The organism is Achromobacter sp. MFA1 R4 (assembly GCF_900156745.1).
Taxonomy (GTDB): Bacteria; Pseudomonadota; Gammaproteobacteria; order Burkholderiales; family Burkholderiaceae_B; genus Achromobacter.
In genome coordinates this window covers 1-53,560 of the sequence record NZ_LT707065.1, presented here as the reverse complement: position 1 = coordinate 53,560, position 53,560 = coordinate 1, and the positions used below count along the sequence as shown (strand labels likewise).

Below are 53,560 nucleotides of genomic sequence, written 5' to 3'. Positions count from 1 at the left end.
CTGGAGTTCGCGTTCGATCTGTTTGCGGGCGGTGATGTCGGAGAAGGTGACGACAGCGCCGACGACGTCCTGGTCGTTGCGGATGGGGTAGGAGGCGTATTGGGCGTCGAAGCAGCTCCCGTCGCGGCGCCAGAGCACTTCGTCGTCGGCGCGCTCGCCGCGGCCGTCGCGAAAGGCCTTGAAGATGCGGCAGTCATGCACGGGCATGAGGCGGCGGTCGGCGTGGGAGTGGTGGATGAGGTAGTGCATGTTGCGGCCGACGAGTTCGTCGGGGGTGTAGCCGAGCATGTCGGCGCCGGCGCTGTTGATGAAGATGCAGCGGCCGCGCAGGTCGATGCCGTAGATGCCTTCGCCAGCGGCTTCCAGCAGCATTTCGAGCTGGCGGCGCCAGGCGGCGTGGTGCGAGAGGTGCTTCAGGTCGGCGAACATGACTGGCTTGGTTGGTGCTTCTTCATCCCCGGGTTGATTGACCGGGTTCCCTTGTTGCGCGGATTGTGGCGACGCTTTGGCGCGGAGTTTACGGGAGCCGGGGGCGGTGTGGATGGGATTGCGGGAAATCCCTTCGTTGGTTTTTTGGCTTGGTTTTGGGGGCGTTGTGGGTTCTTTAGACGCCCGGCGCGGCGGCGGCCTGGGCGCGCGGGGCTACGATTGCGGTCCGGAGCCTTCGCTCCGGACTACCCTAGGCGGGCCCCCCCGTCGTCATCGTCGTTGGCGCCCTTCGGCGCCTGCCTTCCGATTCCCTCGGGCGCATCTACACGCCCCGCGCACCCAGGCCGCCGCCGCACCGGGCTGCGTCGTTTGAGAGCGGGCGGTTGCTGGGGAGGGCGGCTTGCTTGGCCTTCTTTTGTGGGGGCTGTTGAGGGTTGGAAGATCTTGCGGGGCTGCCAGATGTCGGCCGCGCGGGCGGCCTTATCTGGCGTTCGAGTGTCTTTAGTCCAAGGGGGCTGACATCGGCTCGCACACCGTCTCGCGGGTTTCACGCAAAGCAAATCGCCGGCGTTTGGCGCCGGCGATTTTCATTTGACGTTTGAGTGCCGTGTTGGGCGCTTACGGGATCAGCGACAGGCCGACGCGGAACTGGCTTTCATTGCGCTGGTTGTAGCCCAGCAGTGTCTCGCCATAGCCGTTGAAGTACTGCAGGTGCAGGTAGCCGTTCCAGTTCAGGAACGTGCGGCGCAGGGGCCACGCGAAGTCCAGCTGCGTGGTGCGGCGCTTCTGGTCGCCCTGGCGGTACATGGCGGAAATGACCGCGCCGTCGTCCTGGGCCCAGCGCAGTTGCCAGTCGACGTGGCCGGCGTATTGGGAGTAGTCGCTGTTCTCGGTGGCGACGGCGAAGTAGGCCTTGACCTTGGGGGCGAAGGTGAGGGTGCTGCCGCTGTCGAAGCGGTAGTGGAAGCGCGGTTCGATGTAGCCGTCGTTGAGCGAACGGGAGTCTTCGCCGTCCTTGCCGTTGGACGCGTGCTCGACGCCGGTGTTCATGCCGAAGCGCCAGTTCTGGTTCTCGGATTTCCAGATGTCGTCCGACAGCCAGAAGACGCTGGGGTTGAAGGTGGTGTCGATGAAGGGCTTGGAGTCGCTTTCCAGGTCCCACAGCGAAGTCTGGGTGTAGCCCAGGTAGAAGTCGTCGTGCCACGAGTCGCCGGTGCCGCGGGGGCTGATGAGGCGGTACTTGGCGCTGATCTGGAAGCGGGCCGTGGTGAGGCCGCGGGTGCCCACGGCAAAGTAGACGGGTTTGTAGGCCGAGAAGGCGCTGCGGAATTTCTCGAAGGCGGCCTGTTCGACGGTCTGCTCGACGTTGGCGGCGGGGGCGGGGCCGGCGTCGGGTGAGGCCCCGGCCGCGGCGACGGCGGCGGGCGGGAGGGGCTGGCCGCTGCGGGCGTCGACGACGGGCGTCTGGGCGGGCGTGGTGGCCAGGGTGCCGCTGTCGCGGCCGGTGGCGTCCAGCGCCATCAGCGAGGGCTGGCCTTCGATGGAGACGGCTTGCAGGCCGCGTGCGGTGCTGGGCACTTCGGCGGTCCAGGACATGCGCGCGAAGTTGTTGACGGGCACGCTGTAGTTGTCGCGGCCGCTCTTGAGTTTTGCCAGGCTGCGTACGATCTGGCCGTCCGGGCTGCGCCATTGCAGGACCAGTTCGGGCGGGGCCTGCCAGTCGACGCGGGCGCTGCCTTCATTGAAATACACGGCCTCGATGGTGATGGTTTCGCCGGGCGCCGCGGAGGGACGGTCCAGCCGGTACGACACGCCTGCCGCGGCGGAGCCGGCGGCGCCCAGCGCCAGGGCGGCGGCGATGAGGCGGGAAGTGGGAGTGCGGTGAAAAGGACGGCTGGAGGTCATTGGGGACGTGTATGGTTTTTGTGATGAAGAAATGTAGCACCGTCCCCGGCAACAGTTTGTAAGTCAGGCTAATCGTATGTATGGGCTGTAAAAATGATGACGCCCCGCGCATTGTCGACAATGCGCGGGGCGTCGTGCGTGGCGGAGCGCCAGGCCGCATGCGGGACGGCGGGCAATGCCCGCCTTGTGTTGATCCGGCGGTTATTCGCCGAACTTGATGCCCTGGGCCAGCGGCAGGTTGCGCGAGTAGTTGATGGTGTTGGTGGCGCGGCGCATGTAGTTGCGCCAGGCGTCCGATCCGGATTCGCGGCCGCCGCCGGTTTCCTTTTCGCCGCCGAAGGCGCCGCCGATTTCAGCGCCGGACGTGCCGATGTTGACGTTGGCGATGCCGCAGTCCGAGCCCGCGGCCGACAGGAAGGTCTCGGCTTCGCGCAGGTCGTTGGTGAAGATGGCCGACGACAGGCCTTGCGGCACGCCGTTCTGCATGGCGATCGCGTCGCCGAATTCCTTGTAGCGCATGACGTACAGGATGGGCGCGAAGGTTTCGTGGCAGACCACGTCGGTCTGGCCGGGCATTTCGGCGATGGCCGGGCGCACGTACCAGGCGTCGGGGAATTGATCGGCCAGCACCCGTTCGCCGCCCGTGACCTTGCCGCCCTGTTCGCGGGCGGCCGTGAGTGCGGCCTGCATGGCGTCGAAGGAGGCGCGGTCGATCAGGGGACCGACGAGGTTGCCGCTGTCGAGCGGGTTGCCGATGGGGGCGCTGGCGTAGGCCTTGTGCAGGCGCTGGACCAGTTCGTCGGCGACGCTTTCGTGGACGATCAGGCGGCGGGTGGTGGTGCAGCGCTGGCCGGCGGTGCCGATGGCGCCGAAGACGATGCCGCGCGCGGCCATGTCGAGGTCCGCGGTGGGGCCGACGATGATGGCGTTGTTGCCGCCCAGTTCGAGCAGGACGCGGCCAAAACGTTGCGCGACGCGCGGGCCGACCTGGCGGCCCATGCGGGTGGAGCCGGTGGCCGACACCAGCGCCACGGTGTGCGAGTCGACCAGGGCCTCGCCGATGTCGCGGCCGCCGATCAGGACTTCGGACAGGCCGGCGGGGGCGTCGCCAAAACGTTGCACGGCCTGCGCGAACAGGGCCTGGCAGGCAAGGGCGGTGAGCGGCGTCTTTTCGGACGGTTTCCAGGCGACGGCATTGCCGCAAACGAGCGCCAGCGCGGCGTTCCAGGACCATACGGCGACCGGGAAGTTGAAGGCGCTGATGACGCCGACGACGCCCAGCGGATGCCAGGTTTCCATCATGCGGTGGCCGGGGCGCTCGGAGGCGATGGTCAGGCCGTAAAGCTGGCGCGACAGGCCCACGGCGAAATCGCAGATGTCGATCATTTCCTGCACTTCGCCTTCGCCTTCCGCGATGATCTTGCCGGCTTCCAGGCTGACCAGGCGGCCGAGTTCCTGCTTGTGCTGGCGCAGGGTTTCGCCGAACAGGCGGATCAGTTCGCCGCGGCGCGGGGCCGGCACGTCGCGCCAGGCCAGGCTGGCCTGGCGGGCGCGGGTGATGGCGGCGTGGGCCTGGGCCACCGTGTGTTCGTGCACCTGCGCCAGTTCGGCGCCGTCGATGGGGCTGCGGGCAATCAGCGTGCCGCCGGTCAGCGCGCTGGGATTCAGTCCGAGATTGCGCAGGATGTCTTGGGGAGTGTCCATGCCGGTTCCTTGGAAAGCCTTGCGAAGTGAGCGCCTTCGCGTGGGGCTTAAGGGTTATGCCTAAGTGGCGATTCTGGAAAAAAATTTACTATACGAAACTATGACGTGAAATGCGAAATATTTTTGAGGCGTCCGGTGGCGGCGCCTTGTGAAACGCCAGTGTTGGCGGCAGCGCACCCCGCGGGGTGCGGACCTGCCGCGCACTGCACCTTCAAGGTGAATACGTGGCGGAACCCTTGCTCGTTGTCCAGGCAGTCAAGAAGACCTATCGGCGCGACGGGCACCCCCCGCATCTGGCGCTCGACGGCATCGATTGCCAGCTCGAGCGCGGCGAGGTGATGGTCGTGGTCGGTCCGTCCGGGTCGGGCAAGAGCACCTTGCTGCGCACCCTGAACGGCCTGGAAAGCATCGACAGCGGCACGATCCGGGTGAACGGCGTGTCCCTCACGGATCCGGCCACCGACGTCAACCGCTGGCGCACCGATGTGGGCATGGTGTTCCAGCACTTCAACCTGTTCCAGCACCGTACCGCGCTCGACAACGTGGCGCTACCCCAGCGCGTGGTGCGCGGGCGCAGCCGCGGCGACGCCGAGCGCTACGCCCGCGAACTGCTGGGCCGCGTGGGCATGGCCGAATTCGGCGACCGCTATCCCAGCCAGCTGTCCGGCGGCCAGCAGCAGCGCGTGGCGATCGCGCGCGCGTTGGCAATGGACCCCCAGCTCATGCTCTTTGACGAGGCCACTTCGGCCCTCGATCCCGAGACCGTGGGCGGCATTCTCGAATTGATGCGCGCCCTGGCGCGCGATGGCATGACGATGGCGGTCGTGACCCACGAAATGGGCTTTGCCCGCGACGTGGGCGACCGGGCGATCTTCATGGACGCGGGCCGCATCGTCGAAATGGGCACGCCCGATGAAGTCTTCGGCCACCCCAAAGAGGCGCGCACCCGCGCCTTCCTGGAAAAGATTCTGTAGTCCCGCCGGTCCGGCTAATCCGGGCGCTGCCGGCGCGATGTGCCTTGCCCGGAACGATATGGGTCCAATCACCAAAGGGGTTAGCAATGCTGAAAATCAAACAATGGCTGGGCGTGGCCAGCGTCGCCCTGGCGGCCGCCACGGTGGCCCTGCCGGCACAGGCGGACGAACTTTCCGACATCATCAAGCGCGGAGAACTGCGCGTCGCGGTGCAGACGTCCGGGCCGCTGATGAGCTTCATGGACAAATCGGGCAAGCGCACCGGGCTGGCGGTCGAAGTGGCCAAGCGCATGGCCGACGACCTGGGCGTGAAGCTGGTGCTGCAGGACTATGAATGGAAGGGCCTGCTGCCGGCGCTCTTGTCGGGCAAGGCCGACATGGTGGCCGCCGACATGACGCCCACGCCGCAGCGCGCCGCGCAAGTGCTGTTCTCGCTGCCCATGTTCTACGCCGACACCGTCGCCGTCGTGCCCAAGGATTCGCCGTACAAGACCTACCAGGAACTCAACAAGGACGGCGTGACCGTCGGCGCGCTGGGCGCCAGCACCTACGCCGAGGTCGGCAAGAAGATGCTGCCCAAGGCCACGCTGAAGGAGTTCTCGGGCGGCAGCGCCCCGGTCGGGCAGGCGCTGTCCAGCGGGCGACTGGACGCGGGCATCATGTCGCTGTCCACCGCCAACCAGTTCCTGGTCGACTTCGGCAACCTGCGGGTGCTGGAGGGCGTGATGGTGCGCGAACCGCTGGCGTTCGCCGTCGGCCCCAACGCGTTCCGCCTGAAGTTCTGGCTGGACAACTGGCAGACCCTGAAGACCGCCGACAACACGCTGCCGGAGCAGGTGAAATACTGGTACTCCACCGATTGGAAGAAAGACCACTGATCGGAGACGGAACCGCCCATGGACTGGCTGATCGATTTCTATAACTGGCGCATCGTCAGCCAGTACACGGGCCAATTCGCCGAGGGCCTGGCCAACACCCTGATCGCGGCGGGCGCAAGCCTGGTGCTGTCGGTGCTGGCCGGCGTGCCGCTGGCGCTTGCCCATATGTCGTCGCGCGCCGTGGTGTGGCGCCCGGTGGCGGGCTATGTGCAGTTCGTCCGCTCCACGCCGCTGCTGGTGCAGATCTATCTGGTCTATTACGCGGTGCCGTTCCTCGTGCCCGGCGCCAAGGGCTGGAGCGAGATGGCGCTGGGCATCATCGCCATGACTCTGCACCACGCGGCCTACATGAGCGAGATCATCCGCGTGGGCATCGAATCCGTGCCGCGCGGCCAGATCGAAGGGGCCAAGGCCTGCGGCATGAACTATCAGCAGCGCCTGCGCTACGTGGTGCTGCCGCAGGCCTTCGCCAACACGCTGCCGCCGCTGTTGGGCCAGACGGCGGTGCTGATCAAGGACACCTCGCTGCTGTCGCTGATCACGGTCTTCGAACTGGTTGCGGCCGGGGTGCAGATGAACAGCGAGCGCATCGTTCCCAACGAAGCCTTCCTGACCATCGCGGCGGGCTACCTGCTGATCTACTGCGTCATGCTGCTGCTGTCCAAGGGCGTGAGCCTGTGGCTGGCCGGTCCGGCCTGGAACGCGAGGTAACCATGCTGGAATCCTATCTTTCCACCGCCGGCGTCGTGCTGCCTTTCCTGCTCAAGGGCTTTTGGGAAACGCTGAAGATCTCGTTCGTGGCCATCATCGCCGGGTCGCTGCTGGGCTTTGTCATCGGCGTGATCCGCAGCTACCGCATCCGCGGCGTGCACCAACTGCTGGGCCTGTACATCCACATCCTGCGCGGCACGCCGTTCCTGGTCCAGCTCTATATCTTCTACTTCGTGCTGCCCAGCTCCGGCATTGAACTGCTGCACTGGGATTCCGGCACGGCGGCGTTCGTAGCGCTGTCGGTCTACACGTCCTGCTACGTGGCCGAAATCGTCATGGGCGCCATCCAGGCCGTGCCGCGCGGCCAGACCGAAGGCGCGATGACGCTGGGCCTGCGCCCCTTGCAGATCCTGTGGCTGGTCATCCTGCCGCAAGCGATGCGGCTGATCGTGCAACCGATGAGCGGCGTCTACGTCATGCTGATCAAGAGCACCGCCATCCTGTCGGTGGTCGGCATCACGGAACTGACCCGGCAGGGCGAAGTGTTCATCATCACCTTCCCGGCCAAATCGCTGTTCATCTACGGCATGATCGCCGCCATCTACTTCATCTACTGCTACCCGCTCCTGCGCCTGGCCAACTGGTTGGAAAAGCGCCTGACCGGGGGCCTGCAAGGCGCGGGCCTGCACTGAGCCGACACCATGGTCTCCGAGTACATCGACACCTACTACAAGCGCACGCTCGCCGACAGCCAGACCTACTATCCGCCGCTGGCGGGCGCGGCCAGCGCGGACGTCTGCGTGATCGGCGCGGGCCTGGCCGGCCTGTCCACCGCGCTGGAGCTGGCCCGTCGGGGCCGCAACGTCATCCTGCTGGAAGCCCGGCGCATCGCCTGGGGCGCGTCGGGCCGCAATGGCGGTTCCGTGTCGCCGGCGTTTTCCGCGGGCGCCGACGCCATTCGCAAGCACGTCGACGAAGACCACTACCGCCAGCTCTACCGGCTGTCCATGGAAGGCGTCGAGATCATCCGCGACAACATCCGCGACCTGCGCATCGCCGATGCGCACAAGGTGGACGGGCGCCTGCGCGTCGTGCGCTACGAGGCCACCGACGCCCTGCGCCAGTGGTGCGACAGCCAGCAGCGCGACTTCGGGCGCGACGTGCGGTTGCTATCCCGCAGCGAGGTCCGGGAGCGGCTCGTCTCGGACGTGTACTTCCAGGGCGTCGAAGACCCGGCATCGTTTCATTTCCATCCGCTCAACTACGCCCGCGCGCTGGCCCGCGAGTGCGTCCGGCTTGGCGTGCGCATCCATGAGAATTCGCCGGTCGTGCAGGCCACGCTTGAAGGTGCGGTCAAGCACCTGAAGACCGAACAGGGGCAGATCGACGCCGCCACCGTGGTGCTGGCCACCGGCGGCTACACCGGCGACGTCGTGCCCGCCCTGCGCCGCGCGATGCTGCCCATCGCCACCTACATCATGCTGACCGAGCCCCTGGGCGACCGCGTGCGCGACGCCATCCGCAGCACCGCCGCCATCGGCGACGACCGGCGCGCCGGCAACTATTACCGCGTCCTCGATGGCGGCCGCATCGGCTGGGGCAGTAGAATCACCACCCGTGTCGATGACCCGCCCGATCTGGCCGAGTCCCTGCGCCGCGAACTGCTCAGCGTCTATCCCCAATTGCAGGGGGTGCGCGTGGAAGCGGCGTGGTCGGGACGCATGGCCTACGCGCGGCACCTGATGCCGCAGATCGGCCTGCTGGGCCCCGGCGTCTGGTATTGCACGGCGTTCGGCGGCCACGGCATGAACACCACCTCCATAGGCGGGCGCGTCGTGGCCGAGGCGATCACCGGCGACACGCAGCGCTACAGGCTTTTCGAACCGTTCGGGCTGGCCTGGAACGGAGGCAGCCTGGGCACGGCGGCGGTTCAATTGACTTATTGGTCTTACCAGGCGCGCGACTGGTGGCGGGAGCGTCGATCGCGGGCATGACAGTGCAGGCATGACAGGGCATACAGATGCAAGGCAACAAACAGAGCGCATTGGCACAACGGCTGCGAGCCTTGCGCCAGGCGCGCGCATGGACCCTCAAGCAGGCGGCCGAAGCCACCGGCGTGTCCGCATCGACGCTGTCAAAAATCGAGAACAGCCTGCTGTCTCCCACCTATGACAACCTGATCAAGATCGCCGCGGGCCTGGACCTGGACGTGGCCGAACTCTTCACCGCGTCCGACGCCCACATGGGCACCGGCCGCCGCAGCCTGAGCCGCCAGGGGGAAGGGCGCCAGTACGAAACCCCGTACTACGACCACCGCCTGCTGTGCACCGCGCTGTCGCACAAGCGCATGATGCCGTTCCACACCCGCGTCAAGGCCCGCTCCTTCGACGAGTTCCACGACTGGAGCCGCCATGGCGGCGAGGAATTCGTCTACGTCCTGGAAGGCGAGGTCCTGCTCTATACCGAGTTCTACGAGCCCGCCAGGTTGAAGGCCGGGGAGAGCTTCTATATAGATAGCCGCATGGGGCACCGGGTGATCAGCTTGAGCCCGGAAGATGCGATTGTTTTGTGGGTGTCGACGCACACAGACATTGGCGAGGAATAGGGTTCGCCCGCGGGGGCCCCGGGCGCGAACCACTTTTTCCGTAACGAGGTAAAATGCGGCGCCCGGACAGCTTCCGGGCATCACCACACCGCGCGGCAGTAGCTCAGCTGGATAGAGCACGGGCCTTCTAAGCCTGAGGTCGGGGGTTCGAGCCCCTCCTGCCGCGCCAGAATAACCATAAAAATCAACTCATCGACCCGAATCGGATCCATCCGGACGCTGAGTGCGACGCGAGGCGAGAGGACCGACCTGGCGGAGGCCCTCGACAGAGCGCGCCGCTTGATCAATGTGCCGCTGAGCGACCGGCAGTGTGCGGTGTTGATCGATTTCACCTACACCTGGGTGTCCGACAATCTGGCGTCGTCGGACCTGCAGCGAAAGTTCACGCACGCGACTATGTTTGCGGGTGCGCCGAGCTAAACCGCTGGGTCAGGGGACGACTCAATCTACGCGACAGTAAGCTGCAATCGCCGACCAAGCGCATGAAGCGCAAGAGCGAGCGTGTCGATTTTGGTGGAATGATGCAGGTTCACGATGCGAGTGACTTCCTGCTTTGTTGTCCCCATCTTGCGCGCCAGCTCGGTTTGGGTGACGTCCTGAGAAACCATTTCATTTAGCACGAGGATCTTCGCCTCGACGCTGGCCGGCAGGCTGACCAAAACCTCTTCACCTTCCGGTGCGGACGCTTCAGGTACGGCACGGCCATCTTCAAAATAAAAATCCATGGCCGTTAGAAGCGCATCGGCGGCCATTTTCTCGGCTTCTTCCCGGGTATCGGCGCCTGTAAGCGCTTCGGGGATGTCTCGGAAGGAAACCATAAAGCCATCCCCATCAGCTTCGATCTTTGCGGGGTATTGCAACATAGTGGTAATGCTCCAGTGTCAGTGCGGTGAGTAGTCGGTCTTATAGAAGCCCCGCTCGGGGCTCCCGGTTACTTCAAACCTAACTGCTTCAATATTGATTGCCTGAGACCTTCACCTAATTCCTTGTTGTGTCTCGGCAGGGTGGATTGCTTGCCATTCATGTACACCTTCGTGTGGCTGGAGCCTTCTTTGAAAACTGCTCCTTGTTCTGCAAGCCACCGTTTGAACTCATTTATTCTCACCGCACCTCCTTTGTATAGTTGATGACGCAAGAATAGTAAGCAAAAATGCTTACTTCGTCAAGGGCTGACGCGGCTCTAGCCGCTGTCGGTCAGCCAGTGCATTTACCAACCTTGGTAATAGCGGCGCCCGTCGAATTCTCGAAGCCTCAGACCATCATCACCCTGCCGGAGCAGAAGGTCAGCAGCTTCGGCTCGATCAGGCCGGAAATCGGACCTATCCCGTTCACGCCGCGCCTGCCGGTCCGCGTCAGCATGGCCTATCCCGCGCAGACCGCGCCGTCGTTGGTGACGGAGGCGTTCGTGGACATTCTTGAGCGCGAATTCCAGGCGCTGCCCAGCACCGGCAGCGCGTGAGTATCCGCTGCGGCGTCCGGGCTCGCGCACAAGTTCGCTGGCGCGCGCCCGTCACCCTCGCGCCGGCTTGCTCACCCGCAACGCGCTCACCACCAGCGAAAACGCCGGCGACGGCTGCCTGCGGCTGGGGTAGTAGAGGTGATAGCCCTCGAAACTGGGACACCAATCCTCCAGCACCCGAACCAGCCGGCCATCGGCCAGGTACGGCATCAATTCATCGTCCGGCAGCAGCGCCAGCCCCAACCCGGCCAGCGCCGCATCGATCTGTGGCTGGGTCGTATTGAAGATCAACGGTCCGTCCACGCGGACGTTGACCTGCTTGCCGCGGCGTTCAAAGTCCCAGACGTACAGCCCGCCCGAACTTTGCATCCGCTGGTTGATGCAGGCGTGCTGCATGAGGTCCTGCGGCGCCTTCGGGATGGGCCGCGACGTGAAATAGTCCGGCGACCCGACCACCGCCAGGCGCATGGGCGGCCCGATGGGCACGGCGATCATGTCCTTGTCGATGGTCTTGCCCATGCGCACGCCCGCGTCGAAGCGGTCCGCGACGATGTCCCGGAATCCGTAGTTCACGTCGAATTCGAGCTTGATGTCCGGGTACTCGCGCATCAGCGGCGTCAGTTTGGGCAGCAGGATGCTGTGCAGGACATAGTCGCCGCAGGTGATGCGCACGGTGCCCGCTGGCTTGTCGCGCAGTTCGGTCAGCTCATCCAGTTCCGCCTCGATTTCATCGAAGCGGTTGCCGATGGCATTGAGCAGCCGTTCGCCCGCGTCGGTGGGCGATACGCTGCGCGTGGTGCGGGTGAGCAGCCGGATTCGCAGGCGCGCTTCCAGGCCGCTGACGGACTGGCTCAGCGCCGATTGGGTGACGCCCAGCAGGGACGCGGCACGGGTGAAGCTGCCTTCGCGCGCCACCGTGACGAAGTAGAGGAGGTCGTTGAGGTTGCGTCGGGCCATGGGCGGGGTCGGGGAATTGATTAGGCAATCTTATAGAGGTTTTAAGCATTGATCAGCTAGTCGGCGTCCAGGCGATTTGCCAAGATAGCCGGCATGACTCCCCCGATTTCCGGACCTGATCGCATGCGGCGGCGCATGGCGCAGACGTTTGTTGCCGTCGCGCTAGGCACCGTGGCCATGTGCCCGCCTGTAGCCGCGGCCGCGGAGCCGGCCCGGCCTTTGCCTGAGGAAATATCCATGAAGATCCGTCTTGTCGTCGACGGCCAGACCGCCACCGCGACGCTCTACGACAATGCCACCGCGCGGGATTTTGCCAAGCTGTTGCCGTTGGCCCTGACCATGCAGGACTACGACGTCATCGAGCGGGTTTCCAGCCTGCCGCGCAAGCTTGCCACCGAAGGTGCGCCCGATGGGATGGCGCCGGAGGCCGGCGAACTGACGCACTACGCGCCCTGGGGCAATCTGGCCATTTTCCTGGAACCGCGATCCTACGCGCGCGAGCTGCTGCCGCTGGGCAAGGTGGATAAGGGCCTGTCCATCCTGGCCCGGCCCGGGCCGTACCGGTTGCGTATCGAAGCCCTCCGGGATTGATCCGCCCCGTCTGCCGTTACCCCGTATTCACTCCGTTCTTCACGGCCAGCAGTTGCGCCATCACGCTGACGGCGATCTCGGCGGGCGTCTTGCTGCCGATGTACAGGCCGACCGGCGAATGCAGGCGCGACAGGGATGCTTCCGTTTCGTCGAAGTGTTCGATGAAGCGCTGCCGTCGGCTGGCGGCGTTGCGGCGTGAGCCGATGGCGCCGACGTAGAAGGCGGGGCTGTGCAGCGCTTCCAGCAGCGCCATGTCGTCGAGCTTGGGGTCGTGGCTGAGCGCCACGATGCAGGTCCGCGAGTCGGGCCGCAGGGCGCGTACCGCGTCGTCGGGCATCTCGGTGGTGAAGGCCACGCCGTCCACGGACCAGGCGCCCCGGTGTTCGATGCGGGGGTCGCATACCGTCACGGCAAAATCGTTGAATAGCGCCATCGTGGCGACATATTCGGCCAGCGATCCGGCGCCGATCAGCAGCAGCCGGTACTGCGGGCCCAGCGTGCTGGAGAGGGTGGCGCCGTCGAAATGCAGGCTTTCAGGCGCCGACGCCGCGCTCAGGGTCACGGCGCCGGTGGCGCAGTCGACCGTGCGCTGCACGAGCTGGCCGGATTCCAGCCGGTGGACCAGCGCATCGAGCGCCTCGAGTTCAGGGGCGAATTCCAGCAGCAGTTCCAGCGTTCCGCCGCAAGGCAGCCCGAATCGGTGCGCCTCATCGGCCGTCACGCCGTAGCGGACCAGTTCGGGCGCCGATTCCGGGATGGCGCCGTCGCCGTAGGCGCGCGTGTAGCGGTGGACCAGGTCGTCTTCGATGCAGCCGCCCGACACGGAGCCGACGCAACGGCCGTCCTCGCGCAGCGCCATCATGGAGCCAAGGGGGCGGGGCGACGAGCCCCAGGTCTTGACCACAGTGGCCAGCATCAGGCGATGCCCGGCAACCAGCCAGTCTCGCGCGGCGCGCAGCACGCGCACGTCAACGCTTTCCACGGGCGTGCTCCTGGCGGGGGCGGCGGGGGGGCGGTTCATGATGAGGCATACGCGCGGGCTCCGGGCTAGGCGACCTTGCGCACCGGCAGGCTGCGCACGCGCTTGCCCGTGGCGGCGAAGATGGCGTTGCACAGCGCGGGCGCGACGGGCGGGACCGGCGGCTCGCCGACGCCGCCCGGCGGTAGCGCGTGGTCGTCGTTGACCAGGTGCGTGCGGATCACGCGCGGCGAGGCGTTGTGGCGCAGGACTTCGTAGTCGTGGAAGTTGCTCTGTGTCACGCGGCCTTTGTCGAAGGTGATTTCGCTGGTCAGCGCCAGGCTCAGGCCCATGATGGCGCCGCCTTCCATCTGCGCGCGGATGCGCTCCGGGTTGATCTGCGGACCGCAATCCATGGCCATGTCGACGGCCACGACGCGCACCTCGCCCTTGTCGTCGACCGCCACTTCGACGACGGTGGCCGTGTAGCTCATGAAGCTGTAGCAGAAGGCCAGCCCCAGTCCGTGTCCCTTGGGCAGCGGGCGGCCCCATCCGGCGCCTTTGCACGCGGCTTCGATCACGCCGCGCAGGCGGCCGGTGTCGTAGGGGTAGCGTTCGGGCGATTCGGTGTAGTTCCAGGTGTCGGCCAGCGCGCCCGGATCGATCTGGCGGGCCGGGCCGATGAGGTCGAGCGCGAACGCCTGGGGATCCTTGCCCGCGCGGTGCGCCAGTTCGTCAATGAAGCACTGGGCCGCGAAAGCGTGCGGGATATTGGCGACCGACCGGAACCAGCCGATGCGGGCATGGGCCTCGACTTCGGCGGTTTCCACGCGCACGTTCGGGATGCGGTAGGGCATGTTGATCGCCGACATGGCGGATTCGAACATCTGCTGGCCCTTGGCGCCTTCGGCGAAGAGCGAGGCAATGGTGGGCGCGGCGCTGCGATGCAGCCAGGACTGCACCTGCCCCTGCGCGTCGATGACGGCTTCCAGGCGTTCGACCGACACGGTGTGCAGGTAGTCGTGACGGATGTCGTCCTCGCGCGTCCAGACCAGCTTGACCGGCGTGCCTTCGGGCATGGCGCGGGCGACGATGGCGGCCTCGTCCACGAAGTCGGGCTTGGACTTGCGGCCAAAGCCGCCTCCCAGCAGCAGCACGTTGACCTTGACGTTGGCGGGTTCGAGCTTGAGTCGGGCCGCCACGGCGTCGCGGGCCGCGACCGGGTTCTGGATGGACGTCCAGACCTCCGCGCCATTACCCTTGATCTGCACGGTGGCGACCGGGGGCTCCATCGAGGCGTGGGCCAGGTGCGGCACGTAGTATTCGGCGGCCAGGCGCTGGGCGTCGGGCGCCTTGGCCCAGGCCTGCACGGCGTCGCCCTGGTTGCGCATTGTCTTGCCCGGCGCGCGCGCCGCCGCCTGCAGCGTCTGGCGGTAGGCGGCCGAGTCGTACGGGGCGTTCGGGCCGTCGTCCCATTCGATCTGCAGCGCATCGCGGCCCTGGCGGGCGGCCCAGGTATTGCGCGCGACGACGGCCACGCCGCCCAGCGGCTGGAAGGCCGGCGCGCCTTGCATGGCGGGGATCTCCACGACCTTCAGCACGCCGGGCACCGCGAGCGCCTTGGCGCTGTCCACGCGGCGCACCCGTCCGCCCACTACGGGCGGACGCGCGACCACCGCATACACCATGCCGGGCAGCCGCATGTCCATGCCGTAGGTGGCCTGGCCTTTGCCGATGGCTTCCAGGTCGACGAGGCGGACCTGTTCCTTGCCGATGTACCGGAACTCGGACCGGGCCTTCAGCTTGAGGGCGTCGCCGGTCGGCACGGGCTGTTTGGCGGCGTCGGCGGCCAGGTCGCCATAAGACAGGCGGCGCCCCGTGGGTGGGTGCAACACCTCATGCTGCTCGGCCTTGACCTCGCCGACGGGCACGGACCAGCGCGCGGCCGCGGCCGCTTCCAGCATCTGCCGGGCCGCCGCGCCCACGCGCCGCATCGGCATCAGGAAGTGGCGCACGCTGCGCGAGCCGTCCACGTTCTGGTTGCCGTAGCGCGCCTCGTCGGCGGGCGCCTGGATGACCTGCACCCGCTCCCAGCGCGCCTCCATTTCGTCGGCCACCACCATGGGCAGGCTGGTGCGCACGCCCGTGCCCATCTCGGCGCGGTGCGCCACGATGGTGACGGCGCCATCGGCGGCGATGCTGACGAAGACGAGCGGATCGTTCACGGTGCCGCCGGGCATGCTGTCGGCGCCGTACTTGCGGGCCTCGGCCTGCGCGGCCTCGGCTGTCGTGATCCATCCCTTTGCCGTCACGGCCAGGGTGAGCGCGCCCAGGCTGACCTGCAGGAAGGCGCGTCGTGAAAAGTGAGCGGCGGCGGTCATTGCTTGGCTCCCTGGGCGAGTTGGCGGGCGGCTTGCTGGATGGCCGCGAGGATGCGCGGATACGTGCCGCAGCGGCAGATATTGCCGCTCATGGCGTCCGCGATCTCCTGCTCGGTCGGCTGCGGCGTGGCCTTCAAGAGACTTACCGCCGTCATGATCTGCCCCGCCTGGCAATAGCCGCATTGCGCGACATTCTGGGTGATCCAGGCTTGCTGCACGGCCCGGCCGACCGGGTCCGCCTCCATGCCCTCGATGGTCGAGATCTGGCGGCCCGTGGCGACCGACACGGGCGTCAGGCAGGACCGCACCGGCGCGCCGTCCATGTGCACCGTACAGGCGCCGCACATCGCCATCCCGCAGCCGAACTTGGTGCCGGTCATGCCGAGCTCGTCGCGCAGCACCCACAGGAGCGGCATCTCGTCGGGGACGTTGACGTCCTGGGTCGAGCCATTGATTTGCAATTGCGTCATGGAGGAGTCCTGGGGGAGGGCATGACAGGCGCTGCCTTGCCGCGGGTGGTGGGATCGAAACGTCTTGAGTCCGGAATTTTGCCCAAAAAATCCCGGATGGATTAATTAGCCGAGCTTATAAGCCCATTAAGGGGCGGTTATCCCGGGTGCAAGCGGCCCCGCATGATCGCGTCGGCCGGGCGTGCGCACAACGCCCGATGCCTTGCCGCCCCGCGCCCGCGCTACGCCGCGTCCGGACGGTACAGCACGGTCCGCATCTCGGCCGAGGCGCCCAGCCGCTGGGACAGTTCATCGGCGCGTTCGAGAATCATCGCCTCGAATGCCGGCGCATCCACCGTCTTCAGGCGCGCCGATGGCCCGGCTATCGTCAGTGCGCCGACGAAGCGGTCTTCCTGGCCGATGACCGGCACCGACCACGACGAGGTGTAGGGGTCGCGCGCGCCGCAGGAAAAGATCGGCAGGCGCGTCTGGTCGCGCCGGGCGCCTTGCGCCCAGATCGCGAAGACCTGGCCGGTCGAGGACTTGTCCGGCGGCATCACGCTGCCGGCGATGACCTGGCTGTGCAGTCCTTCGTGCGGTTGATGGCGAAAGAGGCACAGCCGCTGCCCCGGTTCCCCGCCTTCCACGTAGTAGGCCGCGCTTTCGCCGGTATCGGCTGACAGGCGTTCAAGCACGGGCATGACGACCGCCTCCAGGTCGAAGCCGCGTTCGTAGACGCGCGCCAGGAACAGCACCCGCGGCCCCAGGCCGTAGCGCCCGTCGGGCTCGCGCACGACGTAGCCGCAGCGCGCCAGCGAATTGAGCAGGCGAAAGATGGTCGTCTTGTGCAAGGGCAGGCGCGTCGCGAAATCCGCCAGCGACAGATGCTCGGCGCCGGGCCGAAAACAATCCAGCACGCTTAGCGCCCGTTCGACCGCCACGACACCGTCATTGCTCATGAATGCTCCTAGAGTATTGAATTTATTGGGCCATGTACGTAATACAACACCGTTTCAGAAATCTACAATACCGGAAATCTGTTGATCCGGGAGTGCGAGATGTCGAGTTCGATGCTGGTGGTGACCGCCCATGTGGGCGACTTTGTCTGGCGCTGCGGCGGTGCGATGGCCCTGCACGCGCAGCGCGGCGTGGCGGTGCATCTGGTCTGCCTGAGCTATGGCGAGAACGGGGAATCCAACGCCGCCTGGAAGGGCGATACGCAGCGCGATGCCGTCAAGGCCCAGCGCCACGCCGAAGCCCAGGCCGCCGCCGCGATCCTCGGCGTGAGCTCGCTGGACTTCCACGACCTGGGCGATTACCCGCTGCCCGATTCGCCGGACTCCGTGCGCCGCATCTCGGAAACGATGCGCCGCACCAAGCCGTCGGTGGTGCTGACGCACCCCGAGCACGACCCGTCCAATCTGGATCATTGCCGCACGTTCGAAATGACGCTGCGCGCCCGCATGCAGGCGATGGCGCCCGGCCATGGCGCCGACTTCGTGGTGCCGCCGCAGGTGCTGTGCTTCGAGCCGCACCAGACCGAACTGTGCGGCTTCAAACCCAACGTCCTGCTGGACATCACGGACGTGTGGGAACGCAAGTGGCAGGCTATGCAGGCCATGCCGACCCAAAGCAATCTGTGGGCGTACTACGAACGCGTGGCGCTGCAGCGCGGCGCGCAGGCGGGCCGCCGCGGCAAGACGGCGGGCACGCGCTATGGCGAGGCTTTTCAAAGCATTTTCCCGGCCGTCGTCTCGGCCCTGATGGAGTGAGTCCGATGAAAGACATCCACGAAGCGGCCCTGACCAGCACCTTGCTGGCCGATGCCGGCGCCCGCCACCTGCGCGCGGCGATCAAACCCTTGCGTGCGGGCTGGTCGGTGCGCGGCCGCGCAGTGACGGTGTCGGTGCCTGCCGGCGACAACCTCGCCATCCACGCCGCGCTGGCCATCGCGCAGCCCGGCGACGTGCTGGTGGTGGATGCCCAGGGCCACACCGAGCGCGCCGTGATGGGCGGCATCATGTGCGCGCAGGCCGCGGCCTGCGGTATCGCCGGCGTGGTGATCGACGGCGCGATGCGAGACGCCGCGGAATTGCGCCAGGGCGCGCTGCCCGTCTTCGCCGCCGCCGTGTCGCCGGCCGGCCCGTTCAAGGCCGGGGGCGGCAGCGTGAACCGGCCGATCCAGTGCGGCGGCGTGCGCGTCGAACCGGGCGACTGGATCCTGGGCGATGACGACGGGCTGGTCGTGGCCGCGCCGCAGGAACTCGAATCCATGGTCACGGCCGCGCTGGCCAAGGCGCAGGCCGAAGCCCGCCGCATGGCCGCCATTGCGCGCGGCGAACTGCGTCCGGCCTGGCTCGACGACGCACTGGCCAAGGCCACGATCGACATCGGCCCGGCTCTCCCGGCGTCGGCATAACAGCTATCCAATACAACAGGAGGAAGACAATGAACTTCAAGCACACCCTGGGCGCGATCGCCCTCATGGCGGGCCTCGCGCCCCTGGCCGCCGCGCACGCGGATTATCCGGACAGGCCGATACGCATGATCGTGCCGTTCGCGGCGGGCGGTCCGGCCGACATGGTCGGGCGCGAGTTCGCCAAGCTGTTCGGCGAAAAGCTGGGCCAGCCGGTGGTGGTGGTGAACGCGGGCGGCGGCCACGGCGTGCCCGCCCTCAATCAGGTGCTGGGCGCCGAGGCCGACGGCTACACGCTGCTCATGCCGGCCTCGGGCAACATGACGGTGCCGTCCAAGGCCATGCAGGGCAAGCAGGTGCTGGAGATCCTGGCGCCCATCAGCCAGTTGACCGAAAGCCCGCACGTGCTGGTGGTGAACGCGCAGATGCCGGTGGACTCGGTGCAGGGACTGGTCGATTACGCCCGCGCCCACCCGGGCAAGGTCAACTTCGGATCGGCGGGCGTGGGCGGCGTGGCGCATCTGGGCATGGAACTCTTCAAGAGCAAGGCCCAGGTCGACGTGGTGCACGTGCCTTATCGCGGCACGTCGCAGGTGCTGACCGACCTGGCATCGGGCCAGGTGCAGGCGCTCTTTAGCAGCATGCCATCGCTCAAGCCCATGATCGACAAGGGGGCGGTGAAAGCGCTGGCCATGAGCGCGCCGAGCAGGGGCGCGGACACGGCCAAGCTGCCGCTCATTTCGCAGACGCTGCCGGGCGTCTCCTACACCACGTGGTACGGACTCTTCGCCAAGGCGGGCACGCCGCCCGAGGTGCTGGCCAAGCTGAATGCGGCGGTCATCGACACGCTGAAGAATCCCGAGCTGAACCAGAAGTTCGAGTCGCAGGGCGTGGAGTTCGTCTCCAGCACGCCGCAGCAGCTTGCCGACACGGTACGGCGCGACACGGCGCAGTGGTCGGCGCTGATCGAGGCGGCCGGCATCCAGATCGAGTAGGCCGCGCAAGGCGGCGGCCCCCGGAAAAAGGGGCCGCCTGCCCGGCGTTCTGCTACGACTTAACACGTCTTGCCCGGCCCGGCTTTGCTATAAGAATGGCTATAGCTTTTCGGAAGGGGCCGGGTAAATGTCGATTCTCACCATCAGCCGCTGCGGCGCGGCGTTGTTCTTCGTTGCATTGGCGGCAGGCTGCTCGTCCAGCAAACCGCCGGCGGCGGACAAGGCCAGCATGTCGGAGGCCACGCCCGCCCGGGCCAGCAACGAATGCAAGGCCAACCGCCGCAAATGCCTGCACGAGGGCTCCTACGACGTGGGAGAACGCGATTACGCGGAAGACGAGGCCAAGCGCCTGAACCTGGCCGAAGCGCAGCGCCTGCGGCGGTTGTTCGGCAATTGATCACAACGCACTGAGCAAGCGCCCGGCCGCCTGGCCGCGCATCGCCTTGGCGCGACGCGCTCGCTTGAGCCGCGCCCATCCTTCTTAGCACACGCGCGTTACGCCCTTTCCGGCGCTGCGCATCGACGCGCGGATGTCGGGCGTGCGCGACAAAAATCCCCTTATTGACGGTTCCCGGCGCGAAGTCGCTTGCGTCCCCAGAACTGACATATTGCGTCCCTAGAATTCGTTCCTGCCATGCGCCGTGTGCATCACTGTGCCGCCCGCGCTGCGGGCCAGGCCACCTGCGCATGTCTGTTCAAACCAATGGGAATCAGTAATGAAAAAGACTTTGTTCGTCACCGCACTCTTCGCCGCGCTGTCCGGCGTGGCGCAGGCGGAAACTTCGGTGACGCTGTACGGCCTGATCGATACGGGCGTTGGCTACCAACGCATCAAGGGCGACAACGACCACGAGTCGAAGTTCGGCATGACCAACGGCGTGTCCAGCGGCTCGCGTTGGGGCCTGCGCGGCGCCGAAGACCTGGGCGACGGCCTGAGCGCCGTGTTCACGCTTGAAAGCGGTTTCAACTCGGGCAACGGCCAGTCGGGCCAGAGCAGCCGCCTGTTCGGCCGCCAGGCCACCGTCGGCCTGAAGAGCGCGTCGTGGGGCCTGCTGGAGTTCGGCCGTCAGACGAACATCGCCTCCAAGTACCTGGGCTCGATCGATCCGTTCGGCGGCAGCTACGGCCAGGCCAACATCGGCGTGGCGTTCAGCGCCGCGAACACCGTCCGCTACGACAACATGGTCCAGTACTCGACCCCGTCGTTCGGCGGCTTCCAGGCTGGCATCGGCTACTCGTTCAACGTCGCCGACACGACCTCGGCCCAGACCGGCTTCGCCACCGCCGACAACACCCGCGGCATCACCGCCGGTGTGCGTTACGTAAACGGTCCGCTGAACGTCGCCCTGACGTACGACCAGCTCAACCCGGCCAATCAGCTGCGCAACGACGCCACGCCCAAGTCGTGGAGCATCGGCGGCTCGTATGACTTTGAAGTCCTGAAGCTGGCGATGGCCTACGGCCAGACCCGCGAAGGCTGGTTCGCCGGCCAGGGTATCAACGCCTTCGGCAGCGGCAGCCCCACCGCCAAGGGCTTCGGCACGAACGTCGCCGTGGACGATTTCAAGGCCAACTCGTACATGGTCGGCCTGACCGTGCCGCTGGGCGCCAGCAGCATCATGGCCTCGTGGCAGCGCGCCGATCCGGACAGCGATGTGCTGACCGGTGGCGATTCCGCCATGAACGTGTACAGCCTGGGCTACACGTACAACCTGTCCAAGCGCACGAACCTGTACGCGCTGGCGTCCTACGCCACCGACTACGCGTTCATCGACGGCGTGAAGAGCACCGTGGGTCTGGTTGGTATCCGTCATCGCTTCTAAGCGGCAGACGTGATGGGCGGCGCGCGCCAGGCGCGCGCCGCTTGCGCCCTGCACCGCGGTTGCACTGAGCGGATTGGGCGTCTTACCCGGCCACAGACGCGAAAAAAGCGGCCACCTCCCTAGCTCCACTCTCAGTCCGCTCACCCGAACTCCGATCATGGCAAGCAAAAGGCCCGCGCAGCGATGCGCGGGCCTTGCCATTTTCCGGCCCGGCGCCGTTGTAGTATTGGAAGCTCTGCCCAATCAACGGATAGCTATGCACACGCACCACGCACGGCTCGCGGAAATGACACTGGCCCTGGCGCTGGCCATGGGCGCGGGCGCGCCCGCGCTGGCCCAGGATGCCCCAGCGGCGGCGCAGGATCCCAACGGCGCGCCGGTGGACGCCGCGCCTCAGCCGCCGCAGACGCTGCAGGTGCTGGACGGCAAGCTCAAGGTCGTCATTCCCGCGGGCTTCACCGAGACCGAATTTCCGTCCGACCCGGCCACGCCCGAGGTCGCAGGCAAGATCTATCTGAACCGCGCCACCATGCAGGCCATCATCGTGATCGATGTGCCGGTCGACCTGGCGGTGGGCGACGACGACGCCTTCACGCTGGGCGCGATGGCCGCGGGCTTCCAGTCGCAGCAGCAGGAAGCGGTGCCCTCGTTCAAGAAGACGGGCGATGGCGCCTTCAAGGTCGGCGGCATCGGCGTGTTCCAGCTGGACGCGAGCAGCAGGCTGTCCGGCCGTCCGGCCGAACTGACGGCGCTGTTTGCCGCGTCGGGCAAGAAGGTCGTGACGTTTTCCGCCTATACGCTGGCGCAGGAAAAGGCCCGGCATCCCGGGCTGATCGAAGCGCTGAAGCGGGGCATGTCGGCGGGGTAGCGATGCCTTGGGCGCCGGCCTGCGTTGCGCGCGCGGCTGTGCCGGGCTCTGGCGCGGGACAGCCGGGTCAGTTGGGCTTCCAGAACACGTAGTTGGCCTGGTAGCTGACCTGCTCACGCTGGCCCTTGTTGGCCGCCGAGCAAGGCGCGGACGGCGCGCCGCCACCCGAGCGCACGAGCCGCTGGATGTACGTGACGCCAGTCAAAAGCCCCACGCCTGCCGACGGATTGGCCAGCACGAGCTGGTCGTACAGGCGGTCGGGCCCGGCAGAAGCGCGCACGGTTTCCATCCCCGTCAAGGCCGATCCATCGGATGCCCGCCAGGTCTCGGGCGGACTCTGGTACGTGCCGGTCTGGCCGGACTGGCCCGCGCCCAGCGTGGCGGCCGCGCTGGCGATCACCCAGGCGTAACGTCCGCCGTCCGTGGGCATCATCCGGCATTCATACGTGACCGCGCCTTGCGCCGGGGCCTGCCAGACGATGCGGTTGTCGGCCGGCACCTGCATGATCTGCGGCACGTTGTCCTGCGCCGCCGCGCTGGCCGAGGCGGCCGCGAGGCATGCCGCCAGCAACAGGCCGGACAATGCCGGACGCGTGTGAGTCGGAATGCGGTTCATCCGTGCTCCTTCTGGCGGGCCGGGCGCGCCCGCGGTGGCAGTGGCGTGTTGCGCGTGCCCGTGGTCCGGCGCTGGGGCCGGGATCGGGCCATTCTGCCATGAATCCCCCGCGCCGCCTGCCTCAATTCACCACCAGCGTGTAGGTCGCGCGGCCGCGCAGCAGGGTCAGCACCAGCGGCTGCGAGCCGGCCCCGGCCAGGAGGTCGCGCAGGTCGGCCAGCTTGCTGACCGGGCGCTGGTTCACGCCGATGACGATGTCGCCGCGCTGCAGGCGCGCGGCCACCGGTCCGCGTTCGGGAAAGGTGGCGCTGACGGCGACGCCGTCGTTTCCCTGCAGGCGCTGCGCGCGTCCGACCTCGGACAGCTCCACGCCTGTCAGGCGCGCATCCAGCGCACCCGCATGCAGGCGTTCGCTCTGTTCCGGTTCGATGCGCAGCAGCACTTCCGTCTTCGCGCCGGCGCGCGACAGCCCCAGGCGCACCTGGCGGCCGACGGGCAGCAGGCCCTCGGCGTTGCGCAGTTGGGCGCTGGAGCCGATGGCTTTGCCATCGATTGACAGGATCTGGTCCCTGGCCTGGATGCCGGCCTTCTGCGCGGGCGAGCCGTCGGCCACGCGCGCCACGACGACGCCGGTCGATCCGGGCGCCAGGCCCAGCTGGCGGGCGTTGCGCGGCGTGATGTCCAGCGTGTCCAGCCCCAGTCCGCCCCGCTGCACCTGGCCGTGCTGCAGCAATTGCCGCATGACCTCGCCCGCCAGGTTGGACGGAATGGCAAAGCCGATGCCCACGTTGCCGCCGGACGGCGTGTAGATCATGGTGTTGATGCCGACCAGGTCGCCGTTCAGATTGACCAGCGCGCCGCCGGAATTGCCGGGATTGATGGACGCGTCGGTCTGGATGAAGTTCTGGTAGCCCGCGGCGCGCAGGCTGGAGCGGTCCAGCGCGGAGACGATGCCGGACGACGCAGACTGTCCCAAGCCGTAGGGGTCGCCGATCGCGACCACGAAATCGCCCACGCGCAGGTCGCTGGAGTCGGACAGGGTCAGCGCCTGCAGATTCTGCGCGGGGATGCGCAGCACCGCCAGGTCCGTATCCGGATCGCTGCCCACGACCGTCGCGTTGAAGCTGCGTCCGTCCTGCAGGGACACGCGGATCGACGCGGCCCCGCGCACCACGTGATGGTTGGTCAGGATATTGCCCTGGGCCGCATCGACGATGACACCCGAGCCCACGTTCTGCCGCATGCTGCCGGGCGTACGCGCAGCGCCCGCGGCCTGCGTGGCGGCCGACGCCGAGATGTTGACGACGGCGGGCGTCACGCGTTCGAGCATGGGTGCCAGCGAAGGCAGGGGCTGGCCGTCAACCGCCAGCGGCAGGGCGGCGCGGACGGCCATGGGACTGCAAGCCAGCAGGACGAGGCACGCGGCGGCGAGTGTGGCGCGCAGGCGTTGCGGGAGCCGGGGCCGCGGGGCGCGGCGGCGATTGACGCGGGGCGGTGAAGCCGGGTGGGGCATTTCGGTCCTTCTTGCAGCGAGGCGGCAGTATCGGCCGGCGCTGCTGCAGGGATGTGACGGCGCGCGAGGCGGTTGGCGTGCGGCGCGGGCGCGCGCCGGACGGTCACGGATTGTCGCCGAACTTTCGCGGGAAAGTCCGGCTTGCCCCGCAATGCCTCAGAAGCCGGCTGCCTGGCCGTCGCGGCGCGAGTCGGAGGCGGCCACGTAGCCGCCTTGCGGCAGGCGGCAGATGAGCTGGGCCGAGCCGAACTCCAGGCTGTCCGACGGCGCCACCGCGACGTTGTGGCCGCGCGCGCGCAGCGTGTCGACCACGTCGGCCGGCAGGTGTGATTCCACGTTCACGACCGGACCGTTTTCCACGCGGAAGCGCGGCGCGTCGCTCATGGCCTGCGGGTTCTGGCCGAAGGCCGCCAGGCGCGTGACCATCTGCAGATGACCCTGCGCCTGCATCGACCCGCCCATCACGCCGAACGACATGACGGGCTGGCCGCCGCGTGTGACGAACGCCGGAATGATGGTGTGCATGGGCTTCTTGCGCGGCGCGACCTGGTTGGCGTGACCGGGCTTGAGCACGAAGTTCAATCCGCGGTTGTGCAGGCTGATGCCGGTGCCGGGCACGACCACGCCCGAACCGAAGCCGTGATAGTTGGACTGGATGAACGACACCATCGTGCCGCCGGCGTCGGCCGCGGTCAGGTAGACCGTGCCGCCCGTGGCGGGCGTGCCGGCGGTCGGCACGCTGGCGCGGTCCATGGAAATCAGGCGCGCGCGGTCGGCCAGGTAGGCGCGGTCGAGCAGGGCGCGCGCGTCAGTGCGCATGTGGCGCGGGTCCGCGACGTGATGGTGCAGGTCAGCGAACGCCAGCTTCATGGCTTCGATGCTGACGTGGTAGTAGTCGGCGCTGTCGCGGCCCATGCCTTCCAGGTCGAATTGTTCAAGCATGCCCAGCGCCATCAGCGCCGAGATGCCCTGGCCGTTGGGCGGGATCTCGTGCAGCTCGTAGTCGCGGAACGACTGGGAAATGGGCTTGACCCACTCGGCCTGGTGTTCGGCCAGGTCCACGGCGGTCAGCGCGCCGCCCGTCTGGCTGGCAAAGTCGGCGATCTTGCGAGCCAGTTCACCGCGGTAGAAGCTTTCGCCGCCGGTTTCGGCGATCTCGCGCAGGGTCTTGGCCTGCTCGGGAAAGCGCCACCATTCGCCGGCCTGCGGCGCGCGGCCCTGCGGCAGGAACGCGTCGGCAAAGCCGGGCTCGGCCGCGAGCTTGGGCGCCTGGTTGGCCCATTGGCGCGCGATGGTGGGCGACACGGCGAAGCCGTCTTCGGCGTAGGCGATGGCGGGCTCGAACAACTTGGCGAAGGGCAGCTTGCCGAAGCGGTCGGACAGGGCCTTCCAGCCCGCCACCTGCCCGGGCACCGTGACGGTTCCCCAGCCGGTGCCCGGCATGGCGTCGCGGCCCTTGAAGTACTCGGGCGTCCAGGCAGCCGGCGCGCAGCCGCTGGAGTTCAGGCCGTACAGCTGGCCCTCGTGCCAGATCAGGGCGAACATGTCGCCGCCGATCCCGTTCATGACGGGCTCGACGACGGTCAGGGCAATCGCGGTGGCAATGGCGCTGTCAACGGCATTGCCACCGGCCAGCAGCATGCGTAGTCCCGCCTGCGCAGCCAGCGGCTGGCTGGTCGCGACCGCGTTGGCGGCCAGGACCGGCATTTTTCGGGAAGCGTACGGAAAAGACCAATCGAAGGGGGAGGACATGGATGCTGGAACTCGTAAGGGGATTACTGCGGGGTGATGCCGGCCTGGTCGATCAACTGCTTGGTGCGCGGAATCTCGGCCTTGATGAAGGCGGCGAATTCTTCGCGGCTGCCGCCACGCGGCTCGGCGCCGGCTTCGGCGAGCTTACCGCGCAACGCGGGGTCGGCGAGCACTTTGTTGACGGCGCGGTTGAGCTTGTCCAGGATCGGCGCGGGCGTGCCTTGCGGGGCGACCAGGCCATACCACGGCGCGATGTCGTAGCCCGAGAAGCCTTGTTCGGCGATGGTGGGAATCTCGGGGGCCAGCGCCGACCGCTTCGAGTTGGACATGCCCAACGCCAGCAGCGCGCCGCTCTTGGCCTGGGGCAGGCCGGTCATGATCGTGTCGAAATACATCGACACCTGGCCGCTCAGGAGCGCGGGGATGGCTTCGCCGGCGCCCTTGTAGGGCACGTGCAGGATGTCGATGCCCGCGACGGACTTGAGCATTTCACCCGCCATGTGCGAGGTCGTGCCCGTGCCGAATGAGGCGTAGGTCAGCTTGCCGGGGTTGGCGCGCGCGTAGGCCACCATCTCGGGCAGGGTCTTGAAGGGCTGCGACGGATTGGCCAGCAGGATGTTGGGCGTGTAGGCCACCATCGACACCAGTTCAAAGGCGTCCGGATCGTAGGCCAGGCGCTTTTGCAGGAAGCGGTTGGTGACCACGGCGGCCGGGCCGCCCATCAGCAGCGTGTAGCCGTCCGGCGCCGAGCGCGCGACCGAGGCGCTGCCGATGGCGGCTGCGGCGCCGGGGCGGGCTTCGATGACGAAGGGCTGGCCCAGTTCGGCCGACAGCGCCGCGCCAAGCTGGCGCGAGATCAGGTCCGTGGCCGAGCCGGCCTGGAACGGCACGACGATGCGCACGGGATGCTGCGGCCAGTCCGTGGCCTGGGCGCCGGCCTGGGCCGCAACGGCCATCACGGCGGCGCCTGCCAGCGCCCGGATGAGACGAAATTTCATGGATTCCCCTTGATCGCGTAATGGAAAGCGTATGGGCCGGGCGGGTCTCTTGCCCGTTCCGGCCGGGCGGGCGCGGCGGGCCGCGTCCTGCCTGGATTAGACGCAAGCAGGGCGGGCCAGACCATTAGTGTTTGCATCCATGGATCATTGGATCCAGTTTGTGTTATTTTCGCCCTTATCTATCATGGCGGCTTTCCAAGCCCGGGGACGTAAGTGCTGCAATTCCAGAAGACAGCCATCAGCGCCGAAGACGAGGCGTACCTGCACCTGCAGCGTGAAATCCGGCTGGGACGCTACGCGCCCGGCCAGCGCCTGGTGCCCGACGTCGTCGCCGCGGAAATCGGCACCAGCCGCATGCCGGTGCGCGGCGCGCTGCGCCGCCTGGCCTCGGAGGGGCTGGTCGAAATCCGCGCCAACCGCGGCGCCGTCGTGCGCGGCCTGAACCAGCAGGAAATGCTCGAGGTCTTCGAGATGCGCTCCGTGCTGGAAGGGCTGGCCGTGCGTAACGCGGTCTCCAACATGGGCGCCGAGCCCCTGCGCCGGCTGACCAACATGCTCGAGCAACTGGACCAGGGCGCCGGCGAAGACCTGGACTGGACCACCGCCCACCGCGAGTTCCACGAATACCTGTGCAGCTTCTGCAAGCAGCCGCGCCTGTTGAACCAGATTTCCGAACTGCATTCCGTGGTCGAGCCCTACATGCGGCTGTGGGCTGCCCAACCTGGCCGCGTGCTGCGCGTGCGCGAGTCGCACCAGGAGCTGATCGACGCGCTGCAGACCCGCGACGCGGCGCGCTGCGAGGCCGCGATGCGCCAACACGTCCTCAACACCGTGCCGGCCTTGCAGGCGTTCCTGGCGCAGGCGGGCTGACCCGGCCGCGCTGCGCGGGCCATCTGGCCGTTCACCGGACAGGAATTTCACGCCCCTGCCGCATTCGCATATAGCCGGGAGTAATATGTGTCGCGTCCGCCGACGCGACTGCGCCGGCACGAGCACGCCGATCCACGCCTGGCCCTTCCCACCCCTGTCGACAGCGGAGCGTCGCTCCGTGCCTCCCCCGCGGTGTCTGCAAGCCCGGGCGCGCAAGCGGCCAAAAAAGACACGGAGGAGAAGAGATTGGACAAGCAAGCATCGGGCGGCTGGTATTTCGGCTGGAACATCGTGGGCGCCGCCACGGTGCTCACCCTGTTGACGGTCGGCCTGCGGATGGGGATCGGACCGTTCTTCCTGCCCATGGCCGACGGGTTGGGATTTTCTCGCAGCGTGCTCTCGGGCATCGTGGCCATCGGGATGCTGTGCTACGGGCTGGGCATGCCGCTGGCGGGCTACCTGGTCAGCATCCGCGGCACGCGCTTCGTGCTCCTGACCGGCACGGCCATCGTCGTGGCCTCGTCCATCTGGACCGTCTACGCGCGCGGTCCTCTCGAATTCCTGCTGTCCTTCGGCGTCGCGCTGTCCATCGGCCTGGCTTTCACCAGCCCGGTCGCGCTGACGCCCGTGATCAGCCGCTGGTTCACCCGCCAGCGCGGCATGGCGCTCTTCTTCCTGTCCACCGGCTCGATGGCCGGCATTGCGCTGATGACGCCCACGCTGACGTTTGCCATCGCGGCGGTGGGCTGGCAGGAGACCCTGCTGGGCTTTGCCGCGCTGTTCGCGCTGCTGACCGTGCCGGTGGCGCTCTTCGTGATGCGCGACGAGGCGCCCGAGCACACCGACCTGCTCCCCCACCAGATCGTTGAAAAATCCGCCGCGGCCAAGCCGGCCGCCAAGGCGCCGGCGCCGGGGCTGGGCGAGGCCCTGCGCAGCGTGCCCTTCTGGCAGGTCGCGCTGGGCTTGTTCGCCTGTGGCTTCAGCATGAACCTGCTGGGCACGCACGGCATGCCCATGCTGATGGACCACGGCTTTGACGCCACCACCAGCTCGCTGGGCATCGGTCTCATCGGCCTGGTCGCCATCTTCAGCACGCTGGTGCTGGGTCGCATGTCCGACCAGGTCGAGCGCCGCAACATTCTTGCCGCCATCTACCTGGTGCGGGGACTGGGCTTTTTCGCGCTCGTCATGGTGGGCGCGCATTGGGAACTGTATCTGGCCGCCACCATCGGCGGCATCGTCTGGGCCGGCAGCATCGCCTTGTCGTCGGCCATCCTGGCCGACGTGTATGGCATCCGGCTGGTCGGCGTGCTGTATGGGCTGACCTATCTGGGCCACCAGGTGGGCGGCATGATCAGCTCGTGGCTGGGCGGCTGGGCCTTTGAAGCCTTCGGCACGCACTGGGTGGCGTTCGGTTCGGCGGGCGTGCTGCTGTTGCTGGCCGCGGGGATATCGATGCGGCTGCCGCCCCGGGGGATTCTGCGGGCGCCGCGCGTGGCCGCCGCGGGCGGGCGTTAACCCGCGCTGCGCCGCAGCCTGACGCCCCGAGACAGCGGGTGTCAGGCCGGGACGCCGTCTAGCGGTCCTTCAGCAGCGACACCAGTTCCGGCACGTAGCGGTCGCCGCCGCCTTGCGTGACGGCCTGGTCGAACGTGTGCTGCACGGCTGCGCCGATCTCGCGCACGGCCCCGGCCTCGGCAGCCATGGTGTTGTAGTAGGACAGGTCCTTCTGCGCGTTCGACATGAAAAAGCGCAGCGACGACGGATCCTGTTCCAGCAGATAAGGCTTGATGCGTTCAAGCGCCACGCCGCCGCCGCCGCCCTTGGACAGCACCTCGGCGAACACCGCCGGGTCGATGTCCGAGCGCAGCGCGCAGGCCGCGGCCTCGGACAGCAGCGCCACCACGCCCAGCGAAACATAGTTGTGCAGCAGCTTCATGCGATGGCCCGCGCCGACGGGGCCGGCATGGGTGATGTTCTCCGCAAAGCACGCCAGGATCGGCTTGCATTCTTCGAACAGCGCCGCATCCCCGCCCACCAAGAGGTTCAGCCGGCCTTCGGCGGCTTCCTTCGGCGTGCGCGTCATGGGCGCGTCCAGGAAGCGCCCGCCGCGCTCGGTGACGGCCTGCGCGACCTTCACGGTCGACGACGGGATCGCGGTCGAGCAGTCAATGATGACGGTACCGGGACGCAGCCCTTCCAGCACGCCGCCCGGCGACAGCAGCACGGCTTCGACCTGCGGGCTGCCCGTGACGCACAGGATGATCACGTCCGACTGCGCGGCCAGCTCGGCGCCAGTGGCCACGCTGACCGCGCCGGCGGCCTTGAGCGCGTCCAGGGGCTGGTTGCCCGGGTGTTCCAGCACGGTCAGCGCGTGACCATGCTTGACCAGGTTGCTTGCAATGCCGTGGCCCATGAGGCCGATACCAACCATGCCGACTTTCGCCATCTTCTACTGCTCCTGCCATGTGGGGTGTTTGTTGTGGCGTAAATCTTACCCTCAGAACCCGCGGGCCGGGCCGGCAGCGACGCGGCAACGCCCGGCAGGCGTCCGCGCGCCGACCACCGCGCTATGCCGGCGCCGGCGTGTCTGGAATACTTCCGGTAATCGTCCCACCTGGGGACTCTTGCAGCGGCAGCCATGACAGACTCCATCCCCGACGGTTTTTCGCCCTGGTATCCCAGCAGCCAGTTCATGCGCCATCTGAACGAGCTCGGCGCGTTCTATCGGCGCAAGACCGACAACGTGCTGGCGCTGCGCGTCAATGCGGCCCACGGCAACATGCACGGCATGGCCCATGGCGGATTCCTGGCCACCTTCGCCGACAGCGCGCTGGGTCTGGTCATTTCGGAAGAGGCCCACGTCTCCGTCGTCACGGCACAGATGTCCGTCGAATTCCTCAACGCGGTCAATCCCGGCGACTGGCTCGAGGCGCACGTGCATATCGACAAGCAGGGCAAGCGGCTCATCTATGCGACCTGCCTCTTGCAGGTGGACGGCCGCCCCATGCTCAAGGCCAGCGCCGTATTCGCAGTGCGCCACGCAGCCGTGCCCGCCTCGGACGGCTAGTCGTGCGCGGCGCCGTCCCGGCCGTCGGCCTGGGGCGGGGCGCGCGCGGCAGGCTACAGATACGGCGTCGCCAGCCAGATCACCTTGTTGCGCAGGCGCTTCGCAAAGGGCGCGCGCAGCAGGTCTTCCAGCGTCACGCGCTGCGCATTGGCGACCAGCGCATCGAAGCGCGCGCCGATCCAGCGCGCAACCGCGGGATCGTAGATCTCGGTGTCCAACTCGAAATTCAACCGCAGGCTGCGCGGGTCCAGGTTCGACGAGCCGGCGTAGGTCCAGGCATCGTCCACCGTCATCAGCTTGGAATGGTCGAACGCGCCTTGCGACCGCCAGACGCGGCAGCCGGTGCGCACCACCTGGTCAAGCTGCGCCGTCATCGCGTAGTCCACCAGCCGCAGGTTGTTCTTGCCCGGGATCACGATGTCCACCTGGATCCCGCGCCGCGCTGCCGTGGCCAGCGCGCCGATCAGCGTCTGGTCGGGCAGGAAGTAGGGCGACTGGATCCGGACGTGATGCCGCGCCACCGCCAGCGCGCCCAGCAGCATGTTATGCGTGCTGCCCAGCGCGCGGTCGGGCCCCGACGGCACGCAGCGGATCGGCACCCGGCCCGAAGGCGGCAGGGCGTCGGGATCGAACCACAACGCGCCAGGCAGCGACTCGTGCGTGGTGAAGTTCCAGTCGTGCGCAAACACCGACATGAGCTGCGTCACGATCGGCCCTTCCAGGCGGAAATGCGTATCGTGGTTGGTGGCCTCGCCCGCCAGTGCGGTGACGAACGCCGCGCGCACGTTCATCCCGCCCGTGAACCCCACGCGCCCGTCCACCACCAGCACCTTGCGGTGGCTGCGCAGATTGGCGTAGGGCATGCGCAGCACGCCCAGCGGATTCGTCATGAACCGCGCCACCGGCACGCCAGCGCGCGCCAGCATGCGCACGATGGGCGGACGCGAATACTTGGAACCGACCGCGTCGATCAGCACCCGCACCTGCACGCCGCGCGCCTGCGCTTCGATCAGCGCCTCGGCCATCTCGCGGCCGATCGGATCGTTGTCAAAGATATAGCTCTGCATCGCCACCGTGCGGCGCGCCGCGCGGATGGCCTGCAACATCGCCGGATACGTCTCGTCGCCGCCAGCCAGCGGCCGCACCTCGTTGCCGCCCAGAAGCTGAAAGCGGCTGACCCGGTCGCCCAGCACTTTCAGCGAGGCAAACTGCTCGCCCGAAATCGGCACCACGTCCACCGCCGCCGTCGCCACCTGTTCCGCATCCTCCAGCATGGCGTCGTCCCGCTGCTGCGACACCCGCGTCTTGCGAATGCGGTTGATCCCGGCCACGAAATAGAAGAGCGCCCCAAGGATCGGCGAGAACATCGCCACCCCCACCCATCCGATGGCCGCCCGCACATCCTGCTTGGTCATCGCGGCATGCACCGCCGCGCCTGTGCCCGCCACGATGCTGATGGCGAAGGCAATATGGGGCCAATATTCAGTCAAAAATGCGTGTATGCGATCCATGGCGATGGCTTGAGACGCGGCCCCCGGAGATTAACCATGCGCAAGAATAGCAAGGCTGCTGCGACTGGCAACACGTCCTTCGCAGCAGGATTTCACACCTTCCAAAAAAACGTGCTAGAATTCGGCCTCTTCGTTGTTGAGCGTTCTTCGAAACAGGTTTTGAAGACAGCGCGGCAAGCGAAAACACCGCAAGGTATTGGGTAACACCGAAGCAATACCCCAAGCAGTACCCAGTGGTGGCTGTAGCTCAGTTGGTAGAGTCCCGGATTGTGATTCCGGTTGTCGTGGGTTCGAGTCCCATCAGCCACCCCAAGAATTTCTTAGAAATCAGCCGCCTAGAGCGGCTTTTTTCTTTTCTGGCGCCTGCAAGTTTCTAATATCTGGGGCGCTTTCCAATTTAATCAGAACGTTGGGGTGACCTTCACCTTCCGCCGCAATCGCCGTTAAGTGACCCCTGGTACAGGCGTTCATGGACGCGAAAGCAGTGGAGATGGGCTATCAAAATTTGGCCGACGCGGTCTCGTGCGCGGAAGAGCCTGCGGTCCCGCAGTTCCAGGAATCCGGGCGGGCCTTGCGAGCATGGCGCAGCCTGGTTCGGGTCCGTTTTGATGAGGTGGCGGATCAGATGATCGGACATGGCTACGCACTACCGTCGGACGAGGAGCTGCTTCTGGGCCCGCCCTGGAGTAGACCCTAGTTTCGGGTTCTGATATCGTCCGCCGCCATATTAGAGACAGAGTGCAATGACGATGACGGCTGGGGCGCTTGGAAGCGAGGTGGGTCTGAAATCCGGCGGGAAGGGGCGCCTGTTCTACTTGGACGCCATTCGAGTGCTAGCCATCGTATTGATCGTTCTGTACCACTTCAACATCCAAGTTCGAGCGCAGGCACCGGATGCGTCGGTGGTCGGCTCGATGACAGTCTTCCGCCAAATGATGGGTGACCTCGGGGTCACGCTCTTCATCATCATCTCTGGCGCATCGCTGGGCCTCACCGCCAACAAATGGAAGGGGACGGGCGATTTCTATTTGAAGCGCGCCCTGGCAATCTATCCTCCATTTTGGACGGCTTGGTTGTTGGTCGCCCTGTTCCTTTTCTGGCTTTCAGGAACGTGGCCCGGGTCCGGGCCGACATGGAAGGCCGTCTTGACGGTGACCGGCTTTGACGGCTTCTTCTTCTACAAGGGGCCAAATTTCTACTTGGTCGGCGAGTGGTTCGTAGGCTTCATCCTGTGCCTGTATGCGCTCTTTCCATTGCTACGGGCTGCGGTCTTCACCCGACCATTATTGACATGGATAGCGGTGGCTGCACTGGTGTATCTGCTCTTTCGGAACTACACCGCGCTCTTTTCGATGCAGGTTGATCGAAATCCGTTGATGCGCTTGCCTGAGTTCCTTTTTGGAGTTTGCGTGGCGCGATATGTGATGCCGCATAAGTTCATTGCGTTCTTGGTGTCGCTCGCAGCGCTGGCGGTCCTCGCAGTATGGATGCCACCCATCCACATTTTGTTTTACGGACTGGTGCTGGGCATAGCCTGCTTTTGTGTTCTGGCATACGTCGGCAGCGCCATTCCAGTGTCTGGTCGGATGGCTGCCGTGGTTTCAAAAACTGCCCAGTATTCGTTTCTCGCCTTCCTGGTCCACCATCAAGTCATCTACGTCTGGCTCCCTCGCGTCCATGTGGGAGCGCTGTCCTCAACGCGACTCCTGCTCCTGTTTTGCGGAGTCCTGTTGGTGAGCTTCGTAATCGCGGCCATCTTGGATCTGCTCGTCAACCCTTTGACCAAGGCGCTACGCGGAGCATTGCTCGACCGGCGTTCTTCCGCGGACGGCAGAATGACGCGAACGTGAGCACAGTGCTACGCAACCAACCCGCCTCGGCGGGTTTTTTTACGTGCATAGGGGACGCGATTGAACATCCAAGACTTCGACGCCTTCGCGGCAAAGTCTGCCGGCGTGCTTGGCGCCGCGGTATCGATGAGATCCCTGCAGGGGCCTGGCCGGCACGCCTCAGCATGGCGAACGAGCGGCACGGGAGGGATGACGCGGGCTGTACGCGTCACGGCGTCGGAGACCGGCAACATGTTGATCGAACCGACCGCGAAAGCGGGGCAGGGTATGACTGGCGGGGGCGCCATCGGTGTCGGCACAACCCGTACTGCACCTGTCGCTGGATTGGTTCAGCTCTAGGTAAAAAGCGGCGCATTGAAGGCAATGGGCGGGAACGGCACGATTACCGTTCTGGCGCCGGCCTAGTACGCGTACTTCTTGATCGCTTCAGGAAGCTTGAAGTCGATGGGCGCGGGGTTGTCTGCCAGGCGCGCCACGATAAAGAGCTTGTCCAGGTCTTCGATCCCGTGCTTCAAAAAGCAGTTGACCATACGGTATCGCTCGATGGTGAAGTACTTGTTCATGATCGCGACTTTCTGCTCCATGTCTCCGTCGTCGCCCATTCCCCCTTTGCCCTCAGCAAAGACGTTGTGGCTTTCGAAGAGCATGTACCCACCCGGCCGCAAAAACGACACGATCCGCTTGATGTAGTTTTCGAACCCCATATCAAGGTTCCCATCAATGGTGTGGTGGTTCGAGAACGACAGGACTACGTCGTACTTCCGGTCGCTTTGGAACGTGGAGAAATCACCGTCGATCACCTCCATGTTGTCCAACTTGAAGTGCTTCGCTGTGTCTCGGGCGACGCGATTCAGGTGCGGGTTCAATTCGATCGCCGTGACGAACTTGGCCCGCCAAGCACAGTAGACGGCAACGAAGCCGGCATTACTGCCGATATCAAGCACCTCAGCGCCGGTCAGGATCTGGTCGACGTCGTACTGTTTGAACCGGAAGCCGGTGGGCTTGCCTCCGGTGATCCCGAGCTGTTCCAGGCCCTGATAGAAGTAGCCGTGGGAATACTGCTTCTCCTTGGGCCAATCTTTGACTTGATCCTTCATGTGGCCAAACAGCTTGCGCTGAATGAGCGCCTTGCCCATGAACAGGCCTCGCCAGAAGTCATAGATGGGGAACTTGCGGTAATACGGAAGTGCCATGCCGCCCTCGCCTAGTCGAAGGATGGGATTTTATCTGTTTCGCATAATCAGCAAAGCAACCCGCCTCGGCGGGTTTTCTTACGTCTATAGGGGACGCGATGTTGTCGCTTCAAAGGGAATCCCATGGCTGACGAACATTTATCGGATGCTTTCATAAGGTCGCTGTACGCGCGAGTCGTGCAGATGGAAAAGGACACGACGAGCAACGCGGAAGCCACGGCGCGGAACACGGCGTCGATCGAGGCGATCCGGCAAAACACGCAGGACATCGTCGACACGTTCCAGGCGCTGTCTGGCGGGTTCAAGGTATTGCAGGGGCTGGGGCGGGTCGCCAAACCCCTGGCGTACGTCGTGGGCCTGGGCACGGCGATCATCACGGCCTATTCGGCCTGGAGGGGAATCAAATGATTCAGGGCTGCCTGAAGCGGAAGCTGCTTGCGGCGGCGAGCGCCGGCGCGATTGCCATAGCGGGCGTGCTGGTCTCGCACTTCGACGGGTAAGGTGCGCGGCAAGCCCTGCATCGACCCCGTCGGTGTGCGGACCGTCTGCGATGGTCACACGGGGCCGGACATAGACCCGAAGCGGATCTACACGGATGCGGAGTGCGACGCCTGGCGCGACGCCGACCTGGCAGAGGCGGACGCCGCTATGCGCCGCCTGATCACAGAGCCGCTGAATGACTGGCAGCGGGCAGCGCTGATCGACTTTACCTACAACTTGGGCGCAGGGAATCTGGCTGCGTCGACGATGCGGCGCAAGTTCAACGCGCGCGACTATGTCGGCGGATGCGCCGAGTTGAACCGGTGGGTCAAGGGGCGTCAGAGCGGCGTGCTGGTGACCTTACCGGGCCTCGTTACGCGCAGGGAGGCCAATGCATGGGTCTGCTTGCAAAACTGACGGGCTGGAAGGGCTACGCCGCGGCGGCGCTGGCCGGCGCTCTGCTGGCGGGCTGCGCTGCTTGGACGGCGCAGGGTTGGCGCTACGGCGCACAGATCGCCAACATGCGCGCCGATGAGTCTGACCGATTGGCCGAATCCCAAAGCCACGCGCGGGAGATCCTGCAGCAACGGTATGCCGAAGTCGGCGAGATCAACGAACGGAACGCAAAGGCCGAATGGGAGGCCTACGGAGGGCTACGCAGTGCGCAAACTCTAGATGAAAGCCTGCGGGCTGATGTTGATGCTGGCCGCCATCGGCTGCACGTCAATGCCACATGCACCGCCGCCAACGGTGGAGTGTCCGAAGCCGGAAGCGCCGCCCGCGTGGGTAATGGAACCCGCCCAGAATTTGATGCAGCTGCTCGATCGGATTATTTCGCCCTCCGGGCTGGAATCGCACGAGTGACTGTGCGGCTTGCGGCTTGTCAGGCCCGACTCCCCTGAGCTGTTGGGCGGCCATCTTGGTCGCTAACTCGGGTCTGTCCAGCCTCTAGAACGAATCCGGCTTGTAAGGCTTTAGCTCGACGAGGTTTCGGTTCATGCAACGATTAAACGCGACGATGGCTATTTCCTCGAGGTCTGCATCAACTTCCACAGGATCGTTGTATCGCTTCCTTCCCCATAACTCACCAAGTGACGCCCTAGCGCGCGGAGAAGTCGAATACGGATTTCCAGTTGGCGACCTAGCTAACGCTTCATCAATGGATAGACCTTGATTGCGCAGCTTGGCCATCCCCGTGAAATACCCGGCCGATTGTGCACAAAGGCGTACCAACGATTTCATAGCCAGCGCGCTTGGTAGCCGTTCTTCTGAATAGGATGGGAATGGTTGTGAAAGCGCTGCCCCGAATGCCGCGCAGAGCAGTGTTGCAGCGATTAGTTGTCTTGGCTTCGTCGCCATGCAGGTACGTCCTTCATTTATCGAAGCTTGTCAGACCTATTTTGTTGCGAATTCTGGAAACGTCAGTCCGTTCGCCTTTAGCTTTTGTACCGCTCCTCGCATGAGCGACATGTATTGAGCTTCGTCCGCCTTTAACTTCTTTAGCTGCGCCAAGCATCGTTCATAATCTGTCGGGCAGTCCGAGTTCGCGGGTAATCCGTGTGCCAGGCCCACAGCTTCGGCAGCGTTGACGGCGGTGGAGAATGAGGAGGGCTGCCCACTGAAGAAGTTGTCGACGTCGTCCATGAAGTTGCGTTCTACCTCAGCAGCAACGTCACGAGCAAACCTACAATCTCTAAAACGAGGTGTGCCGATGATCGAGCCATCCCCAAAGCAGATCAGCGTGACCGAGTTTCCACGCTGCAACTTAGCGGCATAATCGGCGCTACTTTGCACGATTGAGGCTTGAGGGGAGATATGCGAACTACCCCGGAGAACCAAGTACGGCTCGTTCCGCAACCCGCTCTTGATTGCAGTCACCGTTCCAGACAGAAGCACCTTTTTTCCAAAGTATTGTCTATCTGCCGCGACCTCATTGGCGTTGTAATCCGTCGCCACCTTGTCTGCAGTGACCCATTCAGCTCGGATCGTCTTCGCAACGTGCTCGGGTTTCGACATGAATCCCTTTACGCGATCGACGACAAGCACGGCGGCGACCGCTAGCTCCGTTTGCGTGGGTTTATATTCCGCGGCGAGTACAGGAGGGGCAAGACTCAACATTAGGACGTGCAAGAACAAAAGTTTTCGCATTTCGAATCACGTGACTGATCTAGTTAATTGTCGTATCAATGCATTACGATACCCGAAGCCGCGGCCGCAGGGGTTGGATTCTGACGTTCTCCCAAAAAGCGTGGGTATCTCAAAACTAGAGTAAGGTCGCTTCAGGCTCTTTTTGAAGAAGGAGCAGGACGCGATGAAGAAGTCACGCTCCACCGAGGCGCAAGTGACATACGCACTGCGCCAAGCAGAAGCCGGTACGCCTGTATGGGATGTCTGCCGCGGATTGGGGATATCAGAGGCGACGTTCTACAACTGGAGGAAGAAGTACGGCGATCTTGCGGCTAGCGAGATTCGTCGGCTGCGCCAGCTTGAAGAGGAAAACGCGAGGCTCAAGCGGGTTGTGGCCGACCTGACTTTGGACAAGCATATTCTGCAGGATGTGATCCGAAAAAAGGTCTGACGCCGACACGCCGCCGGGAGGTGGTTCAATGGATCCTGGACGTGCATCAGGTAAGTGTCCAGAGGGCGTGTCGGTTGGGTCAATTTTCCAGCGGCAGTCGGTATCGCAAAAGCAGCGCGCGAGATCAGTGGGCATTGCGGATGCGCATTCGAGACATCGCGATGAGCAGACCGAGATTTGGTTATGAGCGGATTCATATCCTTTTGCGCCGAGAACGTTGGCAGGTCAATCTCAAGCGAGTCCATCGCCTGTACCGCCTGGAAGGGCTGCAGGTTCGGATGCGCGTCCGCCGCAATAAGCGGTTGAGTCTGCATCGGGGCCCGCACCGCAAGCAACAGGTGCTGGGCAGCGCTGGAGCATGGATTTCGTGCATGACCAATTAGCTGACGGGCGAGCGTTTCGGGTGCTGACCGTCGTGGATAACTGGAGCCGTGAGAGTCTCGTGTTGGAGGTCGGTTTTCGGCTAACCGGTGACAGCGTGGTTCAGGCGCTCGAGCGAGTCGCCAAGAGGGTTGCTTTGCCGGCCAGTATCACCGTCGACCATAAAACAGAATTCACGTCCAAAGCACTGGATTTATGGGCTTGGGAGAACAAAGTGTTGCTGGACTTCACTCGGCCGGGCAAACCCACAGATAACTGCCTTCGCGAGTCGTTTAACGGCCGGCTACGGGATGAGTGCCCGAACGCGCATGAATTCCTATCGCTTGAGCATGCGAAGACGGTCATTGAAGCATGGCGTGCTGATTACAATGACCACCGACCCCATGGCTCGCTCGGCATGCTGACCCCGAGTGAATACGCCAAAACACAGCAGGTCAGCCTGCCTGAGCCGACCGAATTCTAGTTTTCAACTGCTGCGAAACGGGGGTGACGTCACCGCGGCGCCTTTGCGGAATAATCCATGTCCTACCAAGTGCGGCATAACTCCGCCAAAATCGAGGGTTGACGTTTATGACAATAGACCAGCCGTCGATACTATCCTAAAGGGTGTACTTAGCATGGAAGGGTCGCCCGGGCGACAACCTCCGCTGACAAACTCGGCTAAATCTCTGGCCACGTCCTCTGTATTGCTGCTGACTGCCTGAACATCACCCGGGTAATCCATTTTTGAAAGCGCGAAGTGGTAGAAGAGCAGTCGACTAAGTTCGATTGAGTCCGTTGGCACGCCCATACTGCGGCCTCCTCGGCGAAGAAGCTGCTCGTGCCAAGGAACTGCCTTCAAGATGCCGAAGAAATCGTCAAAGGTCGAAGGTCCGCGCCTGGCGTGGTGCAAGTTTGAAAATACCGTTGGATATGCCCTCTGAAGCAAGCACAAGAACATTAGCCAAACTCCGGGAATGGCTCCGTTGCCCGGATAAGAATTGCAGCTGATATCGAACGTCGTGAACGCCTGTTGTTGCTGACGCAAGGTTACTCCTAACGATCTGCACAAACCGGTCCAGATGTTGGCGTCGCGATGTTCACCGGAGAAATCTTCGAAAAAATAGCTGCCGCTGAAGATCCTGCTGGACCGGTTTTCATTAGTTTCCCGGAATAGGAAACGGGCGAATTGCTGCCCCGTTGGAAGCGGCAACTTTAGCTCTTGCTCAAAGAACCTTCCGAGGTAGTCTCGGCCGTCGAAGTTCGGGCCGTAAACCGCTTGAACTGAAGCAGCCAGTTGCGGAAGATTTGTGGAAAAAACAAAGCAGACGTTGCGAACGCTGAACAGGTGCTTCACGCCTTCCAATAGTTGGACTGCGAAATTAGGACGGCATCTATCGAGTTCGTCTATCACTACAAACACAGGGCCCTCTAAGGATTTTGCTTTAGCCAGCGAATTGGCAAGCGCCTCTAAGCTTTGTCGAAACTTCGCGACGGAGGAGTGGCGGATTTCATGCTCCGCCATGACCTGGTCCAGGTATTGATCGAGTGCTTGATCAAGCGCCTGAGTTGCGGAAGTTTGCGAGCTATCGCCCTTTGAATCGTCTTCGCCCGATGCTGCGGACAAAAGATCTGAAATGGACGAGCCGATCGTCTTTTTCATAAGGCCACTGAGGAACGTTGTGGCAACTGGCTTTGCTGCGCGTTTGATATGAGACAACGTTTCATTGAGCGTGGTCTCGATTGTGGACATCGTTGCATCTGTGTCGATTGTCCGTGCAGCCCACTCTTTGACTTGTCGACTCAGTTCCGCCATAAAGGCCAAGGCGGGGTCAATGGCTCGATCGTGTTGCCATGCATCAAAAAAAATTACGCAGCGGCCGTTACTTTGTAGTTGCGCTATCCACCGCTCAACGAAGAAGGTTTTTCCAGAGCCCCAACGTCCGTCAAGAGCAATCGACATAGTCGCGCGTTTAGACGCCTTGGTGCGCTGGACCAGATGTGCTTCTAGCGTGGCGGCTAATCCTCCGCGATCCAAGACGTCGTCGTGCCAAGGGTTGTCGGAAATCTCGTCGGTAGAATCCGGCATAGAAGGGTTCATAGTGTGGCCAACGGCTATAAATGGTCTCGCTAATCACTGTAACATTCGAGGGCGTCATGTCTTTCACCGAGAGGCCGCGACGTTTCGTAGCGGAGTACCAGCCCGCCTGCTACTGCCCGGCGGACTCACGGTAGCGGTCCCAGAGGCCTGCGACGTCCTGCGGCGCCGTCGGCCCGGGGGAAGCGCGTGGCTACGGCCTTACCGGATCGCCAATCGAATTCGGAGATGGCATCGGTGGGCGTGATGCGTAGCCGCGCTCGCCGCCTAGCGTTCCGGAAGGTGAAGGCGTTGGTGCCGCGGTCGTCCCTCGCATTGAAGGTCGACCCCTTTTCAGCGCCAGCGAGCGCGTCCGGATGGGTGGATACCGAGATCAGCCCCCTGGCCCGTGACGGCCTCAAGCTCTGGCACCGCCTCGTCGCAGTCATGCTCGAGCGGTCGGCGGACGAACACGCCTTGGTATCGCAGCCTCATGGCGTACTTGCCAAGCACGCCCGGCCGGGTCACGCCGAACTTTTTCAGCATCAGCTCGGCGTCTTTCAGCGTCTGGTAGTGCCGACACATGAATTACTCCAATAAGGGACGAGCTTTGGTTCTGGCACCCCATGCACCTCCTACGGGATGCGTCAAAACTGATGCGTCCAAGCCATAGTCGAAACCTGCTGAGGTTCCAAATATTCGACGGACACGGAAATGAGACGTGAATGCCAAGCCACTTGCTTTTCGAACCGGTTAAGTTGCGGCGCATAGGTGTGACTGGGATCTAAGAAGTCTACGCGCAAGCCCATCGAATACTCGCCGTCTCGTTTTGGAAGAACTAAGTCCTCAGCACTTTTTCCTGGACGGCCATTGGACGCAGGCGGCAATTTAGACACAGGCTTCGAAACGATGCGTGCCCATGGCATGAATCCGTCCTGCTTGACGGTTAAGTCGACATCGGCGATCCCCTGGAATGGCTTTTGTCCCTTGCCTTTTGTCAGGTGAAAATGGATCGGGGGATGAAAAGTGAGGTGTGCCGAACCAATTGGCTTGAGTGCTTTCGGGTCATGGCCAACGACATACTCGAGTTTTTCTCGGTTGAATGCGCTCCACACGCCGAAGTGATGACCTAAATCCGGAGGGCTAAAGACTCGGTCGTTCAATCCAATGGAGATGGAGCCGTCCTTCTGAAAGTTCAGCCACGCAAACTGAGCTACTCCGGCCCTCTGTTCCACGCGGATGCGCAACATCAACTCAGACACATTGCTCTCCTGGTCGGCAACGGTTAACTCCCAACATGTTATCGGATTCGCGTTCAATAGACTGGCCCGAGCCCCTATCGTTCTTCCATTTTATCTGTCCGGTCGACGCGGCGCGAAGAATGCATATCCCCCGCTGACATGTCTGAGGGCTATTGCATCCTTCGCACAACGCGCTCTCAAATGGCGTTCCGCAATCGGATCTCGGTGATTGATTCTAAAGGTGGCTTTCGGCCGTCGGCGACGCGGATTGCGGAACGGATACGGGTTCAGAACCCGCATAAAGCTTAGATTCCGCAGCAGACTCATAATCCGTTGGTGCCGAGTTCGACTCTCGGGGGGCCTACCAAGTAACGGCGCGGGTTTGCGGGCAGTTCACGCAACCCGCGCTTTCTTTTGTGTGGGGGATTTTTTGCCAATCTCCCCCAGGGCCATTCGGATCGCCTCGGTTGCCAGGTGACTGTATCTCTTGGTGCTGGCTGCGGACTTGTGCCCCAGGACCGCGCCCACGGTGTACAGGTCGACCTTCGCATTGATCATGGCGCTGGCGGCGCTGTGGCGTAGATCGTGGAAGCGCAAATGGCCCATGCCCACGGCGACCGCTGCGGCTTTGAACTCCTTGGACACGTTCCACTTGTTGCGCGGGGCGACCTTGGACGCAGCCCGGATCTTCGGATGCATCGGGACGTGGCGGGGTTCGCCGTTCTTGGTGTCGTCCAGAACGAACATCCCACCTACCCGCTCGGCTTCCAGGATCTCGCTCAGGCGCATTCCGCTGTAGAAGGCAATGCGGATGGCTGCGCGAGACTTCTTGCACCTGCAGGCGCGGGCGATGGCCAGCATCTCGGCGCGGTCTACAAAGTGCCTCCGCTCGTTCCTGACCTCTGGGGCTATCACACGCTCAGCCGGGTCCCGGTCGTGCATCCCGTGGCGCTTCCAGGCCCATCTGCACGCGCTGGTTAGGTACCGAATGCGGTTGCGCTTGGTGGCGGCCGACAGTGGCTCGCCGGTCTGCTCATTGAACGCTTTCTCTACGTAGTCCCGGCAGACTTCGGCGAGCGCTCCAATGGGCTTGCCCTTGTAGGCCCACATCATCATCCCCAATTCGCGCTGAATGTTGTCCCCAGACTTGAGGTCCGGGGTGCGCTCCTTGAGATAGATAGCAATCGCGTCTTCAATCAGGAACTGCGGGCGTTCGACACCAGATGCAAGGGCGTAGAGTCTCGCCGATTCTTGGCGGTCGTAGGCGTCAGCCTGGGCTTTACTCCACGACTTTGGAAGAGCTTTTCGAGCGCGGACCCGCTTCCCTTCAATGAGACGGTCGAACTCAAAGACGAGGCAACCGCGCGCTTTGTCTCGGTATATCGGCATGATTGCAGGTACTCGGCAAGGTCTTCGGGCGAGAACAGGATTCGGCGCCCGACGCGGTGGCAGGGGATCGGGCCACCCGGGGCGGCCAGATCATAGACGGTGCGAGGGGAGACCCCCAAATGCTGGGCGGCCTCGGGGACTGAAAGCATATCGCCTCCTAGAAAGCGCCAAACCAGATTCCGGTGCCGTGGACGAAAGCGACCGGAAAGAAGATAGCCCCGGCGATCAGGAATCCCCAGGAAGCGGTTTTCAGGCAAACAAAGATGTGTGTGAACCAGGCCAGGACGACCCAGAGGATCAGTCCAGCGCCGATAAATTCTGTGGATTTCATATCGCCTCCAAAACAAAGCCCTGCATCAAGCAGGGCGTTTTACCAGTCGGTAGCCAAGCTTCTCCGCAGCTTCCTTGAGCATGCGCAGGGCCATCGCGTCGGCTTCCTCGCCAGGTTGCCAAGCTCCAGACGCCAGGGGAACGAATTGGTAGCTGTTGAAGATGCCAAGGTCCAGGCAGTCGGCATGGTGGCACTGGATGATCCGGCCGTAGGAAAGATCGACTTCCCGCGGATTGGTGACCGTACCCATGGCGAAGTTCATCTTCCTGGAGATCTTCATTCCCAGGTCCGGGTCGTTCGTCCACTGCCCAGCCTGATCGTTGTAGAGCATCACAACGGTGCGGTATCCCATCTGCTTTCTCCAAAACAAAGCCCGCGCTAGGCGGGCATCCAATACTTGCGGGTTACTTCCAGCACGCGCTGGATTTGGTCAGTCATCCTTATCCTTGATGGCGGTAACGTAGACCCATGCCACGCAGATAATGAAAACAGCGCCAAAGAATGCTTCAGGCCAGCTCATGCTCCCTCCTTAGCCATGGCAGCGTCTATGGCGCTGTCCAGCTCTTCCATGCGCAAGCCTGATCCGGCGTTCACGTCGCCTTCTTCTACCCAATGCACCACGTCAATCCGTGGAGTCTGGGTGTCATTTGGCTGTACGCGCAGCCACCGATACCGCATCCCATCCCTCGCCAGCGCCACCAGCTCGTCGCGCTCTCCAATACTGAGCGTCACCGCAGAGCCATAGGGCTTGCAGTGCGCCTCGCGGGTGGCTATGGCGTCCAAGTCTTGCTTGTTCATCATTGCTCCTTGTTGTCGGGGTAGGCCTGGGCAGGAAACGGAGGGCGCGGCATCCAGTGCGTCGGCTCGATATGGGCGAACTCTTGGTGGGAGTGGACGAGGCATGTCCACCCGAATTGCTCCGTCCAATATCCGACATTGATATGCGGAGCGTAGACTTTGCCGTCCTTCTTCAGGCCGCCGAACAGCAGGATCACCTCATCCTTGGGCGCCGTCTCGATCGGTTGCCACTGGCAGTACTTCTGCGCGCCCGGTTGCGCGGACAGGGCGGCGCGGGCCTTCTGCACGGCAAACCGCAGCGCATCGCGATGGTGTTGCAGTTCGGGGAAGTCGTCGCATAGCTTCATGGCCTCATCGAAAGCCATCAGCGCATCGCGCACCGCCTCGCTGGCACCAACCATTTGCGTGGCGTCACGGAAATGGTCTCCACCATGAACCGCGCACGGATGGCGTAGGGAGCCGTCGCCGCTGGAGCAGGAACATTGCGCCTCGCTGGCCTGGGGCGCGGCATCGGTGATGCGCTCGCCGCGCTGGTGCAACATCATGGCAAAATTGCCCACGTCCAGTGGATCGCCCTTTTCCACATGGGCGCGCAGTAGTTGAGAAAGCCATTGCGCGGGGCATTCCTCATCGTCCCAGCCGCCGTAACCCTGCTTGCGCTTTTCGGCCAACTTGGCCTTCATTGCGATGGCGAACCGTTCAACGGCCACATCGTCAGGGTGTTGCGCCTCCCCGGCTACAGGGGCGCTTGCCCGCATGGCCGCAACGGTGCGCCGGGTGACTTCGGCATTCATCCGTTCGCATACCTGCTCGGCGGTCGTCTCTCCGGGCAATGCGTACTGCTGCCAGTTGTCGGCTACAGGGGCGCGCAGCTTGGACAGCAGGGCGCGTACCGCGTGCTGATCCCAAATCGGCTCGCCGCTCATCGGGTGACGGTGCGACGGCGGGGGCAGGGCAGAGATATCTTCGCTGGCGAGAACTTCGCGTTTTCGTGTCATGTCCCTTCCTTGGGAAAGCGGTACGGCTGCGGCTTGGGCGGCAGGTAGGCGTGCATCGGAAACCAGAAATCCATGACGGTGACGGCGGTAGCACCGCGCCCCGGCTTGTCCGAATGCACGTAGCGGGTATCGCCGACGATGGAATCGCGGCACGGGACGGCGCGCTGGTAGAGCTGCTTCACGGGCGCTTGAACGACTACCCAATTCGGGATGTCTCGTTCCTCCCGCGCGATCCTGTCCTGCACGGCCGTGACGAATTCGCCCCAGGACCAGTGACCACGCGCCCAGTATTGGAGCTGGCACGAATCGTCCATGGCGTAGGATTCTTCGAGTACGAGTTCCATCACCCCTCCTGCTGCTGAGAGGCTGCACCAGACGCCGCCCGGACACCGCGAACAGCATCCCGTGCGTCATCCCGGATATTCTCGTAGGCCATTTCCAGTACCTCCCGGTAGGACAGGCCAATGCGCTTCTCGGCGTCGCGTTCGATTTGCTTAAGCGTCATGTAGCCTGTTGCTATCCGCTTCAGGGCGGTACGCATGCGCTCGTAGTCGTCGCGCTCCTTTTTGGTCAGGGCCATCATGCGTCTCCCTTATGTTTGGCTGCAATGGCGGCGTCGATGAATGCATCAAATTCGACATCCGCGCGCGGCGCGACGTAGCCCAATTTGGGATTCATAATTCGGAATTCAGTACCTGCGACCCAGGCGTTATTGCGCACTTCTCGATACCGTGCCACATCCCGCGCATCGCCAGCAGCGGGAGCGGCAAGGGAAGCGCGGGCCTTCCATGCTTCCCACGCGCAATGACGTGCGATATCGAACCGGCCGCTTTGCGGGTCATCGACCATTTCGCAGCCAGCCATTCCCCACGCTTCGAACGCCTGCCGCTCGTCCTTCGCATCGTCCTGTGCGCTGGCGACCGGACGGCTCTTGCGCACATATTCCGCAATGCCCGGGATATCCTCGAACGCGATGGTGAAGCCGCGACCCTCGCAGCACTCGCATTCCTCCTTGAACGTTTGAATGTCGGTGGCGCACGGTCCAACCCGGCGCTCGACATAAACGAAGCCGTCGCCATCGCAGTGGTCGCAGGACAGTTCCCAGTCCCGTTCGGGCTGTGCGCTGGCGGGAGGGGTTCCAGGAGCGGCGGGCAGCGGCATCCAGTGCGTGGGCGTGTAGATGTTGAACCATTCGTTGCACGTCTCGGTCACCCAGCCGTCTCGGCTGTGGTTCATCGCAACGCAGATGCCCATGCGCTTGGTCGGGCCGACCAGGATCAGTTCATCCTTCGGCGCTGATTCAATCGGCTTCCATTGTTGGGTCATTTGTTCACGCTCCAGGGTAGAAGAAGGACAGGGCGTATCGCCACAGAAGGAAGATGCCGACATAGATAGTTGCGAGGCCAGAGACGACCCCTAACAGACCCCAGTTAATCAGGGCGCGCTCTATGGCGAGTTCATCATCGTCCGGCATATCGTCGATTTCCATCACATCCCCCTCAGGAGCGCACGCTCCTTGTCTTGCATAATCAAGTAGTCGTAGTCCACGGCCCGCGCCACAATCTCGGCACGGCGCTCCAGGTACTGCTTGTCGGTCGTGATGCCGTCAACGCGGTCTGCGTCGGCTTGCTCGAGTTGTTGCGCGAGGTCCATATCTGCTCCGTTAGGCGGGGACGTACTTGCGGATGCGGAAATTCTCGGGGTAGATCCGCTCAAGTTTGAATACGCGCGCTTCGAGACGGGTATTCCGTAAGGCAAAGGCAGTCCAACGGCCATCGAGTCTGCGGGCCTCAACTACCCAAACGTGGTTCTTCATTCGTGTCTCCAAGGAATAGGGTGGCAGCCCCCAGCGGATGCTGCGGGCTCCAGGTGGGTTGTGCTGGGAGCTGCCGGGGAACTATTTGATGGACAATCTGACGCCATGGCGCAGCTTCGCGCCAGGAACGTCGATGTCAGCCTTAAGCGCCTCAGCTACCTTTTTCTTGTCCAACTGAGGAGGAGGTGCAGGAGGCGTGACGAAGTAGTCAGCGGGGATTTGCTTCTCGTCGAACACCTCCACCGCTGCCGGGTTCTTGGCGATGCTGATGGAGAACAGGGGGCATTCGATCTTCTGGATGCCGTTGTTCTGCATGGAGTCCAGCACGTAGCGCTTGAGGCCGTCTACGCGGTTCTCGATAGCCTTGCGCCGCGCCGCCATGCTTGCCTCGGCTTCCTTGATCGCCGCGGCAGTAGTTTCCAGGTTGCGCAGAAAGCAGACGACGTTCTGGGCCTTCACTTCCAAATCGCCGCCTAGACTTTCCAGGGTGTCGGCCAAGGCCTTCTCATCCAGGTCCAGGTTCTCCAGAGCTTGGAGTTGGCCGCGATACTCAGCGGCCAGCGAATACAGGGATACGTTCGTCATGGTTTAGTCCCAGGGATCGGCGGGGTTCTCGCTCTGCGCGTGGTGGCTGGCAGCCGGGCGGGAGCGGTTTTGGAGCGGCTTGTCCTGCAGGCCTTCCAGCACCTTCGGCAGCATTTCCGGTGCGGTCTTGTTGTCCAGCAGTTCCACCGCCATCATTTCCGTTTCAGCGTGGAACGGGGCGTAGATGTTGAACTTGTAGCCGGTGTCGCCGTTGTCCTTCTGGTACTCCTCACGCTGCAGCAGAAGACCGATGGGACGACCTTGCAGGCCTGGGAACAGCACCGCGTCTTCCTGGCCGTGCTTACCTTGAATGGTGCCTTTCTGGGGCGTGAGGGTCTTGATGCGGGCGCAGCACATCAGCGCATCCAGCACCTTCTTGCCATACAGTGGCTTGCCTTCCTTGTTGAAGGTCCAGAGTTGGAGGTAGTTGGCCGTTCGGCCATCTTCGGCCTCAAAGCTGAACTCGATACCTTCGGTCCCCTTCGTGCTGATGACCTGCTTGGCTTGGGTGAAGGTTCCCTTGTACTTGCCGGTGGCGTCGATGAAGTTGCTGGCACCAGCTTGACGGGCGGATTCTTCGTTGAACTCGTATTTGCGCATTTTCGATACTCTCAGGCGGGTTGGGTAAGGCCGTAAAACTCGCAGATAGCAGCGTCGACGGCTGCGAGGTCATTGGGGATGTGCATGCCGTCAAACATGCCGGGGGGGGATTTGCAGCAGTCCTGCCCGTTGCTCTGAGTGGCAAAGACGTGCTGTCCGTTGATCTGCTCGGCCCGCAGGACGATGGTGAAATAGCCCTCGGGGACCAGCTTCTCGTCCACCATCTTCCCCACCGTCTTCATGCGGACGTTCCCGTAATCGTCGGTCTGGGTGTGGGCCATGATGTAAACGCGCTTCTGTTCCGGCAGATCGCCAGCCGCCTGGAAGATGCTCCAGGCCCCATGGCCGATGTCTGCGAACTTCTGGAACCCGGTCTCGGTGCTGCGGCGCATCAGCTCGTTTGTCAGGACAGCCTGGTAGTCGTCGACGATCACCACATCCCGATCAGTCTTGCGCATGGCCTTCTCGATCAAGATGCTGTCGTCGGTGACAAACCGCGCACCGCTGGTGTTCTCCTTGGTTCGCAGCGTCCAGTCAGCAGACTTGAAGGGGAGGGGCTTTTTGATCGGTTGGATCAGGGTTACTTGGGTCGGGTCGAAGTTGCGCAGGCTGTACGACTTCCCGCTCCCTGACGGTCCTAAGACCATAATGGCGATACTCAATTTCGTTCTCCTGAGACTCGGGCGACTTGGGTTTGATGATTGCTACTGCCCGGCCACGCTGGGCGCGTAGGTATTGGTCAGGCAGACCAGGGGCGAAGAAGTCTTCGGCTTTCATTGCCGACTCGCGTATCGGGTGCCCCCTTCCTTCGCAATCCGGTCCTCTTCGTACTTGTCGAGCGTGGGACGCAGAATGCAGGTGGCAGTAAGAAAAACGGCCCCGAAGAAGATCGTGAGGCCGTGGGTTTGTAGAAAGGCTAGGAATCGTTTCATACTTGAACTCCAGCGTAACGGAACCTATATCCGCAACTTGTGCGTTGTTTTCCTCGGCAGCAATTGCTTATGCTTTGGTTAACTATCCCGAGTTGCCTTGAGGCTTCAGAAATCCCGGCATAGTGGGTTTCTGTGCCGTCGGGTGAAATGGCAACAATAGGTTTGCTAAACGGGCATTTCGCTCCCCGCTTCCCCAAGGAGGTGGGCTTTCGATTAAGAACCCTGAATGCGTGGATGCAGTTTTGAGAAATGGTCACCCATTCCAAGTTGTCCGCCCGGTTGTCGCTGCGGTTGCCGTTTTTATGGTTGACCACTAACCAAGGGCGAGCGCCATCACAAAATGCCATGGCCACCATCCTATGGACGCTAGCGTTCTTCATTTTTTTATCTAGACTCAGCGTTACCAGGGCGTATCCGTTGTTCAGACGCGGCTTCATTACCTGGCCGCCTACGGTTCGGCGCTTTTTGCCCTTCACAACGCGGCGAACGCTAACAATCCTTCCAAAATTGCTGATGATGTAGTGACCCTCATAGCCAAGAACGTCCCGCCATTCTTCATCCATTGGCTACCCCTCCAGTTCGATGTGTACAGCGTGCTTGATATCCCTTTGCAAGGAAATCACCCACTGCGAATTGCTGTTCATCACCGCCTGCAAGATCGCCAGATGATCCGCATGCCCGAGATTTGCGAAGAAGTCCGCATCCTCAAGCCGCTTGGTCCACCACATCGCGTCATGCCCGTCTGCGTCCCAGCTAGCAGGGTTGCCCAGCGTCTCGCATACGTCCTGCACGGTGGCGGTGAGGACTTCGTATTGTTCGTCTCCATGCCAACGGTCCATGTCAGCCTCCTAGTCAGTGCGGATGGTGTTTCCTTTGAAGAACAACTCGCCGCACACGATGCCGGTGACTTTGGATCCGTCACGGCCTGTCGCAATGAACCCGGTATGTATGCTGTCGTCTTTGCTGCATCCAAACCAGCGGTAGCCGGTGATTTGGATATCGGTGTATCCAGCCGCTTTTAAGGCCCGGGTCGCATCGTCAGCGTTCGTACATCCAGCCAACAACGCCACGACAAGAATCAATGCTTGCTTCATGTAAGCTCCAAATCAGAGAAGTCCTACCACCCCACGTGATACCCCAGGGCGGCGAATAGAATGATTATTGGGATTGCCCAGTACTTGAGGTTGGTGAGCATGGAGGCTCCTTGTCGGCGTTATGTCCAGAGCTTGTGTCCATAGGCGCGGGCTTATGTCCAGAGTCGTCGCCCGAGATGAGTGCCAGTCCGAAGACCTTCCCTCCTTCCCAAGACAAGGCTGACCTCTCCATGAGCCAAAGGTCTCTCGACGGGCGATCAACAGGCTTGCCGTTTACCATCGGAATCCACGCCACCGGCTCCTGTGCCGCCAGAGCCTGGCGCACCGCTTGCTCGGCGTACTCAAGCATTGCCTTTCCGATCCCTTGGTGCGGAGATACGCCCTTAGGCAGCGGCGGGAGTTTCACAGGGGAGGTCATGAGCGGTCCTTGGAGGTTCAGGAAGATCCATCCAATGCGTTGGCGGGAACGGATGAACCCAACGCGCAAACTCACCGGACAACGTTCTCCAGCCGACATATTGGTCGGTCACGTAGTTCGGTACGCTGCCAACACTGATAAGCAGGACGGCCTTGTGAAGCGGCGGCAGCTCAGAAATGGGTTTCCATTCGCTCATACGATCTCCAATCAGGTAAGCCCCCGCTCTCCCCCGGCATACCCTGCACGGGAGAATTAGGGGAATAGTGGGGGCTTGAGGGGTGAGGGGTGTGCCCTCATAGAAGCGGACCGGGCTTGATACCGGCTCGTGGTTGCTTGTCCGCTTCACCGTGCCAAATGCTCGGGCATCTTGACTTCCTACCTGTAGGCTTGCGGCGAAGGCTTCCCTTGCCGCTACGAACGGTGTCCACCACTTCGGTCCTGCACGTCCATCCGTGCTGCCGCTTCTATGAGGACCCCCGCTACTTTCCCGGGGTGGTCAGCGGCACGCTAATTTTCTCCGCCCGTCATCGCAGTTAACGATTGCGCCTCGTGAAGGTGCCCAATCTATTTCGGCAGACTCCCACTGGGTCAAGGAGCTATTACCGCAGGGCTGCAACCCTGTACTGCCTTATTCACAACCCCCAAGGATGCGGAGCCACCGGTACTGCTGTGGACTCATGCGCTTTTTCGCGGAACGAATGAATAAAAGGCTCCGCATCCTTGGAGGTTCAGGGCTTGCGCGGCCCTGAGCGCGTTACTTCACCTTCACCAGATTGCCAAAGTCGTCCATCACGCCAAGACCGTACGAGTACCAGCCGTCACGTCCTAGCGTCACCCAGTACGTAGCGGCGGCGTGGTCCCACATCTGGTACCAGCTAGCCATTGCATTGCTGGCGGATGCTGCGTAGTGGGTGGTTGTCATGTCGGCTCCCTCAGTCAGCTACCCAAACGGCGCGGCCAACCAGTTCCATTTCTTCATGCTTTGCCGGTAGTAAGCCTGTCCGCCGCCCGGAGCCTGAACGTAGCCTTGCGCGCCCCACGACTTCGGTTCCGTAACTACCATGACGCAGCCTGCAAACAGCGGGTTGCCAACTTTTCCCGGGTCCAGTTGCACCAAGTCGTCGGCGTTGAGGTTCTCGGTCATATCTTCTCCTTTGCCATTCGGGATGCTAATAGGGAGGGGTTAGGCGCTTATGTTTACCTTGATTGAGTTAGCGGCGGCAGTGATGGCGTCCTTTGCGGCGTTCTCGATGTTCTTGGCGATGACCTTGTTGACATCGTTTACAGCAGCCTCGGCATGCTTTTGAGCGAATCCGCGATGTAGTTGCGCATCAGCACCGTCAGGCGTGGGCCGCAATTGCGCCAGTTGTAGGTCGACTCTGATTTGGCTTCGAGATCCGCCTTGGAATTGCCGTGGTAGTCCACTTCTTCGGTCATATAGACCTCAGCGCGATGGGCGATGTATTCCTTGAACGTCAGCGAAGGCCCCTTAGGCTCGCCGTAGCCGTTCGTCTTGCGCATGTTCGCCTGTTCGATCATCTCGCCCACACGCGGCACGATATGCACGGCGGCAAGAGCGGCAATTTTTTCATCGACCGCCTTCTGCACGCGCGCCTCTATCTCACGCTTAAAGCGGGATGCATAGCGCGTCTCTTCTTCCGTGTCGGGGTTGAAGCCAGTGCTCGACAGCCAGTGTGTCGACGGCCTGATCCACGATCCGATCGGCCAAATCCTCGATGTGACGCCGAGGGCTTCCAAAGTCTTGATATCCATGCTCGTTCTCCTTGTTAATCGGTATGAATCCTGAAAGAAGCGGGCCGGACTCGGCCGGCTGAACTGTTCCGCTTCTTTCAGGATTCACGTGTCTGCGTCCTGTCGCGGCGCAGGCAGAGTTAGTTCGCCAGATCCTTAAGCGCCTTGGTGCTGCCGCGGAAATCGATATCCGGGATGATCTGTTGGGGCTTGAACGTGACGCGGTAGTGGTACGCGCTCGCTTTCACGGATTCCAGCTGCTCGGCAAAGAAGGTCACGTTGTCCGACAGGCCGAGGAAGTGCTTCTTGTATTCACCAGGGCCGGTCATGCAGATCACATGCAACGTCTTGCCGTCGAGCTGGTTCAATCGAACAACGGCCCTCGACAGTCAGCATGTACTGGTCGGTGATGCCGTTGTAGAAGACGATGCGCCGGTTCACTTCGAAGTTGTCAGCAGCCTTGGACAGGTTGCGGCTGGCGACTCGGGCGTCATCGTCGCAAGCCTGCAAGCAAGGCAACCAGCGGCAGCAACCACTAAGAGCTTCTTCATCATTTCTCCAGGTTCTTGAAACTGCCAGAACCCGGATGGGTTGGCATTCAGAAGAATCTGGGCAACGCACCACCTGGCTACTCC

The 53,560-nt window shown here is 63.6% G+C and carries 64 protein-coding genes, 2 tRNA genes and 3 pseudogenes (1 of these 69 cut by a window edge); 25 read left to right on the top strand and 44 right to left on the bottom strand.

From position 1 onward, the window contains the following. The 3 genes from BXA00_RS00320 to BXA00_RS00310 all read right to left on the bottom strand — a co-directional run. Positions 1-429 carry the 5' portion of a PAS domain-containing sensor histidine kinase gene (locus tag BXA00_RS00320; RefSeq protein ID WP_076515247.1) on the bottom strand. Its footprint begins 714 nt before the window's first position, so the window shows 429 of its 1,143 coding nt (coding positions 1-429); it begins with the start codon at positions 427-429; its stop codon lies off the left edge, out of view. Positions 430-1,047: 618 nt separating this feature from the next. Further along, positions 1,048-2,334: a phospholipase A gene (locus tag BXA00_RS00315; RefSeq protein ID WP_076515245.1), complete on the bottom strand. Its 1,287-nt coding sequence runs from the start codon at positions 2,332-2,334 to the stop codon at positions 1,048-1,050. Between the two features lie 201 nt (positions 2,335-2,535). Continuing rightward, on the bottom strand, positions 2,536-4,038 hold the full coding sequence (locus BXA00_RS00310) for an aldehyde dehydrogenase family protein (protein ID WP_076515243.1): 1,503 nt from the start codon (positions 4,036-4,038) through the stop codon (positions 2,536-2,538). A gap of 224 nt (positions 4,039-4,262) precedes the next feature. On the opposite strand from BXA00_RS00310, the gene BXA00_RS00305 reads away from it, so the two are divergent. From BXA00_RS00305 to BXA00_RS00275, 7 genes are all read left to right on the top strand, one after another. After that, the gene (locus BXA00_RS00305) at positions 4,263-5,012 is read left to right on the top strand and encodes an amino acid ABC transporter ATP-binding protein (protein WP_076515242.1); all 750 of its coding nucleotides are present in this window, start codon (positions 4,263-4,265) and stop codon (positions 5,010-5,012) included. Between the two features lie 86 nt (positions 5,013-5,098). Continuing rightward, positions 5,099-5,890 (top strand): ABC transporter substrate-binding protein, encoded by a 792-nt coding sequence (locus BXA00_RS00300; RefSeq protein WP_076515240.1) that lies wholly within the window; start codon positions 5,099-5,101, stop codon positions 5,888-5,890. Between the two features lie 18 nt (positions 5,891-5,908). Beyond that, complete coding sequence (locus BXA00_RS00295) at positions 5,909-6,601, top strand: amino acid ABC transporter permease (RefSeq protein WP_076515239.1); 693 nt, start codon at positions 5,909-5,911, stop codon at positions 6,599-6,601. A 2-nt stretch (positions 6,602-6,603) separates the two neighbouring features. Continuing rightward, positions 6,604-7,293, top strand: coding sequence for an amino acid ABC transporter permease (locus BXA00_RS00290; protein ID WP_076515237.1), 690 nt, complete (start codon positions 6,604-6,606; stop codon positions 7,291-7,293). A gap of 9 nt (positions 7,294-7,302) precedes the next feature. Continuing rightward, entirely contained in the window at positions 7,303-8,595 is a 1,293-nt protein-coding gene (locus tag BXA00_RS00285) for an FAD-binding oxidoreductase (RefSeq protein WP_076515236.1), read from the top strand. A 26-nt stretch (positions 8,596-8,621) separates the two neighbouring features. Then, complete coding sequence (locus BXA00_RS00280) at positions 8,622-9,206, top strand: helix-turn-helix domain-containing protein (protein ID WP_076515234.1); 585 nt, start codon at positions 8,622-8,624, stop codon at positions 9,204-9,206. 92 nt (positions 9,207-9,298) lie between these two features. Further along, a tRNA-Arg gene (locus BXA00_RS00275) sits at positions 9,299-9,375 on the top strand. Between the two features lie 277 nt (positions 9,376-9,652). Here the strand turns inward: BXA00_RS00275 and BXA00_RS00270 are convergent. Further along, a complete protein-coding gene (locus BXA00_RS00270; protein ID WP_076515233.1) occupies positions 9,653-10,069 on the bottom strand; it encodes a type II toxin-antitoxin system HicB family antitoxin in 417 nt (138 codons plus the stop codon). Positions 10,070-10,137: 68 nt separating this feature from the next. Then, a complete protein-coding gene (locus BXA00_RS00265; RefSeq protein WP_076515231.1) occupies positions 10,138-10,311 on the bottom strand; it encodes a type II toxin-antitoxin system HicA family toxin in 174 nt (57 codons plus the stop codon). 96 nt (positions 10,312-10,407) lie between these two features. Between BXA00_RS00265 and BXA00_RS29175 the strand changes: the two genes are divergently transcribed. Then, entirely contained in the window at positions 10,408-10,665 is a 258-nt protein-coding gene (locus BXA00_RS29175) for a hypothetical protein (protein WP_231952174.1), read from the top strand. Positions 10,666-10,716: 51 nt separating this feature from the next. Here the strand turns inward: BXA00_RS29175 and BXA00_RS00255 are convergent, their stop codons facing one another. Beyond that, a complete protein-coding gene (locus tag BXA00_RS00255) occupies positions 10,717-11,622 on the bottom strand; it encodes a LysR family transcriptional regulator (protein ID WP_076515228.1) in 906 nt (301 codons plus the stop codon). Between the two features lie 237 nt (positions 11,623-11,859). On the opposite strand from BXA00_RS00255, the gene BXA00_RS00250 reads away from it, so the two are divergent. Beyond that, complete coding sequence (locus tag BXA00_RS00250; RefSeq protein ID WP_156902705.1) at positions 11,860-12,213, top strand: cyclophilin-like fold protein; 354 nt, start codon at positions 11,860-11,862, stop codon at positions 12,211-12,213. 16 nt (positions 12,214-12,229) lie between these two features. On the opposite strand, the gene BXA00_RS00245 is transcribed toward BXA00_RS00250, so the two are convergent. From BXA00_RS00245 to BXA00_RS00230, 4 genes are all read right to left on the bottom strand, one after another. Continuing rightward, positions 12,230-13,195, bottom strand: a complete 966-nt coding sequence (locus BXA00_RS00245; protein WP_076515226.1) for an XdhC family protein — start codon at positions 13,193-13,195, stop codon at positions 12,230-12,232. Positions 13,196-13,260: 65 nt separating this feature from the next. Continuing rightward, the gene (locus BXA00_RS00240) at positions 13,261-15,552 is read right to left on the bottom strand and encodes a xanthine dehydrogenase family protein molybdopterin-binding subunit (protein ID WP_076515225.1); all 2,292 of its coding nucleotides are present in this window, start codon (positions 15,550-15,552) and stop codon (positions 13,261-13,263) included. Further along, entirely contained in the window at positions 15,549-16,022 is a 474-nt protein-coding gene (locus BXA00_RS00235) for a (2Fe-2S)-binding protein (RefSeq protein ID WP_076515223.1), read from the bottom strand. The genes BXA00_RS00240 and BXA00_RS00235 overlap by 4 nt, the downstream gene beginning before the upstream one ends. 221 nt (positions 16,023-16,243) lie before the next feature. Continuing rightward, positions 16,244-16,960, bottom strand: coding sequence for an IclR family transcriptional regulator (locus BXA00_RS00230; protein ID WP_076515221.1), 717 nt, complete (start codon positions 16,958-16,960; stop codon positions 16,244-16,246). Between the two features lie 99 nt (positions 16,961-17,059). Between BXA00_RS00230 and BXA00_RS00225 the strand changes: the two genes are divergently transcribed. From BXA00_RS00225 to BXA00_RS00200, 6 genes are all read left to right on the top strand, one after another. Next, complete coding sequence (locus BXA00_RS00225) at positions 17,060-17,773, top strand: PIG-L deacetylase family protein (protein WP_076515220.1); 714 nt, start codon at positions 17,060-17,062, stop codon at positions 17,771-17,773. Positions 17,774-17,778: 5 nt separating this feature from the next. Then, positions 17,779-18,420 (top strand): RraA family protein, encoded by a 642-nt coding sequence (locus BXA00_RS00220; protein WP_076515219.1) that lies wholly within the window; start codon positions 17,779-17,781, stop codon positions 18,418-18,420. Positions 18,421-18,449: 29 nt separating this feature from the next. Beyond that, positions 18,450-19,412 carry a tripartite tricarboxylate transporter substrate binding protein gene (locus BXA00_RS00215; RefSeq protein WP_076515218.1) on the top strand — a complete coding sequence of 321 codons (963 nt, stop codon included), beginning with the start codon at positions 18,450-18,452 and terminating at the stop codon, positions 19,410-19,412. A gap of 127 nt (positions 19,413-19,539) precedes the next feature. Continuing rightward, positions 19,540-19,809, top strand: a complete 270-nt coding sequence (locus tag BXA00_RS00210) for a hypothetical protein (protein ID WP_076515217.1) — start codon at positions 19,540-19,542, stop codon at positions 19,807-19,809. A gap of 319 nt (positions 19,810-20,128) precedes the next feature. Then, on the top strand, positions 20,129-21,235 hold the full coding sequence (locus BXA00_RS00205; protein WP_076515215.1) for a porin: 1,107 nt from the start codon (positions 20,129-20,131) through the stop codon (positions 21,233-21,235). A gap of 286 nt (positions 21,236-21,521) precedes the next feature. Further along, positions 21,522-22,103 carry a hypothetical protein gene (locus BXA00_RS00200; protein WP_076515213.1) on the top strand — a complete coding sequence of 194 codons (582 nt, stop codon included), beginning with the start codon at positions 21,522-21,524 and terminating at the stop codon, positions 22,101-22,103. Positions 22,104-22,170: 67 nt separating this feature from the next. On the opposite strand, the gene BXA00_RS00195 is transcribed toward BXA00_RS00200, so the two are convergent. The 4 genes from BXA00_RS00195 to BXA00_RS00180 all read right to left on the bottom strand — a co-directional run bounded on the left by BXA00_RS00195 (position 22,171) and on the right by BXA00_RS00180 (position 26,982). After that, complete coding sequence (locus tag BXA00_RS00195; protein WP_076515211.1) at positions 22,171-22,719, bottom strand: DUF3455 domain-containing protein; 549 nt, start codon at positions 22,717-22,719, stop codon at positions 22,171-22,173. Positions 22,720-22,840: 121 nt separating this feature from the next. Next, positions 22,841-24,112, bottom strand: a complete 1,272-nt coding sequence (locus BXA00_RS00190; RefSeq protein WP_092582751.1) for a trypsin-like peptidase domain-containing protein — start codon at positions 24,110-24,112, stop codon at positions 22,841-22,843. A gap of 276 nt (positions 24,113-24,388) precedes the next feature. Further along, positions 24,389-25,984, bottom strand: a complete 1,596-nt coding sequence (ggt, locus tag BXA00_RS00185; protein ID WP_076515208.1) for a gamma-glutamyltransferase — start codon at positions 25,982-25,984, stop codon at positions 24,389-24,391. Positions 25,985-26,007: 23 nt separating this feature from the next. Next, positions 26,008-26,982, bottom strand: a complete 975-nt coding sequence (locus BXA00_RS00180; RefSeq protein WP_076515206.1) for a tripartite tricarboxylate transporter substrate binding protein — start codon at positions 26,980-26,982, stop codon at positions 26,008-26,010. Positions 26,983-27,195: 213 nt separating this feature from the next. On the opposite strand from BXA00_RS00180, the gene BXA00_RS00175 reads away from it, so the two are divergent. After that, entirely contained in the window at positions 27,196-27,852 is a 657-nt protein-coding gene (locus BXA00_RS00175; protein ID WP_076515205.1) for a GntR family transcriptional regulator, read from the top strand. Between the two features lie 246 nt (positions 27,853-28,098). Beyond that, on the top strand, positions 28,099-29,370 hold the full coding sequence (locus tag BXA00_RS00170) for an MFS transporter (RefSeq protein ID WP_076515203.1): 1,272 nt from the start codon (positions 28,099-28,101) through the stop codon (positions 29,368-29,370). A gap of 58 nt (positions 29,371-29,428) precedes the next feature. Here the strand turns inward: BXA00_RS00170 and BXA00_RS00165 are convergent, their stop codons facing one another. After that, on the bottom strand, positions 29,429-30,301 hold the full coding sequence (locus BXA00_RS00165; RefSeq protein ID WP_076515202.1) for an NAD(P)-dependent oxidoreductase: 873 nt from the start codon (positions 30,299-30,301) through the stop codon (positions 29,429-29,431). A gap of 192 nt (positions 30,302-30,493) precedes the next feature. Between BXA00_RS00165 and BXA00_RS00160 the strand changes: the two genes are divergently transcribed. Further along, a complete protein-coding gene (locus BXA00_RS00160) occupies positions 30,494-30,922 on the top strand; it encodes a PaaI family thioesterase (RefSeq protein ID WP_076515200.1) in 429 nt (142 codons plus the stop codon). A 53-nt stretch (positions 30,923-30,975) separates the two neighbouring features. Here BXA00_RS00160 and cls read toward each other — a convergent pair whose 3' ends face one another. Beyond that, complete coding sequence (gene cls / locus BXA00_RS00155) at positions 30,976-32,433, bottom strand: cardiolipin synthase (RefSeq protein WP_076515199.1); 1,458 nt, start codon at positions 32,431-32,433, stop codon at positions 30,976-30,978. A 36-nt stretch (positions 32,434-32,469) separates the two neighbouring features. On the opposite strand from cls, the gene BXA00_RS28620 reads away from it, so the two are divergent. The 3 genes from BXA00_RS28620 to BXA00_RS00140 all read left to right on the top strand — a co-directional run bounded on the left by BXA00_RS28620 (position 32,470) and on the right by BXA00_RS00140 (position 34,283). Next, positions 32,470-32,637, top strand: a complete 168-nt coding sequence (locus tag BXA00_RS28620; protein ID WP_156902704.1) for a hypothetical protein — start codon at positions 32,470-32,472, stop codon at positions 32,635-32,637. A gap of 32 nt (positions 32,638-32,669) precedes the next feature. Continuing rightward, positions 32,670-32,745: transfer RNA gene (locus BXA00_RS00150), tRNA-His, on the top strand. Positions 32,746-33,176: 431 nt separating this feature from the next. Then, on the top strand, positions 33,177-34,283 hold the full coding sequence (locus tag BXA00_RS00140; protein ID WP_076515196.1) for an acyltransferase: 1,107 nt from the start codon (positions 33,177-33,179) through the stop codon (positions 34,281-34,283). A gap of 401 nt (positions 34,284-34,684) precedes the next feature. Here the strand turns inward: BXA00_RS00140 and BXA00_RS00130 are convergent, their stop codons facing one another. Then, a complete protein-coding gene (locus BXA00_RS00130; protein WP_076515192.1) occupies positions 34,685-35,476 on the bottom strand; it encodes a bifunctional 2-polyprenyl-6-hydroxyphenol methylase/3-demethylubiquinol 3-O-methyltransferase UbiG in 792 nt (263 codons plus the stop codon). Positions 35,477-35,599: 123 nt separating this feature from the next. On the opposite strand from BXA00_RS00130, the gene BXA00_RS00125 reads away from it, so the two are divergent. The 3 genes from BXA00_RS00125 to BXA00_RS28615 all read left to right on the top strand — a co-directional run bounded on the left by BXA00_RS00125 (position 35,600) and on the right by BXA00_RS28615 (position 36,858). Beyond that, on the top strand, positions 35,600-35,884 hold the full coding sequence (locus BXA00_RS00125) for a hypothetical protein (protein WP_156902703.1): 285 nt from the start codon (positions 35,600-35,602) through the stop codon (positions 35,882-35,884). 93 nt (positions 35,885-35,977) lie between these two features. After that, positions 35,978-36,373: a lysozyme gene (locus BXA00_RS00120; protein WP_231952173.1), complete on the top strand. Its 396-nt coding sequence runs from the start codon at positions 35,978-35,980 to the stop codon at positions 36,371-36,373. Continuing rightward, on the top strand, positions 36,352-36,858 hold the full coding sequence (locus tag BXA00_RS28615) for a lysis system i-spanin subunit Rz (RefSeq protein WP_172805836.1): 507 nt from the start codon (positions 36,352-36,354) through the stop codon (positions 36,856-36,858). Before BXA00_RS00120 ends, BXA00_RS28615 begins: the two co-directional genes overlap by 22 nt. 46 nt (positions 36,859-36,904) lie before the next feature. Here the strand turns inward: BXA00_RS28615 and BXA00_RS28610 are convergent, their stop codons facing one another. Both BXA00_RS28610 and BXA00_RS00110 read right to left on the bottom strand, forming a co-directional pair. Then, positions 36,905-37,315 (bottom strand): hypothetical protein, encoded by a 411-nt coding sequence (locus tag BXA00_RS28610; protein ID WP_156902701.1) that lies wholly within the window; start codon positions 37,313-37,315, stop codon positions 36,905-36,907. A gap of 36 nt (positions 37,316-37,351) precedes the next feature. Beyond that, positions 37,352-38,074, bottom strand: coding sequence for an OB-fold putative lipoprotein (locus BXA00_RS00110; protein WP_231952172.1), 723 nt, complete (start codon positions 38,072-38,074; stop codon positions 37,352-37,354). A gap of 193 nt (positions 38,075-38,267) precedes the next feature. On the opposite strand from BXA00_RS00110, the pseudogene BXA00_RS28605 reads away from it, so the two are divergent. Then, a pseudogene (locus BXA00_RS28605) lies at positions 38,268-39,378 on the top strand (IS3 family transposase). A 105-nt stretch (positions 39,379-39,483) separates the two neighbouring features. Here the strand turns inward: BXA00_RS28605 and BXA00_RS00095 are convergent. The 25 genes and pseudogenes from BXA00_RS00095 to BXA00_RS29160 form a co-directional block, all read right to left on the bottom strand. Beyond that, positions 39,484-40,983: a P-loop NTPase fold protein gene (locus BXA00_RS00095; protein ID WP_076515187.1), complete on the bottom strand. Its 1,500-nt coding sequence runs from the start codon at positions 40,981-40,983 to the stop codon at positions 39,484-39,486. Positions 40,984-41,325: 342 nt separating this feature from the next. Continuing rightward, entirely contained in the window at positions 41,326-41,556 is a 231-nt protein-coding gene (locus tag BXA00_RS29170) for a hypothetical protein (RefSeq protein WP_231952171.1), read from the bottom strand. Positions 41,557-41,618: 62 nt separating this feature from the next. Next, positions 41,619-42,233: a hypothetical protein gene (locus BXA00_RS28600; RefSeq protein WP_156902700.1), complete on the bottom strand. Its 615-nt coding sequence runs from the start codon at positions 42,231-42,233 to the stop codon at positions 41,619-41,621. 372 nt (positions 42,234-42,605) lie between these two features. Further along, positions 42,606-43,601, bottom strand: coding sequence for a site-specific integrase (locus BXA00_RS00085; RefSeq protein WP_076515185.1), 996 nt, complete (start codon positions 43,599-43,601; stop codon positions 42,606-42,608). A gap of 14 nt (positions 43,602-43,615) precedes the next feature. Beyond that, a pseudogene (locus BXA00_RS29455) lies at positions 43,616-43,750 on the bottom strand (helix-turn-helix domain-containing protein); the annotation flags it as partial. An 8-nt stretch (positions 43,751-43,758) separates the two neighbouring features. Beyond that, positions 43,759-43,932 (bottom strand): hypothetical protein, encoded by a 174-nt coding sequence (locus tag BXA00_RS29020; protein ID WP_172805834.1) that lies wholly within the window; start codon positions 43,930-43,932, stop codon positions 43,759-43,761. Positions 43,933-43,957: 25 nt separating this feature from the next. Beyond that, positions 43,958-44,284: a hypothetical protein gene (locus tag BXA00_RS00075; RefSeq protein ID WP_076515184.1), complete on the bottom strand. Its 327-nt coding sequence runs from the start codon at positions 44,282-44,284 to the stop codon at positions 43,958-43,960. Positions 44,285-44,448: 164 nt separating this feature from the next. After that, positions 44,449-44,733, bottom strand: coding sequence for a hypothetical protein (locus BXA00_RS00070; protein WP_156902699.1), 285 nt, complete (start codon positions 44,731-44,733; stop codon positions 44,449-44,451). After that, on the bottom strand, positions 44,730-45,728 hold the full coding sequence (locus BXA00_RS29135) for a hypothetical protein (RefSeq protein ID WP_197685548.1): 999 nt from the start codon (positions 45,726-45,728) through the stop codon (positions 44,730-44,732). Before BXA00_RS29135 ends, BXA00_RS00070 begins: the two co-directional genes overlap by 4 nt. Next, complete coding sequence (locus tag BXA00_RS00060; RefSeq protein ID WP_076515181.1) at positions 45,725-46,072, bottom strand: hypothetical protein; 348 nt, start codon at positions 46,070-46,072, stop codon at positions 45,725-45,727. Before BXA00_RS00060 ends, BXA00_RS29135 begins: the two co-directional genes overlap by 4 nt. Continuing rightward, entirely contained in the window at positions 46,072-46,311 is a 240-nt protein-coding gene (locus tag BXA00_RS00055; protein WP_156902698.1) for a hypothetical protein, read from the bottom strand. The genes BXA00_RS00060 and BXA00_RS00055 overlap by 1 nt, the downstream gene beginning before the upstream one ends. Next, a complete protein-coding gene (locus tag BXA00_RS00050; RefSeq protein WP_076515177.1) occupies positions 46,308-47,054 on the bottom strand; it encodes a DUF551 domain-containing protein in 747 nt (248 codons plus the stop codon). The genes BXA00_RS00055 and BXA00_RS00050 overlap by 4 nt, the downstream gene beginning before the upstream one ends. 4 nt (positions 47,055-47,058) lie before the next feature. Next, positions 47,059-47,217: a hypothetical protein gene (locus BXA00_RS28595; protein ID WP_156902697.1), complete on the bottom strand. Its 159-nt coding sequence runs from the start codon at positions 47,215-47,217 to the stop codon at positions 47,059-47,061. Beyond that, positions 47,217-47,381 (bottom strand): hypothetical protein, encoded by a 165-nt coding sequence (locus tag BXA00_RS28590; protein WP_156902696.1) that lies wholly within the window; start codon positions 47,379-47,381, stop codon positions 47,217-47,219. The genes BXA00_RS28595 and BXA00_RS28590 overlap by 1 nt, the downstream gene beginning before the upstream one ends. Positions 47,382-47,625: 244 nt before the next feature. Continuing rightward, positions 47,626-48,129, bottom strand: a complete 504-nt coding sequence (locus BXA00_RS00045; RefSeq protein WP_076515175.1) for a siphovirus Gp157 family protein — start codon at positions 48,127-48,129, stop codon at positions 47,626-47,628. Between the two features lie 3 nt (positions 48,130-48,132). Next, positions 48,133-48,729, bottom strand: a complete 597-nt coding sequence (locus BXA00_RS00040; protein ID WP_076515172.1) for a hypothetical protein — start codon at positions 48,727-48,729, stop codon at positions 48,133-48,135. An 11-nt stretch (positions 48,730-48,740) separates the two neighbouring features. Next, positions 48,741-49,391, bottom strand: a complete 651-nt coding sequence (locus tag BXA00_RS00035) for an AAA family ATPase (RefSeq protein ID WP_076515171.1) — start codon at positions 49,389-49,391, stop codon at positions 48,741-48,743. 266 nt (positions 49,392-49,657) lie between these two features. Continuing rightward, a complete protein-coding gene (locus BXA00_RS00030) occupies positions 49,658-50,224 on the bottom strand; it encodes an NUMOD4 domain-containing protein (RefSeq protein ID WP_076515169.1) in 567 nt (188 codons plus the stop codon). A 3-nt stretch (positions 50,225-50,227) separates the two neighbouring features. Then, on the bottom strand, positions 50,228-50,500 hold the full coding sequence (locus tag BXA00_RS00025; protein ID WP_076515167.1) for a hypothetical protein: 273 nt from the start codon (positions 50,498-50,500) through the stop codon (positions 50,228-50,230). 9 nt (positions 50,501-50,509) lie between these two features. Further along, positions 50,510-50,755, bottom strand: a complete 246-nt coding sequence (locus tag BXA00_RS00020) for a hypothetical protein (RefSeq protein ID WP_076515165.1) — start codon at positions 50,753-50,755, stop codon at positions 50,510-50,512. Positions 50,756-51,927: 1,172 nt separating this feature from the next. Further along, the gene (locus BXA00_RS29345; protein WP_255376731.1) at positions 51,928-52,056 is read right to left on the bottom strand and encodes a hypothetical protein; all 129 of its coding nucleotides are present in this window, start codon (positions 52,054-52,056) and stop codon (positions 51,928-51,930) included. A gap of 57 nt (positions 52,057-52,113) precedes the next feature. After that, complete coding sequence (locus BXA00_RS00015; RefSeq protein ID WP_076515163.1) at positions 52,114-52,317, bottom strand: hypothetical protein; 204 nt, start codon at positions 52,315-52,317, stop codon at positions 52,114-52,116. Positions 52,318-52,454: 137 nt separating this feature from the next. Next, entirely contained in the window at positions 52,455-52,946 is a 492-nt protein-coding gene (locus BXA00_RS00010; protein WP_076515161.1) for a hypothetical protein, read from the bottom strand. Between the two features lie 119 nt (positions 52,947-53,065). Further along, entirely contained in the window at positions 53,066-53,254 is a 189-nt protein-coding gene (locus BXA00_RS29165) for a hypothetical protein (RefSeq protein WP_231952170.1), read from the bottom strand. After that, positions 53,238-53,560, bottom strand: a pseudogene (locus tag BXA00_RS29160) (hypothetical protein); the annotation flags it as partial. The pseudogene BXA00_RS29160 and the gene BXA00_RS29165, both read right to left, overlap by 17 nt.

Bases quoted from the DNA above. Each gene is read 5' to 3' on its own strand.
- BXA00_RS00085 (WP_076515185.1), bottom strand. From the start codon at position 43,601: ATGCCGATATACCGAGACAAAGCGCGCGGTTGCCTCGTCTTTGAGTTC.
- BXA00_RS00300 (WP_076515240.1), top strand. From the start codon at position 5,099: ATGCTGAAAATCAAACAATGGCTGGGCGTGGCCAGCGTCGCCCTGGCG.
- BXA00_RS00315 (WP_076515245.1), bottom strand. From the start codon at position 2,334: ATGACCTCCAGCCGTCCTTTTCACCGCACTCCCACTTCCCGCCTCATC.
- BXA00_RS00050 (WP_076515177.1), bottom strand. From the start codon at position 47,054: ATGACCCAACAATGGAAGCCGATTGAATCAGCGCCGAAGGATGAACTG.
- BXA00_RS00160 (WP_076515200.1), top strand. From the start codon at position 30,494: ATGACAGACTCCATCCCCGACGGTTTTTCGCCCTGGTATCCCAGCAGC.
- BXA00_RS00180 (WP_076515206.1), bottom strand. From the start codon at position 26,982: ATGAAATTTCGTCTCATCCGGGCGCTGGCAGGCGCCGCCGTGATGGCC.
- BXA00_RS00060 (WP_076515181.1), bottom strand. From the start codon at position 46,072: ATGGAACTCGTACTCGAAGAATCCTACGCCATGGACGATTCGTGCCAG.
- BXA00_RS00270 (WP_076515233.1), bottom strand. From the start codon at position 10,069: ATGTTGCAATACCCCGCAAAGATCGAAGCTGATGGGGATGGCTTTATG.
- BXA00_RS00070 (WP_156902699.1), bottom strand. From the start codon at position 44,733: ATGATGAACAAGCAAGACTTGGACGCCATAGCCACCCGCGAGGCGCAC.
- BXA00_RS00280 (WP_076515234.1), top strand. From the start codon at position 8,622: ATGCAAGGCAACAAACAGAGCGCATTGGCACAACGGCTGCGAGCCTTG.
- BXA00_RS28595 (WP_156902697.1), bottom strand. From the start codon at position 47,217: ATGGAAATCGACGATATGCCGGACGATGATGAACTCGCCATAGAGCGC.
- BXA00_RS00285 (WP_076515236.1), top strand. From the start codon at position 7,303: ATGGTCTCCGAGTACATCGACACCTACTACAAGCGCACGCTCGCCGAC.
- BXA00_RS29020 (WP_172805834.1), bottom strand. From the start codon at position 43,932: ATGAAATCCACAGAATTTATCGGCGCTGGACTGATCCTCTGGGTCGTC.
- BXA00_RS00210 (WP_076515217.1), top strand. From the start codon at position 19,540: ATGTCGATTCTCACCATCAGCCGCTGCGGCGCGGCGTTGTTCTTCGTT.
- BXA00_RS28615 (WP_172805836.1), top strand. From the start codon at position 36,352: ATGGGTCTGCTTGCAAAACTGACGGGCTGGAAGGGCTACGCCGCGGCG.
- BXA00_RS00295 (WP_076515239.1), top strand. From the start codon at position 5,909: ATGGACTGGCTGATCGATTTCTATAACTGGCGCATCGTCAGCCAGTAC.
- ggt (WP_076515208.1), bottom strand. From the start codon at position 25,984: ATGTCCTCCCCCTTCGATTGGTCTTTTCCGTACGCTTCCCGAAAAATG.
- BXA00_RS28620 (WP_156902704.1), top strand. From the start codon at position 32,470: ATGCGCAAGAATAGCAAGGCTGCTGCGACTGGCAACACGTCCTTCGCA.
- BXA00_RS00200 (WP_076515213.1), top strand. From the start codon at position 21,522: ATGACACTGGCCCTGGCGCTGGCCATGGGCGCGGGCGCGCCCGCGCTG.
- BXA00_RS00255 (WP_076515228.1), bottom strand. From the start codon at position 11,622: ATGGCCCGACGCAACCTCAACGACCTCCTCTACTTCGTCACGGTGGCG.
- BXA00_RS28610 (WP_156902701.1), bottom strand. From the start codon at position 37,315: ATGGCGACGAAGCCAAGACAACTAATCGCTGCAACACTGCTCTGCGCG.
- BXA00_RS00130 (WP_076515192.1), bottom strand. From the start codon at position 35,476: ATGGCACTTCCGTATTACCGCAAGTTCCCCATCTATGACTTCTGGCGA.
- BXA00_RS29170 (WP_231952171.1), bottom strand. From the start codon at position 41,556: ATGTGTCGGCACTACCAGACGCTGAAAGACGCCGAGCTGATGCTGAAA.
- BXA00_RS00165 (WP_076515202.1), bottom strand. From the start codon at position 30,301: ATGGCGAAAGTCGGCATGGTTGGTATCGGCCTCATGGGCCACGGCATT.
- BXA00_RS00195 (WP_076515211.1), bottom strand. From the start codon at position 22,719: ATGAACCGCATTCCGACTCACACGCGTCCGGCATTGTCCGGCCTGTTG.
- BXA00_RS00110 (WP_231952172.1), bottom strand. From the start codon at position 38,074: ATGTTGAGTCTTGCCCCTCCTGTACTCGCCGCGGAATATAAACCCACG.
- BXA00_RS00230 (WP_076515221.1), bottom strand. From the start codon at position 16,960: ATGAGCAATGACGGTGTCGTGGCGGTCGAACGGGCGCTAAGCGTGCTG.
- BXA00_RS00025 (WP_076515167.1), bottom strand. From the start codon at position 50,500: ATGGACCGTTGGCATGGAGACGAACAATACGAAGTCCTCACCGCCACC.
- BXA00_RS00205 (WP_076515215.1), top strand. From the start codon at position 20,129: ATGAAAAAGACTTTGTTCGTCACCGCACTCTTCGCCGCGCTGTCCGGC.
- BXA00_RS00225 (WP_076515220.1), top strand. From the start codon at position 17,060: ATGTCGAGTTCGATGCTGGTGGTGACCGCCCATGTGGGCGACTTTGTC.
- BXA00_RS00095 (WP_076515187.1), bottom strand. From the start codon at position 40,983: ATGCCGGATTCTACCGACGAGATTTCCGACAACCCTTGGCACGACGAC.
- BXA00_RS00010 (WP_076515161.1), bottom strand. From the start codon at position 52,946: ATGGATATCAAGACTTTGGAAGCCCTCGGCGTCACATCGAGGATTTGG.
- BXA00_RS00235 (WP_076515223.1), bottom strand. From the start codon at position 16,022: ATGACGCAATTGCAAATCAATGGCTCGACCCAGGACGTCAACGTCCCC.
- BXA00_RS00020 (WP_076515165.1), bottom strand. From the start codon at position 50,755: ATGAAGCAAGCATTGATTCTTGTCGTGGCGTTGTTGGCTGGATGTACG.
- BXA00_RS29135 (WP_197685548.1), bottom strand. From the start codon at position 45,728: ATGACACGAAAACGCGAAGTTCTCGCCAGCGAAGATATCTCTGCCCTG.
- BXA00_RS00045 (WP_076515175.1), bottom strand. From the start codon at position 48,129: ATGACGAACGTATCCCTGTATTCGCTGGCCGCTGAGTATCGCGGCCAA.
- BXA00_RS00140 (WP_076515196.1), top strand. From the start codon at position 33,177: ATGACGATGACGGCTGGGGCGCTTGGAAGCGAGGTGGGTCTGAAATCC.
- BXA00_RS00215 (WP_076515218.1), top strand. From the start codon at position 18,450: ATGAACTTCAAGCACACCCTGGGCGCGATCGCCCTCATGGCGGGCCTC.
- BXA00_RS00015 (WP_076515163.1), bottom strand. From the start codon at position 52,317: ATGACCGAGAACCTCAACGCCGACGACTTGGTGCAACTGGACCCGGGA.
- BXA00_RS00290 (WP_076515237.1), top strand. From the start codon at position 6,604: ATGCTGGAATCCTATCTTTCCACCGCCGGCGTCGTGCTGCCTTTCCTG.
- BXA00_RS00310 (WP_076515243.1), bottom strand. From the start codon at position 4,038: ATGGACACTCCCCAAGACATCCTGCGCAATCTCGGACTGAATCCCAGC.
- cls (WP_076515199.1), bottom strand. From the start codon at position 32,433: ATGGATCGCATACACGCATTTTTGACTGAATATTGGCCCCATATTGCC.
- BXA00_RS00220 (WP_076515219.1), top strand. From the start codon at position 17,779: ATGAAAGACATCCACGAAGCGGCCCTGACCAGCACCTTGCTGGCCGAT.
- BXA00_RS00040 (WP_076515172.1), bottom strand. From the start codon at position 48,729: ATGCGCAAATACGAGTTCAACGAAGAATCCGCCCGTCAAGCTGGTGCC.
- BXA00_RS00055 (WP_156902698.1), bottom strand. From the start codon at position 46,311: ATGATGGCCCTGACCAAAAAGGAGCGCGACGACTACGAGCGCATGCGT.
- BXA00_RS00125 (WP_156902703.1), top strand. From the start codon at position 35,600: ATGGCTGACGAACATTTATCGGATGCTTTCATAAGGTCGCTGTACGCG.
- BXA00_RS00030 (WP_076515169.1), bottom strand. From the start codon at position 50,224: ATGGATGAAGAATGGCGGGACGTTCTTGGCTATGAGGGTCACTACATC.
- BXA00_RS00240 (WP_076515225.1), bottom strand. From the start codon at position 15,552: ATGACCGCCGCCGCTCACTTTTCACGACGCGCCTTCCTGCAGGTCAGC.
- BXA00_RS00250 (WP_156902705.1), top strand. From the start codon at position 11,860: ATGAAGATCCGTCTTGTCGTCGACGGCCAGACCGCCACCGCGACGCTC.
- BXA00_RS28590 (WP_156902696.1), bottom strand. From the start codon at position 47,381: ATGGACCTCGCGCAACAACTCGAGCAAGCCGACGCAGACCGCGTTGAC.
- BXA00_RS00075 (WP_076515184.1), bottom strand. From the start codon at position 44,284: ATGGGATACCGCACCGTTGTGATGCTCTACAACGATCAGGCTGGGCAG.
- BXA00_RS00190 (WP_092582751.1), bottom strand. From the start codon at position 24,112: ATGGCCGTCCGCGCCGCCCTGCCGCTGGCGGTTGACGGCCAGCCCCTG.
- BXA00_RS29165 (WP_231952170.1), bottom strand. From the start codon at position 53,254: ATGACCGGCCCTGGTGAATACAAGAAGCACTTCCTCGGCCTGTCGGAC.
- BXA00_RS29345 (WP_255376731.1), bottom strand. From the start codon at position 52,056: ATGGCTAGCTGGTACCAGATGTGGGACCACGCCGCCGCTACGTACTGG.